Below are 57,671 nucleotides of genomic sequence, written 5' to 3' on the forward strand. Positions count from 1 at the left end.
ATGATCAGCGACGCCAGGCGTTCTGGGTGATGCTTGGCCACCCCCACCGCCATCCAGGCGCCCATCGAATAGCCGACCAGATGGGCCTTCTCCGCGCCCAGGGCGTCGAGCACCGCGATGATGTCGCCCGCTCGTTGTTCCTGGCCGTAGAGCGAGGGGTCCGACGGCTTGTCGCTGAGGCCATGGCCCAGGGAGTCGATGCAGGCCACCGTGAAGCGACCGGCCAGGGCGGCGACGAAGCCGTTGGCCCGCCAGCTGGCGGCGTCCATGAACAGGCCGTGCTGCAGCACCACGAGCGGCCCATGCCCCTCGACCGTGTAGTGGATCTTCTGGCCGCGATGGGTGGCGAAGGGCATGCACGACTCTCGGTGAAATGACGCGCCAGTCGAGCCGATCCACAAATTCGCGCAAGGCGAACGGGACGGGAACAGCGCGGCTTGGCTATCCTGCCGCCGATGCGCCCCGAGTCGCTCTTTCCGCTGTACGCCGCGATCTCGACCCTGAAGGGGGTGGGGCCTCGCGTTGCGCCCCTGGTCGAGAGGCTGGCCGGGTCGCTGGTGCGCGACGTGCTGTTCAGCCTGCCCCAGGCCCTGATCCGCCGCACGCCGACCACGGCCGCCCTGGCCCAGGACGGCCAGGTGGCGACCTTCGTCGTCACCATCGACGCCCACCTGCCGCCGCAGCGCGCGGGCCAGCCCTGGCGGATCCGGGGCTGGGACGACACCGGCTTCGTCACCCTGACCTGGTTCAAGGGTCACGGCCCGCACCTGGAGCGCCAGCATCCGGTCGGCGCGCGGCGGGCGGTCAGCGGCAAGGTCGAGCGCTACGGCTCGGAGATCCAGGTCGCCCATCCCGACTACATGCTCGAGGCCGAGCGGGTCGACGAGATCCCGCCGGTGGAGCCCGTCTATCCCGCTACGGCGGGCCTGCCCTCGCGCACCTTCCGCAAGTTCGCCCTGGAGGCACTGTCGCGGGCGCCGGCGCTGCCCGAGTGGCAGGACCCCGCCTGGCTGGAGCGCGAGGGCCTGCCGCCTTGGCGCGAGGCCTTCGAGCGGCTGCATGGCCCGGAAAGCGAAGCCGACCTCTCACCCCTGTCGCGCGCCCGCCGGCGCCTGGCCTATGACGAACTGCTGGCCCACCAGCTGGCCCTGGCCCAGCGCAAGGCCGGCAAACGCGCCCAGCCGGGGCCGCGCATCGTCTCCGGCGACCTGGCCGAGGCGGCCGAAAAGGCCCTGCCCTTCCGCCTGACCGGCGCCCAGGTGCGGGCGCTGTCCGAAGTGCGCGGCGACCTGGCCCATGGCGAGCGGATGAGCCGGCTGCTGCAGGGCGACGTCGGCTCGGGCAAGACGGTGGTGGCCATGCTGGCCATGGCCGACGCGGCCGGCGCCGGCTTCCAGTCGGCCCTGATGGCCCCGACCGAGATCCTGGCCCGCCAGCACTACGAAACCCTGGCCCCGCCGCTGGAGGCCCAAGGCCTGGCCGTGGTGCTGCTGACCGGACGCGACAAGGGCGCGGCCCGTGCCGCCAAGCTGCAAAAGCTGGCCGACGGCTCGGCCGCCGTGGCCGTGGGCACCCACGCCCTCTTCCAGGACGACGTGGCCTTCAAGTCGCTCGCCCTGACCATCATCGACGAGCAGCACCGCTTCGGCGTCAACGAGCGGCGGCGCTTGCAGGAAAAGGGCGACGGGGTCCATCTGCTGGCGATGTCGGCCACGCCGATCCCGCGCACGCTGGAGCTGACCGTCTTCGGCGACCTCGACGTCTCGCGCATCGACGAAAAGCCGCCGGGCCGCACGCCGGTCGCCACCCGCGCCGCGCCGACGCCGCGCGTGCCCGAGATCGTCGATCGCCTGCGGGTCGCCATCGAGGGCGGCGCCCAGGCCTTCTGGATCTGCCCGCTGGTCTCGGAATCCGAGAAGGTCGACCTGCGCGCGGCCGAGGATCGCGCGGCCGACCTCAAGAAGATCCTCGGCTCGCGCGTCGGCCTCGTGCACGGCCAGATGCCGGCGGCCGAGAAGGACGCGGTGATGCAGGCCTTCGTCGACGGCGAGGTCGGGGTGCTGGTCGCCACCACCGTGGTCGAGGTCGGGGTCAACGTGCCCAACGCCAGCATCATGGTCATCGAGCACGCCGACCGCTTCGGCCTGGCGCAGCTTCACCAGCTTCGCGGGCGGGTCGGCCGGGGCATGCGCGAAAGCTCCTGCGTGCTGCTCTACGACCCGCCGCTGTCGGAGGTGGCCCAGCAGCGGCTCGACATCCTGCGCCGCTCCGACGACGGCTTCGAGATCGCCGAAAAGGACCTGGAGCTGCGCGGCGGCGGCGACCCGCTGGGCCTCAAGCAGAGCGGCTTCCCCGCCTACCGCCTGGCCGACCCCGTCGCGCACCGCGACCTGATCGCCGTCGCCGCCGATGACGCCCGCCTGATCCTTGCCCGCGATCCCGGCCTCACCTCGCCACGCGGCGAGGCGGTGCGCACGCTGCAAGCGCTGTTCGACTGGAAGCCGGCGTCAGGCCTGAACGACGCGGGATAAGAGACCCTTCTCCCCTTGCGGGAGAAGGTGGCGGCCGAAGGCCGTCGGATGAGGGGTCTCTCAAACACAAGACCCATCGCCCAGCCTACCCGCGGTATGCGGTTTCGATTTCTGAGAGACCCCTCACCCGACCTGCTTCGCAGGCCACCCTCTCCCGCAAGGGGAGAGGGATCGGGCTCACCGCTTCCCCAGCGCCGCCACCCGCGCGGCCGCATCCGCCTCGATATCCGCCCAGAACAGGTTGTAGCCGTCCACCTTGCGGCGATCCGTCCACGAGCCGGTATCCCGCAGCGAAGGCGACTTGGGCCTCCCGGTGTGCAGCAGGCCGTTCTCGCACTGGGCCCAGACCTGGCGCTTGAGGAAGGCCGGGCGGGCGCCCCATTCCAGGCCCGTGGCGTTGACGGCGCCCAGGTTCAGACGGGCCGGCGCGCGCTCGTCGGTGCGCGCCCCGAACACCGGGTTGACGCACAGCGGCTGGCGGCCGTTGAGGTTCTCCAGCTGGTCGCCGCCGATCCAGGTCAGGGAGCGGGCGAGCAGCTCCTGGGCTTTCTGGAAATCGCCGTCGGTCAGCGAGGCCCAGGCCACCGCGCAGCCGGCCTCGTCGCGGCGCACGCAGGCCGGGACCGGCGAGGTCGAGACATACTCGTCGGCGGGCACGGCGGTCTCGATCAGATAGACGCCGGCCAGGCGGGCCTTCATCGCCGGGTCGGGCGCGATCTCGTCGGCGACCAGCCGGGCGGCCAGACTCCCGCCCTGCTCCACCCCGACGATCACCAGCGGCCGGCCCTTGTCGTAGCGGTCGCGCCAGGCGCGGAAGGCCTCGCGCACGTCGCCATAGGCGAAGCGGCGGGCCTCGCGGGCGTCGTCGCGCAGGGTCAGGAAGGTGTAGAGGCTGGCCTGCCGGTAGTGCGGCGCGAAGATCCGCCCCACCCGCGCGAACGGCGCGGCGTAGTTGGGCAGCACCACGCGGTTCAGATAGCGGCTGGCCTTGGGCTGGTCGTAGGGCGCGTTCCAGTCCCGTCCGCCGTCGAAGGTGGTCGGGTGCACGAAGAAGACGTCGGCGGCGCGGTCCATGCCGGTCGCCCCACGCGGCAGCAGCGCCCAGGCGGCCGGATCGGCGTAGTTGGGCGCCGGCGGCGGGTCGTAGGTCTGGAACGGCACCTTCGGATCGAGGGTGGTGCGCAGGATGTCGTAGCGCCAATAGAACGCCGCCGTCAGGACGGTCCCCAGGAAGAGGACGCATCCGACGAAGATCCAGCGCTTGAAACCCTTGAAGCGTCCCGCCATGCCCCTCGACTACACCAGAGCGCGGCGGCGCACTACGCCCCTTCCCGTCCGATGATGGCCACCGAGCAGACATTGCTGGCCGGCGCGCCGCCGAGGTTATGGGTCATGCCGATAAGGGGGTCACGCAGCTGGCGTTCTCCGGCCCGTCCCTGAAGCTGCAGGTACATCTCGTAGAGCATGCGCAGGCCCGAGGCGCCGATCGGATGGCCGAAGCACTTGAGGCCGCCGTCGATCTGGCACGGCACCCCGCCGTCGGCGTCGTAGAAGCCGTCGAGCACGTCGCGCCAGCCTCGCCCCTCGGCCGAGATGAAGAGGTCCTCCATGGTCACCAGTTCGGTCACCGAGAAGCAGTCGTGCACCTCCATCATCGAGATCTGCTCGCGCGGGCGCTCGATGCCGGCCTCTTTGTAGGCCTTGCCGGCGGCGATGCGGGCGGTGTGGAAGTGGCTGCCGTCCCAGCCGTTGTACTGGCTCTCGTAGCCGTTGGAGACGGACAGCTGCAGGGCCTTGACCGTGACCAGGTCATGCTTGCCCAGAGCGCGGGCGATCTCCGGCGTGGTGACGATGGCCGCCGCCGCGCCGTCCGAGACGCCGCAGCAGTCGAACAGGCCCAGGGGCTCGGCGATGATCGGCGCGTTCAGGGCCTGCTCGGCAGTGATGGCTTTGCGCAGGTGAGCCTTGGGGTTCTTGGCGCCATTGGCGTGACTCTTGACCGAGACGTGGGCGATGGCCCGCTTCAGATCCTCCTTCGAGACTCCGTGCTTGGCGCGGTAGGCGCTGGCCAACTGGGCGAAGTTGCCGGGGGCCGAGCCGTTGGGCATGACCTGCGGCGTCAGCGTGCCCGGCGCGCCGAACGGCAGGCCGCCATAGCCGGTGTCCTTCAGCTTCTCGACCCCGACGGCCAGGGCGATATCGGCCGCCCCGGCGGCGACCGCATAGACCGCCCCGCGGAAGGCCTCCGAACCCGAGGCGCAGAAGTTCTCCACCCGGGTGACGGCGATGTTGGGCAGGCGCAGAGCGATCGACAGCGGCGTGCCGCCCTTACCCGTACCGATCTCGTCGATGTGGGTCGAGAACCAGGCCGCGTCGAGCTGGCTGGCCTCGATGCCCGCATCGCTCATCGCCTCGACATAGGCCTCGACCATCAGGTCGTCCGGCCCGGCGTCCCAGCGCTCGCCGAACTTCGAACAGCCCATGCCGAGAATGGCGACCTTGTCGCGGATGCCGCTGGCCATCGTGGGTCTCCCTTAGCTCGCCTTCTCGGGCGTATTGATCGGGTGTATATACAAAACCATGAGCCTCTATATCCGCAACGCCGAGGCCGACCGACTGGCCCGAGAACTCATTGAACGGACAGGCGAAACCCTGACCGAGGCTGTCGTCGTCGCTCTGCGTGAACGACTGGATCGCACGCCCGATAAGGCCGACGACCTGGAGGCGCGACTGGCGCGCATCCGCGCGATCCAGGACCGCGTCGCCGCAGCGCCCGTGCTGCGCGAAGGCTCGGACGAGGAACTGCTGTACGACGCCGACGGCCTGCCGAAGTGATCGTCGTCGACACCTCGGCCTTGATCGCGATCTTCCAGCGGGAGCCCGAAGGCGAGGCCTTTCTCCAGACGATCGTCCGGACGGAAAAGCCGCTGGTCGCCGCCCCCACGAGGCTCGAGGGCTACATCGTCATCCATCGCCGCTTCGGCGCGGAGAAGGCGGCGGATTTCGAAGCCCTGGTCGCCGACCTGAACCTGACCGTCGTCGCCTTCGACGAGCCTATGCTCGTGCTGGCCCGCAACGCCTACCGCGACTATGGACGCGGCGCGCGCGGCCTGAACTTCGGCGACTGCTTCGCCTACGCCCTGGCCAAGGCGCGCGATCTGCCGCTGCTGTTCAAGGGCGAGGACTTCGCCGCCACCGACGTGAAGCGCGCGCTCTGACACCCTCCTACTCCGCCGCCTGGGCCGAGGTCGCCGCCACCGCCGCCCGGTCGGGCGCGGCCTTCCAGAAGTAGCGGACGAAACCGCGCTTCTCGTCGCGGTCCTTGATGCGGAAGACCATCTTCACCGGCAGGCCGGTCTCGACCTCGCCGGGGGCGACGTCGGTGATGTCGAGCATGATCCGCCCGCCGCCCTCGAAGACGATCATGCCGTAGTGGTTGGGCGGGCTCATCGAGAAGGTCAGGTAGTCGGCCGAATAGGTCAGCACCTGGGCCCGACGCTCGGCGAAGCGGTACGGCTCCTGGGTGTCGACGGCGGGATTGTTGGGGGCCACCGAGATGCGGGTGCGCGGGAACTGGACGACGCCTGTCTCGCGGCAGCGGCCGCCGACCAGGCCCAGGATCTGGTCGCGATTGCGATAGAGCGTGGTCAGGGCCGTCTTGTTGTCCTTCTCGGCCCGCATGCCCCGGTCCCATTCGACGAGGTCGTTGAAGACGAGGAACTTCAGGTAGTTGGTCTCTTCCTGGCGGTCGGCGAGCGCGCCGGTCACCCCGCGGGCCGGCGCACTGTTTCCAGGCCCGTCGCCAGAGCGGAACACCAGCGCCTCGGCGCCCTGGCCGAACTGGGCGACCAGGATGATCTCGCCCGGCTTGGCCTGCTCGAGCGCATGAGCCAGCAGCAGCGGGCCGTGGGCGGCCCCGGCCTCGCCGAGCTGGGCGGCCAGGGTGTCGCGGACAGCTTCGGGGCGAACGCCCAGCGTCTTGGCCAGGGTCGCGCCCATGCCGGGGAAGACCGAAGGGAAGCAGAAATGGTCCACCTCGCCGGCCGAGACGCCCGCCGCCTCCAGCGCGTCACGGATGGCGGGCGGGACCAACTTGACGATCCCCTCGTCGCGGATCCAGCGCTCTTCCCAGGCATAGTCGAACTCCGCGTCCGAGCCCCGGAAGTGATCGACGAAATCGTCGGTGACCGTGCCCCGGCCGAGGAACGTCGCGGCTGCGCCGTCGGGCGAAACGACGAAGGCGGCGGCGGCGTCGCCGAAGTCCAACTCCTGGGGCGAAGCCGCGCGGGCCCGGCGGTGCTCGCCGGCCGCGACCAGCACCCGCTTGCCGGCGGCGGCCGCATCCAGGGCCTGCCCCAGGGCGGTGAGGCCGCAGCGCTGCGAGCCGGTGACGTCGGCCGAGGCGATCGAGGGCTCCAGGATCAGGGCGGCGGCCAGGATCCCGGCGTTCTGGCGGTCGGCGAAGGGCGCGGTCGTCGAGGCGAAGATGGCCGCATCGATCGCGGCGCGGCCCTCGTCTTCAGGCCCCAAAGCGTCGCGGGCGGCCTCGACGGCCATGGTCAGGGCGTCCTCGTCCCAGTTGGCCATGGCGCGCTCGCCCTTGGCCTTGCCGGCCAGGCCCGGCGCGATCCAGGCGTTGGCGGCGACGACCGCCTTGCGGCTGAGGCGAAGGCGCGGCGCATAGGCGCCCCAGGCGGCGATGCCGACCATGTTCCACTCCCTGACGCACGCCTGTTCCGGCGACTTATCAGGGTTCAGGTTACGCGCGCGGCAAGGCTCCGCAAGCGTGCCCCTTGGTCAACCGGGAAAGGCGTTCTTCGACCTCACCCGCTCCAGGCGAAAGCCGAGACTGAGCACGCGGGCCGGGATCCGGCGCAGGCGCGGGAAGCGCTCGAAGAGCCGCATCACCGCCGGCGGCTTCAGGGGCCTGCCGCTGAGCGCGGCGCTGACCAGGCGGTTCTGGATCAGCAGCTGCAGCGACTGCATGGCCCGGGTCGGCGGCAGGCGGCGACGCTGGACGGCCTGGGCGCGCTCATCCAGCGCAGCGTCGTCGAGCGCGAAGGCGTCGTGCAGGAGGTTGGCGGCGGCGATCGCGTCCTGGACCGCCAGATTGATCCCCACCCCGCCGACCGGCGACATGGCGTGGGCGGCGTCGCCGATGCACAGCAAGCCAGGCTTGGACCACCGCGTCAGGCGATCGACGGTCACGGTGAGCAGGTGAACGTCGTCGAAGCTGGTCAGTTCGTCCACGCGATCGGCCAAGGCCGGCGCGGCCTGCGCCACCTGCCGACGGAAAGCCTCGATCCCGGCCGCCTTGATCGCGTCGAACCCGCCCTTCGCGGCGACGTAGCCGCACTGGTAGTAGCCCTCGCGCGGGATGGTGACGAACAGCCGGCCGGCGCTGGCGCGGCCCAGCGGCGCCTCCGGGTCGTCGGTCGGCTTGCGGGAAAGCCGCATCCACAGCACGTCCATCGGCGCGCCGAGGTCCTCGACCGGCAGGGCGGCGGCGTCGCGCAACAGCGAGCGGCGGCCGTCGGCGGCGATCACCAGCCGGGCGCGAACCTCCAGCGGCCCGTCGGGCGTGCGCGCCTGCACGCCGACTATGCGGCCGCCAAGCTCGATCGCCCCCAAGGCCTCGGCGTTCATGCGCAGGTCGAAGGTCGGATAGCGCCGCCCCTGGCCAGCCAGGAAGTCGAGGAAATCCCACTGCGGCATCAGGGCGACGAACGGCGCGGCGGTCTTCAAGCCGTGGAAGTCGGCCAGATGGATCGTCTCGTCGCCGATCTGCGCCGACAGGCTGCGAACCTCGGTGTGCGACAGCTTCAGAAAGTCGTCCAGCCAGCCCAGGTCGGCCACGGCCTGCAGGGTCGAGGGATGGACGGTGTCGCCCCGGAAATCGCGCAGGAAGTCGCCGTGCTTTTCGAGCACGGCGACGCTGACGCCAGCCCTGGCCAGCAGCAGCCCGACCATCATCCCCGCCGGACCGCCCCCGACCACGCAGCAATCGACTTCGAGAACGGCGGCATCGGCAGGCATGGCGGGCCTCTCGTCAGCGGTAGGGGTCGTCCGTGTTCAGGAAGCCGGCGACATAGTCGGCGACGCCGTCCTCCAGCGAGGTCATCGGCGCGTTGTAGCCGGCCGCGCGCAGGCGGCTCATGTCGGCCTGGGTGAAGTACTGGTACTTGCCGCGCAGCACCTCGGGCATGTCGAAATAGGTGATCTCGGGCTCGCGGGCGACGGCGCTGAAGGTGGCCTCGGCAAGGTCCTTGAACGAGCGGGCCTTGCCCGAGCCGAGATTGTAGACGCCGTTGACGTGCGGGCTCTTGGCCAGCCAGGCGATGACGTCGGCGACGTCGCGCACATAGACGAAGTCGCGCAGCTGGCCGCCGTCCTCGTAGTCGGGATGGTGCGACTTGAAGAGACGCACGCCCTCGCCCGCCCGGATCTTCGGCCAGATCTGGCAGACCACCGACTTCATGCCGCCCTTGTGGTCCTCGTTGGGGCCGTAGACGTTGAAGAACTTCAGGCCCACCCACTGCGGCGGGGCGTGACCGCGGGCGGCCTCGCGCACGGCGAAGACGTCGAACAGCGCCTTGGACCAGCCGTAGGCGTTCAGCGGGCGCAGAGCCATCAGGCTGTCGATATCGTCCTTGCCGTCGAAGCCCTGGTCGCCGTCGCCATAGGTGGCGGCCGAAGAGGCGTAGATCAGCCGCGTGCCGTTCCTGGCGCACCACCGCCACAGGTCGCGCGACAGCACGAAGTTGGACTGCACGATCAGGTCGGCGTCCGGCTCGGTGGTCGAGGAGACCGCGCCCATGTGGATCACCAGCTCGACCTCGTCGCCGCGCACGGCCAGCCAGTCGAACAGCTGCTCGGGCGCGACGAAGTCGGCGATCGGGTGCTTGGCGATGTTGCGCCACTTGCCTTCGGCGGCCTGGCCCAGCCAGTCGCAGACCACGACGTCGAGCGCCGGATCCTCGCAGAGCTTGGCGACGATGTTGGAGCCGATGAACCCGGCGCCGCCGGTGACGAGAACGATGCGTCTGGACATGGGCGGGTTATGGCACAGGGGGATGGAGGGGCAATAGCGAGCCCTTCTCCCCTTGCGGGAGAAGGTGGCCTCCGAAGGAGGTCGGATGAGGGGTCGCGCCGCCTCATCCGCTGCTTCTCGTCGCCACGCGGCCGATGTCTATCGACCCCTCATCCGTCGGCTTTCGCCGACACCTTCTCCCGCAAGGGGAGAAGGGAAACGGCTATGCCGCCAGCTTGCGCTTGGCCAGGGCGTCAAACTCCAGCAGTTCGGCCACCAGGCCTTCGAACTGGCTCAACGGCACCATGTTGGGGCCGTCCGATGGGGCGTGGTCGGGGTCGGGGTGGGTTTCCATGAACACCATGGCCACGCCGATCGAGACGGCGGCGCGGGCCAGCACCGGCACGAACTCGCGCTGGCCGCCCGACGAGGTGCCCTGCCCCCCCGGCTGCTGCACGCTGTGGGTGGCGTCGAACACCACCGGGCAGCCGATCTCCTTCATGATCGGCAGAGACCGCATGTCGGAGACCAGGGTGTTGTAGCCGAACGAGGCGCCGCGCTCGCAGGCCAGGACGTTGGGATTGCCCGCGCCGGTGACCTTGGCGATGACGTTCTTCATGTCCCAGGGGGCCAGGAACTGGCCCTTCTTGATGTTGATCGCCCGGCCGGTCGCGGCGGCGGCCAGCAGCAGGTCGGTCTGGCGGCACAGGAAGGCCGGAATCTGGATGACGTCGACGGCCTCGGCCACCGGGGCGCAGTGGCTGATCTCATGCACGTCGGTCAGGGTCGGCAGGCCGGTGACCTCGCGGATCTCCTGGAAGATCGGCAGGCTGTCATAGAGGCCGATGCCGCGGGCGGCCGTCGCCGAGGTGCGGTTGGCCTTGTCGTAGCTGGTCTTGTAGATCAGGCCGACGCCCAGGCGCTCGCCGATCTCCTTGAGGGCGTGGGCCGTTTCCAGCGCGTGCTGGCGGCTTTCCATCTGGCACGGACCGGCGATGAAGGTCAGGCGCTCGGCGTTGCCGATGCGGACGGCCTTGCCGGTCTCGGTCTTCACTTCCACAACGGCGTTGGGGGCGACGGGCTGACTCAAGGCGGGACTTCCGAATAAAGGTTAGGCCGACAGACGTAGGCGCTGAATTTGGCCCACAGGTGGCCTCAACGGCGGAAAGGTGCAAGTGCGGATCGATCCAGGCGTCCCCGGACCCGTCATCGTGTGGCTGCGCAACGACCTGCGCCTGGCCGACAATCCGGCCCTGAAGGCCGCCGCCGACACGGGCCGGCCGGTGATCCCGCTCTACATACTCGACGAGACGCCTGGCGTGCGGCCGATGGGCGCGGCTTCGCTGTGGTGGCTCGACAAGTCGCTACGGGCGCTCTCCGAAAGCTTCAAGGCGATCGGCTCCAAGCTGATCCTGCGGCGCGGCCCGGCGCAGCAGGTGCTGAAGGACGTGATCGTCCACGCCCAAGCCGCTGGCGTGGTCTGGAATCGCCTTTACGAACCGGCCGCCATCGCCCGCGACGCCGAGATCAAGACCGCGCTCAAGGCCGACGGCGTCGTGGTGGAAAGCTGCATCGCCGGCCTGCTCAACGAGCCCTGGACCGTGCAGAACGGCTCCAAGCAGCCCTACAAGGTCTTCACCCCCTATTGGCGCGCCGCCCGGGCGCACCTGACCCATGTCGAGGTCGAGCGCGCGCCCAAGCGTCTGGAAGCGCCCGAGCACTGGCCCCATAGCGACGCCCTCGACGGCTGGGGCCTGCATCCACGCAAGCCCGACTGGTCGAAGGGCTTTTCGATCTGGACGCCCGGCGAGGCCGGCGCCCTGCAACGGCTGGACGACTTCCTGTCGGGCGCCGTCGACGGCTATGGCGAGGGCCGCGATGTCCCTGGCCTGGAGGCCACCTCGCGCCTGTCGCCGCACCTGCACTTTGGCGAGATCGGTCCGCGCCAGGTCTGGGCCGCCGCCCGCACCGCCGCCGAGGCCGGCGACGCGCCCCACGGCGAGATCGAGAAGTTCCTGTCCGAGGTGGGCTGGCGCGAGTTCAACCACTCCATCCTCTTCAACTGGCCCCAGCTGCCGGAGCGCAATTTCCGGCCCGAGTTCGACGCCTTTCCGTGGACGGAGAACCCCAAGGGCCTGGAGGCCTGGATCGAAGGCCGGACCGGCTATCCGCTGGTCGATGCGGGCATGCGCGAGCTGTGGGCCACCGGCTTCATGCACAACCGGGTGCGGATGATCACCGCCTCGTTCCTGATCAAGCACCTGCTGGTCGACTGGCGCGACGGCGAGTCCTGGTTCTGGGACACCCTGGTCGACGCCGATCTCGCCAACAATGTCGGCAACTGGCAGTGGGTGGCCGGCAGCGGCGCCGACGCCTCGCCCTACTTCCGGATCTTCAACCCGATCGGTCAGGGCGAGAAGTTCGATCCCAAGGGCGCCTATGTCCGCAAGTGGGTTCCCGAGCTGGCCAACCTGCCCGACAGCGTCATCCATCAACCTTGGACAGCGCCCGCGCATCTTTCGGTCGAGGCCAAGCGTAGCTATGCCCGACCCATCGTCGATCACGGACAGGCGCGGGCGCGGGCTCTCGAGGCCTATCGCCAATTGCGCGGTGACGCTTCCGGGGAATGATCCCCTGGCGGACAGCCGCGCACGTTCCCATCTGAAGATTCGGTTTTTTGGGGGTCTGATTTTGTCCCAGGTACGGGACGGGAGCGCCGATGACCGACACCCTGCACGCCCGCTGGCGTAACGACCACCTCCGCGCCGCCCCGGCGGCTTTCCGCGCGGCCATCCGGGTCGCCTGCGAGAACTGGGCGATCGGGTCCCTGACCTTCGTCCTGCCCACGGGCCAGCCCATCCGCATCGACGGCCGCACGCCCGGTCCCGAGGCCGTGGTGCGGGTGCGCGACTACCGCTTCATCCGGCGGGCTTTCGCCTCGGGCGACATCGGCTTCGCCGAGGGCTACATGGCCGGCGAGTGGGACACGCCCGACCTTCCGGCCGTGCTGACCGCCTTCGCCCTGAACTTCGACAAGCTGGCCGCCCTGGTGCAGGGCAATCCGCTGACGCGGCTGATGAACCTGCTGTTCCACCGCTCGCGGCGCAACGACCGCGAAGGCTCCAAGCGCAACATCCACGCCCACTACGACCTGGGCAACGCCTTCTATGCCCAGTGGCTTGACCCGACGATGACCTATTCGTCGGCCCTCTGGGACCAGGACCGCCATGCCTCGCTGGAGGCCGCCCAGACCCGCAAGTACGAGGCCCTGGCCCAGTCGATCGCCCTGACGCCCGACAAGCACGTGCTGGAAATCGGCTGCGGCTGGGGCGGCTTCGCCGAGTACGCGGCCAGGGAGGTCGGCGCCAAGGTGACGGCGATAACCATCTCGCCGGCCCAGCACGAGTTCGCCCGCAAGCGCCTCTTCGCCCAGGGCCTGGCCGACAAGGTCGACATCCAGCTGGTCGACTATCGCGACGTCCAGGGCCGCTTCGACGGCGTGGTCTCGGTCGAGATGTTCGAGGCCGTCGGCGAGGAATACTGGCCGACCTATTTCGGCAGAATCCACGACCTGCTCGCGCCCGGCGGCCTGGCCGGCCTGCAGATCATCACCATCCGCGACGAGCTCTTCGCCCACTACCGGCGGCAGACCGACTTCATCCAGCGCTACGTCTTTCCAGGCGGCATGCTGCCCAGCGAACAGCGCCTGAAGCAGGAGACCGACAGGGCCGGCCTTGCCTGGGAAAACGTCCGGCGCTTTGGCCAGGACTACGCCGACACCCTGTCGCAATGGAGCAAGCGGTTCGAGGCGGCCTGGGACGACATCCGCCCGCTGGGCTTCGACGAGCGCTTCCGCCGGCTCTGGAAGTTCTACCTGGCCTATTGCGAAGCGGGCTTCCGCACGGAGCGGACCAATGTCATTCAATTGGGCCTAAGTCGCAGCTAGGAGACGTGCAGTGTCGCTCTTCACCCTGGTCCTGGACTATCACGGCGGCACCTACCTCTCGCAGTTCGACGCCGACACGCCGACCGAGGCGGTCGGCGCCTGGTGCCGCGAGCTGCACGACAACCAGCTGCTGGGCGAGCCCTCGTCCGTGGTGGCCGAGGGCATCATGGCCGACGCGGTCGAGAACAGCCTCGTGGGCATAGAGGGGCTGTGCGGGGCCTGGTGCGCGGCCACGGCCACAGCCGGGGGCCTCGCCCTGCTCAACGTCATCCAGACCCAGCCGACGACGCACTGATGCTGTGCGCCAAACCGGCGCTTTCAGGAAATCTGGATTGATCCGGGCGGCCGCATCGCGATCTACCCTGGCCCTAACGGCGCTTTCCCGCGCGAAGACGTAAGATTTCGACCATGCCCGTCACGCCCAACGTTCTCGAAGCCATCGGCAACACGCCGCTGATCCGCCTGAACCGCGCCAGCGAGGCCACCGGCTGCGAGATCCTGGGCAAGGCCGAGTTCATGAACCCCGGCCAGTCGGTGAAGGACCGCGCCGCGCTCAGCATCATCCGCGACGCCGAGGCGCGAGGATTGCTGCGTCCGGGCGGCCGGGTGGTCGAGGGCACGGCCGGCAACACCGGCATCGGCCTGGCCATGGTCGCCTCGGCCCTGGGCTATAAGACGACGATCGTCATCCCGCGCACCCAGAGCCAGGAGAAGAAGGACGCCATCCGCCTGCTCGGCGCCGAGCTGGTCGAGGTGGACGCCGTCCCCTACTCCAACCCCGACAACTACGTCCGCTATTCCGGCCGCCTGGCCGAGGAACTGGCCAAGACCGAGCCCAACGGCGCGATCTGGGCCAACCAGTTCGACAACGTCGCCAACCGGCAGGCCCACTACCAGACGACCGGCCCGGAGATCTGGGAACAGACCGACGGCAAGGTCGACGGCTTCATCTGCGCCGTCGGCTCGGGCGGCACCCTGGCCGGCGTGGCCCAGGCCCTGCGCGAGCGCAAGCAGGACGTGAAGATCGGCCTGGCCGACCCGGGCGGCGCCTCGCTCTACAGCTGGTACGCCGAGGGCGAACTGAAGGCCGAGGGCAACTCGATCAGCGAGGGTATCGGCCAGGGTCGCATCACCGCCAACCTCGAAGGCCTGGCCATCGACCATCCCTACCGCGTCTCCGACGAGGAGATGATGGAGCAGATCTTCGACCTGGTGCAGCACGAGGGCCTGTGCCTGGGCGGCTCCACGGGGATCAACGTCGCCGGCGCCGTGCGCCTGGCCAAGGACCTGGGGCCCGGCCACACCATCGTGACCATCCTCTGCGACCACGGCTCGCGCTACCAGAGCAAGCTCTTCAACCCCGCCTTCCTGGCCGAAAAGGGCCTGCCGACGCCGCCCTGGCTGTAAGGGCGCGCTTGCGCGGGCGAGCGACGCACGTGAAGTTGCCGCCCTCGCGTTCCCAAGCCCGCCCGGAGGCCCGTCATGTCCGCCACGCCCACCGATCCGCTCGTCACGACCGCCTGGCTGGCCGACCACCTCGACGCCCCGGACGTGCGCATCGTCGACGCCTCGTGGTTCATGCCCGGCACGCCGCGCGATCCGAAACAGGAGTTCGAGGCCGGCCACATCCCCGGCGCGGTGTTCTTCGACATCGACGAGATCGCCGACGAGACCTCGCCCCTGCCGCACATGCTGGCCAGCGGCGTGAAGTTCGCTTCTCGGGTGCGCAAGCTGGGCCTCGGCGACGGCGCGCGCATCGTCGTCTACGACAGCACCGGCATCCTGCCGGCCGCCCGCGTGTGGTGGAACTTCCGCGTCATGGGCCACGAGGACGTCGTGGTGCTGGACGGCGGCCTGCCCAAGTGGGTCGCCGAGGGCCGTCCGCTGGAGGACGGTCCCGCCGCGCCGCAGGAACGTCACTTCACCCCGCGCCTGCAGGCAGACCTCATCCGTAGCTTCGACCAGATCAAGCGCAACCTGGAAACCGGCCGCGAACAGGTGATCGACGCCCGCGCCGCGCCGCGCTTCAACGGCGAGGTTCCCGAGCCCCGCGCCGGCCTCAAGAGCGGTCACATTCCCGGCTCGCGCAACATCCCGCTGGCGGCGATCCTGGCGGCCGACGCGACCATGCTGCCCGCCGAGCAGCTGAAGGCCGTCTTCGCCGACGCCGGCGTCGACATCGAAAAGCCGATCGCCACCACCTGCGGCTCGGGCATCACCGCCTCGGTGGTGTCGCTGGCCCTGCACCGCCTCGGCAAGCCGCGCGCGGCGGTCTACGACGGCTCGTGGACCGAATGGGGCGGCCGCGACGACGCGCCGGTGGAAACCGGCCCGGCTGTGTAAAAACACTCAAGATTACACATTTCATATATACAATCTTAAATTGACATTCCGTAGCGGCTGGCTGACCCTCGAAGCGTTGGGGGTCGGCCTTGCGCCACGTCGGACCGCGGCCAAGTCGCGTGCCGCTCCCCACAAGTGCCCGTCAGCTTAAGGACCATCGGCGCGTCAATCGCGCCGAGCACGCAACCGCGCGACCGGCGGACCGACCGGCGCGCCCGTGGGGAGAAAACGTCATGTCGTCCTTCCGACCGCTCTATGGCGGCGCCATCACCGACGCCGTCGCCTCCGGCGACCTCGACACGCTGAAGAAGCTGGCCGCCGAGGCCGAGGCTCACGTCCTGCAGTACGGCGACGTGCCGACCCTGCTGGCCGCCCTGAAACTCGAAATCGCCAAGCTCGAGGCCTGACGCACCATGAGCATCAAACCCTACGGCGTCGCCGTGACCGACGCCATCGCCTCGGGCGAGCTGTCCCGCCTGAAGGAAGCCGAGACCGCGGCCCAGGCCCACCTCGACGAATACGGCGACATCCCCACCCTGCTGGCGCTGCTCAAGCTCGAGATCGCCAAGCTGGAAGGCAAGAAGAGCAACTGACGGGGCGGCGCTTCCGCCGCTCTTCGATGGGCCGGCGGAAGCGCCCGCATCCCCGCGTCTCAGGGCGTTTCGGGGAAGGAACGCGCATGACCGACACTCTTCCATCCTTGCACGGGGCGTCCGTACAAGAGGCCTCCGTAGAAGGAGCATCCGCGCATGGAGCGCTCCTGCGGGATCCCTACGCGCCGCCGGAAGGCAAGTCGGTGCGCTACCGGACGGATCGCGACCATGTCGATCTGGTGCCGGTGCACGTGGTCTGGGAAGTCACCCTGGCCTGCAATCTCAAGTGCCAGCACTGCGGCTCGCGGGCCGGGCGGCCCCGGCCGGACGAGCTGAATACCGAGGAAGCCCTCGACCTGATCGATCACCTGGCGGCCCTGGGCACGCGCGAGATCACCCTGATCGGCGGCGAGGCCTATCTGCGACGCGACTGGATCGAGCTGATCCGCCGGAGCCGCCAGAACGGCATCCGCACCGCCATCCAGACCGGCGCCCGCAATCTCACCGACAAGCGGCTGGACGAGGCGGCGGACGCTGGCCTGCAAGGCGTCGGCGTCTCGATCGACGGCCTGCCCGAGCTGCACGACCGGGTGCGCGGCGTGCCCGGCTCCTACGACCAGGCGATCAGCGCCCTGCATCGGGCCAAGGCCCGGGGTCTGGCCGTCTCGGTCAACACCCAGATCGGCGCCGAGACCGCCCAGCACCTGCCCGAACTGATGGAGCGGATCATCGCGGCCGGCGCCACCCACTGGCAGATCCAGCTGACCGTCGCCATGGGCAACGCCGTCGACAATCCCGGCCTGCTGCTCCAGCCCTACCAGCTGCTCGACGTCATGCCCCTGCTGGCCCGTCTCTATCGCGAGGGGCTGGAGCGCGGCCTGCTGATGGTGGTCGGCAACAATGTCGGCTATTTCGGCCCCTACGAGCGGGTCTGGCGCGGCCTGGGCGACGACACCGACCACTGGACCGGCTGCGCCGCAGGCCAGGGCGGCATCGGCATCGAGGCCGACGGCACGATCAAGGGCTGCCCGTCCCTGGCCACCACGCTCTACGCCGCCGGCAACGTGCGCGAGATGAGCATCGAGGACATCTGGCGCTACAGCGAGAAGATGGCCTTCGGCCGCGTGCGCGACGTCGAGGAGCTCTATGGCTACTGCCGCACCTGCTACTACGCCGACGTCTGCCGGGCAGGCTGCACCTGGACCTCGGAGTCGCTGCTGGGCAAGCGCGGCGACAATCCCTACTGCCATCACCGGGTGCTCGACCTGGCCAAGCATGGCTGGCGCGAGCGGGTGACCAAGATCAAGGACGCCCCGCCCGACAGCTTCGCCGTCGGCGAGTTCGCCCTGGTGCGCGAACCGATCCCCGGCGCCCAGACCGTCCCCCTGCCCGTTCGCGACCCGGCCGCCGTGCACGTGCATCATCGCGAGCGCTCGGAAGCCGGCGGCGCCCTGCCGCCCAGGCTGACGGTCTGCCGTTCCTGCGACCAGTACGTCTGGCCCCACGAAACCGACTGCCCCCACTGCGCCGCCGACATCGCACTGGTCGAACGCCAGCACGCCGAAGCGGCCGAACGCCGCCGCTCCCTGATCGAGCAGGCCCAGCGGCTGTTGTCGGGGATCCGGGAAGGCGCCTGATCCCTCTCCCCTTGCGGGAGAGGTGCGCTGAACGCCCCTCCTCCCGTAAAATCCCCGCGAAAGCGGGGACCCAGGCTTTTTCTGAAACGCGCAGCCTGTTCCCTCTCCCCTTGCGGGAGAGGGTGGCCTCCCAAAGGGAGGTCGGGTGAGGGGTCTCTCAAAACTGAAAGCTGCGTGCAGCGGTCAGGCTGGGTGATGCGTCTCAAGTTTGAGAGACCCCTCATCCGACGGCCTTCAGCCGCCACCTTCTCCCGCAAGGGGAGAAGGATCGCGGACGGGGATAGACGAAACTCAATCCCCGGCGACTGCCCCAAAGACCTTAACCAAACCAACCCCTTACAACTTTCTCACCGCTCTGGATCAGACGCGCTCAAACCACCCGCATAATAACCCCGTCTCGCCGCACCGAAGGGGCGCGCGGCCAGCGACCATGCGGCGGCGGGATGCGATCGAGCGGGACTGGGGCGGATTGGGAAGATCCGTCGCGTCCGGGGACCTGGCGCTGGCCAGACCCGCCCGCCGTCGGCTTGGGCGAGGATTACAGAGCACCCCTCTCCTCGTCGCCGTCCAAACGGGAAACCCGGCGGATGGTCCTGGTAAGGCGTTAAGAGCGCCGCCGCCCGGGAAGCCGGCAGTCCAACGACCGCGCGGAGCGCCTAGGCTTCGTCGAAACGGTATCTGTCTACACACCTCCGGGCGTCGCCCGGGCGCTCCGCTCCCCTTCATCAGCTCAGCGCAATCGCGCGTGAGATCGCCCACCCGTTCCCTCTCCCCTTGCGGGAGAGGGTGGCCTCCCGAAGGGAGGTCGGGTGAGGGGTCTCTCAAACCTCAACACTGCAAGCGGCGGTCAGGCCGGGCGAGGCGTCTCATGTCTGAGAAACCCCTCATCCGACGCCTGTCGGCGCCACCTTCTCCCGCAAGGGGAGAAGGACGAGCTAAATCACCGCCCCTTGGCGCACGCCGTCCTGGCCAGGTCATAGGCCGCGAAACCCTGCTCCTTGCCGGCGGCGTCGCGCATGACGATGCTCCAGGACAGCTTGTCGGCCTTGTGGCTCCAGCGATTGACGAAGCTGGAGCGGCCGTAGGGATAGGCCATCTCGAAGCCGTCGGCGGCGACCGCGCCCGTCCCCAGCGAAGCCCCGTCGCCGCCGAAGCTGTCGGCCCACAGGCCGACGATCGCGGCCGGCTCGCCCGCCTTGGTCGTGCGGCCGCCGAACAGCAGGTGGGCGGCGTAGGCGTCGGCCGGGTCGGCCTTGGCGTGGCTGTCGGCCTCGACCAGCATCATCGCGTCGCCGGCCACGGGCTTGACGGCCAGGGCGATGGTCACCGGCTTGCCCATCACCGCCCCCTCGCCGCTCCAGCAACCCGCCAGGGCCTTCACCTCGGCCGGCGGGCCGACCGGCGGCTCTTCAGCCATGGCGACGCCGCTCGAAAGCGCCGAACACAGCGCCCAAGACAGCGCCAAGACCGGAACCGAAACTCTCATGCTGCTACCCCTCATGCGCCGGCCCCCGCCGGCGCGCTCGCGCCTGGATGGCAGATTCTCGCGCCCTGTCGCCACGGCGACGATCAAATCCTTGAACCGCAACCGCCGGCGCTCTTAAACGAGGCGTTCCTTCCCGTGCTCACGAGTCCCGCCGCCATGGACGAAAAGACCCGCCTGATCCGTTCGGGCCTGCAGGCCCAGTCGCTGGCGCGGACCGTCAACCCGCCGATCCAGCGCGGCTCCACCGTGCTGCTGCCCAACGCCGCATCGCTGTACGACGACAGCCAGCTGACCTACGGCATCACCGGCCTGTCCTCTCCCGCCGCCCTGCAGGCGGCCCTGGCCGAGCTGGAAGGCTCGCCGGACGTGACGCTGTACCCCTCGGGCCTGGCGGCGATCACCGGGGCGATGATGGCCGTGCTGAAGGCCGGCGACGACGTGCTGGTGGTCGACAGCGCCTACAAGCCCACGCGCCGGTTCTGCGACCGCTTCCTCACCCGCTTCGGCGTCACCACCCGCTATTACGACCCCGCCCTGGACGCCGACGCCCTGATCGCCCTGGCCGGCCCGAAGACCCGGCTGATCCTGCTGGAGGCCCCGGGCTCCCTGACCTTCGAGATGCAGGACGTGCCGGCCATCGCCGCGGCCGCCAACGCGCGCGGGATCCTCACCTTGATCGACAACACCTGGGGCGCGGGCCTGCTCTTCAAGCCGCTGGCCCACGGGGTGACGATCAGCGTCCAGGCCCTGACCAAATATGTCGGCGGCCACTCCGACTGCTTCATGGGCAGCGCCACGACCATGGACCCGGTGATCGGCGACGAACTGGGCAACGCCATGTGGGACGTCGGCTGGTCGGTGTCGCCCGACGACGCCTACGCCATGCTGCGCGGCCTGCGCACCCTGGCCACGCGGATGCCGCGCCACGAGCAGAACGGCCTGGCCGTGGCCCGCTGGCTGCAACAGCGCCCCGAAGTCGCCCGCGTGCTGCACCCGGCCCTGCCCGAGGATCCCGGCCACGCGATCTGGAAGCGCGACTTCGGCGGCGCCTGCGGCCTGTTCGGCGTGGTGCTGAAGCCGGCCTCGCAGAAGTCGGTGCACGCCTTCCTCGACGCCCTGACCCTGTTCGGCCTCGGCTTCTCCTGGGGCGGCTTCGAGAGCCTGGCGATCCACTGCGACCCGCAACTGAAGAGCCGCTCGACGCCGCTGAACCTGGAAGGACCGCTGCTGCGTCTGCACATCGGGCTGGAGGATCCGTCCGACCTGATCATCGACCTGGAACGCGGCTTCGCGGCCCTGAAGGCGGCCTGACAGGGCGCGGATCCGTCCGCGCACCGCTTGTTTTCCGCGCCGCAACAATTGCCGCAGCTTCGCCGCAAACAAGGCGCGACTGCGGCCAAATCGCTGAAACTGCTGCTCGTTTCAGCAGATCTACAGCTTGGCCACGGTTCGCGAAACGTGACCGTGGTTATATTTCCTTCGCATCGCAACCCATTGCCTGGGTGAGGGTTCTTCGCGCGAAAGGACCCTCGATGGACATACGCCTCGCCGACCGGCTTCCGCCTTGCAACATTCCCCACGAGGCGACGCCGGACGCCTGGCTGCCGCAGGAATCCGAACTCGACATGCCCGTGCGGCCGCTGTCGGCGCCGGCCTCCAGGCGACGGCTGGCGCGCTCTCGCCAGCGGCGGCGGCTGGCTCTGGGCGCCTTCACCCTGCTCTCGTTCGGCTTTGGCCTGACGACCATGCTGGACGCCTTCGTGGGCGGCGGCGTCACCCCGCTGGAATGGATCGACGCGCTGCTGGTGGCCGCGCTGCTGGCCTGGACCGGCTTTTCCTGCGCCGCGGCCCTGGGCGGCTTCCAACTGGCGCTGAACCCCGACAGCTGGGAGCGGCGGCTGGACGATCCGCCGCCGCACCTGCGCAAGCGGGTCGCCCTGCTGGCGCCGATCTACAACGAGGACGTGGCCGCCGTGTTCGCCCGCATCGAGGCCATGCGCGCCGATCTCGACCGCGAGCGACTGTCCTCGACCTTCGACGTCTTCGTGCTGAGCGACACCCGCGACCCGGACATCGCCGAGGCCGAGCGTCGCGCGGTGCTCGCCGCCCGCGCCGGCCCCTCGCCCACCCGCCTCTATTACCGGCGCCGCGAGGCCAACATCGACCGCAAGACCGGCAACCTCGCCGACTGGGTCCGCCGGTTCGGCGGGGCCTACGAATGCATGGCGGTGCTCGACGCCGACAGCCTGATGAGCGCCCGCTCGCTGCGCCGCATGGCCGGGGCCATGGAAACCGACCCGACGCTGGGCGTCCTTCAAGCCGGCTCGACCATCGTCGGTCGCAACACCCTGTTTGGCCGGGCCGAGCAGTTCGCCGCCTGGGCCTACGGACCGCTGGCGACCTGGGCGCTGGCCTGGTGGAGCGGGGCCGAGGCCAACTATTTCGGCCACAACGCCATGATCCGCACTCGGGCCTTCGCCGAGTGCTGCGGCCTGCCGCACCTGCCGGGCAAGGCGCCGTTCGGCGGCGCGATCCTCAGCCACGACTTCGTCGAGGCGGCCCTGCTGCGCCGGGGCGGCTGGGCCGTGCGCATGGCCCCGACGCTGGAGGACGTGCACGAGGAGGCGCCGCCCACCCTGTCCGACATGCTGGTACGCGACCGCCGCTGGAGCCAGGGCAACCTGCAGCACCTCGGCATCCTCGGCGTGAAGGGCCTGCATCCGGTCAGCCGCCTGCACCTGCTGCGTGGCGCCCTGGCCTATGCGTTGGCCCCCGTCTGGCTGCTGCTGGTGGTGCTGAGCGCCCTGCTGGCCGCTTTCCCCTTTCTGGGCGGCGCGCGGGAGGAACTCTTTCTCGAAGAAGGCGCCGGCGCGGCCTTCGCCGTGTCGCTGGGCTTCCTGGCCGTCCCCAAGCTGCTAGCCGTCGTTCTCGCCTGCATGGAGGGCCGCGCCGACGGCTTCGGCGGCGCCCGCCGCCTGTGGGCCTCGGTGGCCCTGGAGACCGTGCACTCGACGCTGACGGCGCCGACGGTGCTGTTCGGCCACGCCCGCTGCCTGCTCGACATCCTGGCCGGCCGCGACTCCGGCTGGGCCGCCCAGCGTCGTGACGTCGACAAGATGTCCTGGCGCGAGGCCTTGAAGAGGCATGCGCCGGAGATGGTCGCGGGCCTCGCGCTGCTGGTCTGCGCGGCGATCGCCGGCCCGTCGCTGGGGATCTGGATCCTGCCGGCCGCCGTGGGTCTGCTGATCGCGCCGGCCGCGTCGGTGCTGACCGGCAGCGCGCGCTGGGGCCTGGCCCTGCGCAAGCGTGGCCTGCTGGTCGCGCCGTGCGAGCAGTCGCCCTCGCGCCTGCTGCGGGAGGCCTACGGCCGCGCGGCCGGCCCGCAGCCGCGTCGCCGCGAGGAAGAGGAAGAGGCCGCGGCCGCGATGGCGGCGGCCTGACACTTCAGGCCCGGATCGCCTCAGCTTCGATCTGGGCCAGCTCGGGCGTCCAGCGCAGGTCCTGCGCCCGGCGGGCCACCGCGCCGATGACGATCAGGACCGGGCCGCCGGTCCCGCCAGCCAGAAGCTGGGGCAGCGTGTCGAGGCGGCCAGTGCGCAGCGCGGCGGCCGGATCGCCGGCCCGCTCGACGACCAGGGCCGGGGTGCTGGGCGAACGACCGGCCGCGATCAGGCGGCGGCCAAGTTCGGCGGCGGCTTCCCCGCCCATATAAACCGCGACCGTGGCCTCGGAATCCGAAGCGGCGGCCCAGTCTTCGATGACGTCGCCGCTGCCGACCCGGGCCGTCGTGAAGATCACCCGCCGAGCCTCGCCGCGATGGGTGAGCGGGAAGTTGAACTGGGCGGCGGCGGCGCTGGCGGCGGTGACGCCGGGCACCACCTCGACGCACACGCCATGCGCACGAAGAAACTCGGCCTCCTCGCCCACCCGGCCGAACACCGACGGATCCCCGCCCTTCAGCCGCACCACGCGCAGACCGCGACGGGCCAGGCGCAGCATCAGGCGGTTGATCGCCTCCTGCTTCATGCTGGGCCGGCCCGAGCGCTTGCCGGTCAGAATCCGCACGCAGCCGGCCGGGGCCAGGGCGATCGCCTCGTCCGAGACCAGCGCGTCATAGAGCAGCGCCTGGGCGCCCTCGACCGCGCGGGCGGCGCGCAGGGTCATCAGGTCAGCCGGACCCGGACCAGCGCCGACGAGCAGAACGTCTCCCAGCGACACGTCACGCATCGGCGGTCTCCTTGGCCTTGAGGGAAGCGGCGGCGGCGATCATCCGGGCGATCTCCGGACGGCACGAGCCGCAATTGGTGCCAGCGCCCGTCGCCGCGCCAACAGCATCGGCGGTGGCGGCTCCGGCCGCGATGGCGGCGTCCACGGCCTTGGCGCCGACCTTCAGGCAGGCGCAGACCATCGGGCCTCTGTCGACCGGCGCGCCGGGCGGACGGCCGATCAGAAGCGACGAGCGATCCTGCGCGGACAGCTGGTCCAGCGCGAACAGGTCGGCCAGCCAATCGCGCGGCGGCAAGCGGCCGGCAGCGGTCTGGAACAGCACGGCGACCAGCCTGCCGTCCTCGATCCAGGCCTCGCGACGCGAGCCGGCGCCGGCGTCCTCGAACACCGTGGTCTCGCCCGTCAGGCCCTTGGTCAAGCGCTTGCGCAGGGCCTCGCGCTCGGAGGCGTCGCCCCGACCGGCGAACTCGTGCAGCTGGGCGGCGTCCTGCGGGATTCGCCGCCAGACGAGGTCGAGATTGGCCGGCGCGGCGACGACCTCGCGGGTCAGGAAGAAGCCCTTCCAGGTCTCGCGATAGGGCCGCGCCCGGGCCGGCGTGTGCTTGAACTCCGGCTGGCCGGAGGTCGGGTCGAGGTTCGGCGCGATCAGGTGGTTGGACTTGCCCGACGGCGCGAAGGCGTCGGTCCAGTGCATCGGCATGAACAGGCCGCCGGGCCGCTGGCGGTCGGTGACCTTGGCCAGGGCGACGGCCTCGCCGCGCACGGTGGAGACGCGGGTCAGGGCGCCATCCTTGATCCCGGCGGCCTCGGCGTCGCGCGGGTGGATCTCGACGAAGGGCTCGGGGGCGTGGCGGCAGAGGTCGGGGGCCAGGCCCGTGCGGGTCATGGTGTGCCACTGGTCGCGGATGCGACCGGTGTTGAGCGACATCGGATAGGCGTCGCTGACAGCATCGGCCGGCCCCTTGGGACGGACCGGAACCATCCGGCCGCGAGCGTCGGGCGTCTGGAAGCGGCCGTCGACGAACAGGCGCGGCGTCCCCTGCCCGGTCACACGGACCGGCCACTGGATCGGCGTCATGGCGGCGTAGTCGTCGGGGGTCATGGCGGCCATACCCGTCAGGTCGAGCAGGCGCGAGCCCTTGTTCTCGTAGGCCGTCAGGCGCGCCCACTCGCGGAAGATCGAGGCCTGGGACGGCCACCCGAAACCGTCGAAGCCCATGCCCTGGGCGACGTCGGCCATGATCCGCCAGTCGGCGCGGGCCTGGCCGGGCACGGGGAACAGGGCCCGCTGGCGCGAGATGCGGCGCTCGGAATTGGTGACCGTGCCGTCCTTCTCGGCCCAGGCCAGGGCCGGCAGCTTCACATGGGCGTAGGCCGTGGTGTCGGTCTCGACGCAGTCGGAGACGACCACGAACGGGCACGCCTCCAGCGCCTCGCGCACCGCGCCGGCGTCCGGCAGGCTGACGGCGGGGTTGGTCGCCATCACCCAGATCGCCTTGATCTTGCCCGACCGCACGGCCTCGAACATCTCGACGGCCTTGAGGCCCGGCGCACGGGCGGTGTTGGGCGCGCCCCAGAACCGGGCGACGCGGTCGCGGTCCTCGGCTGCGAAGTCCATGTGGCCGGCCAGGGTGTTGGCCATGCCGCCGGTCTCGCGGCCACCCATGGCGTTGGGCTGGCCGGTGATCGAGAACGGGCAGGCGCCCGGCTTGCCGATCCGGCCTGTGGCCAGATGGGTGTTGATGATCGCCAGACCCTTGGCGACGCCCTGAGCCGACTGGTTGGAGCCCATCGAGAACAGGCTGACCGTCTTCGGATGAGCGGCGAACAGGTCGTAGAAGGCCAGCAGGTCCTCGATCGCCAGGCCGCAGTCGGCGGCGACGGCGGCGGGCGACTGGTCGTCCTGCGCCAGAGCTTCGCGGACGGCGTCGAAGCCGTTCACGTGCTCGCGGATGTAGTCGAGGTCGAGCTGGCCGCGACGGTCGAGCTCGGCCAACAGGCCGTTCCACAGCCGCACGTCGCTCTGCGGCGCCAGGGCCAGGTGAAGGTCGGCGCCCTCGGCGGTGTCGGTGCGGCGCGGGTCGATGACCACGTGCTTCTGGCCGCGGGCCTTGGCGGCCTCCAGGCGGCGGAACAGGATCGGATGGGTCCAGGCGGCGTTGTGGCCGGCGAAGACCACCAGGTCGGCCTCGTCGAGATCCTCGTAGCAGCCGGGCACCAGGTCGGCGCCGAAGGCCTGCTTGTGGGCGGCCACGGCCGAGGCCATGCAGAGACGGCTGTTGGTGTCGATGTTGCCCGAGCCGATGAAGCCCTTCATCAGCTTGTTGGCGACGTAGTAGTCCTCGGTCAGCAGCTGGCCGGAGACGTAGAAGGCGACGCTGTCGCGGCCGTGGCGGGCGATGGTGTCGCGGAAGCGCTTGGCGATCAGCGCCGTGGCCTCGCCCCAGCTGGCGACGCGGCCGTTGATCGAGGGCTCGAGCAGACGGCCCTGCAGGCCGACCGTGGCGCCGAGGGCCGAGCCCTTGGAGCACAGCCGTCCCTTGTTGGCCGGGTGGGCGGTGTCGCCGGACACCGCCAGCGTCCTGCCGCCGCCCGCCGCTCCCGCAACGCCGCAACCGACGCCGCAATAGGGGCAGGTGGTCCTGACCGTCGCGATGACGCCGGAGCCGTCGGCCATGGCGTCAGTCCGCCATCACCGGCTGGGCCAGCAGGACGCGGCCGTCCTGCACCCGCACCGGCACCACCGGCGTGCAGCCCTTGCCGGCGTCGGCGCCGGTGGGGTGGCCGGTCTTCAGGTCGATGACCCAGCTGTGCAGCGGGCAGGTCACGCCGTGGCCGTGGACGATGCCCTGGCTCAGCGGTCCGTGCTTGTGCGGGCAGCGGTCGACCAGGGCGAAGACCTGGCCGTCGCTGGTGCGGAACACCGCCACGTCGCCCTGCGCCGTCGCCACCCGACGCGAACCGCGCTCCGGAATGTCGGTGACGGCGCCGACGTCATGCCAGGCCGGATCGATGTCGAAAGTCTGGATCGTCATTCCGCAGCCATCCCCATCGGAAGCGTCGCCATCGGCTTGAATTCACCGGCCTCGACGCCCTTGCTGGCGCGTTCGGCCCACGGGTCGACCTGGGCGGTCTCCTGCGAGATCACGAAGCGGGCGAAGAGCGCGGCGCGGTTGTCGAGGTCCTCGACCGTGGCGGCATGGATGGTCTCCAGGCCGATGCGGGCCATCCACTTGTAGATCCGCTCCAGGTACCAGCCGCCCTCGCGGTACATCTGCATGACCGCCGAGATCAGCTGGATCGCCTCTTCCTCGGTGGCGACCTTGGTCAGCAGCTGCGTGCCCTGGATGTGCAGACCGGCGGCGCCGCCGACATGGATCTCGTAGCCGCTGTCGACGCAGATCACGCCGATGTCCTTGCAGGTCGATTCCGCGCAGTTACGAGGACAGCCCGACACGGCCAGCTTGACCTTGGCCGGCGCCCACGAGCCCCACATGAACTTCTCGAGCTTGATGCCGAGGCCCGTGGAGTCCTGGGTGCCGAACCGGCACCAGTCGCTGCCGACGCAGGTCTTCACCGTGCGCAGGCCCTTGGCGTAGGCGTGGCCGCTGACCATGCCCGCGGCGTTGAGGTCGGCCCACACCGCCGGCAGGTCGTCCTTCTTGACGCCCAGCAGATCGATGCGCTGGCCGCCGGTCACCTTCACCGATGGAATGGCGTACTTGTCGGCGACGTCGGCGATGGCGCGCAGCTCGTCGGGCGTCGTCATGCCGCCCCACATGCGCGGGACGACCGAATAGGTGCCGTCCTTCTGGATGTTGGCGTGGACGCGCTCATTGATGAAGCGCGACTGGCTGTCGTCCTTGTATTCGCCGGGCCAGGCGCACAGCAGGTAGTAGTTCAGGGCCGGACGGCACGAGGCGCAGCCGTCGGGGGTGGTCCATTCCATGGCCTGCATGACCGCGGGCATGGACTTCAGGTCCTGGGCCAGGATCGCCTCGCGCACCACGCCATGCGGGTGATGCGTACACTTGCACATCGGCTTGGGGCCGGTCTGGGCCTTGAAGCCGTCGCCGAGGGTGGCGCGGATGACCTGCTCGACCAGCGGCGTGCACGAGCCGCACGAGGCCGAGGCCTTGGTGACGGCGCGCACGTCGTCCAGGCTGGTCAGGCCCTGGGTGGTGATGGCGGAAGTGATCGCCCCCTTGCAGACGCCGTTGCAGCCGCAGATTTCCTGCGTATCGGGCATGGCCGCAACGGCCGCACTAGGGTCCAGGCCGGACAGACCTTCCGTGATCGCCTGACCGAAGATGATCGTGTCGCGTATGTCGGCGACATCGGTCCCGGCCCGCATCAGGTCGAAGTACCAGCCTCCGTCGGCGGCGTCGCCGAACAGGACCGCGCCGGCGACCTTGCCGTCCTCGATCACCACGCGCTTGTAGACGCCGCGGCCGGCGTCGCGGAACACGATGTCTTCGCAGCCCTCGCCGCCGGCGAACTTGCCGGCCGAGAACACATCGACGCCCGAGACCTTCAGGCGGGTCGACAGCACCGAGCCGGCATAGGCGCCGGCCCCGTCGGTCAGTTCCTCGGCCAGGGCGCGGCACATGTCCCAGATGGGGGCCACGAGGCCGTAGCAGTTGCCGCGGTGCTCGACGCATTCGCCGACCGAGAACACCGCCGGATCGGAGGTGCGCATGGCGTCGTCGACGATGACGCCCCGATTGACCTGCAGACCAGCGGCTTTGGCCAATGCAGCATTGGGACGGATGCCGACGGCCATCACCAGGATGTCGCAAGGCAGGGTCCGGCCGTCCTTCAGCTTCAGGCCGGTGACCTTGCCGTCCTCGCCGACGATGGCTTCGGAGTGGGCGCCGAGCACGGTCTCGACGCCGCGCTCCAGCAGGGCCTCGCGCAGCAGGTAGCCGGCGCTCTCGTCGAGCTGGCGCTCCATCAGCACGTCCATCAGGTGGACGACGGTGGCGCCCATGCCGCGACGGGCCAGGCCATAGGCGGCTTCCAGGCCCAGCAGGCCGCCGCCGATGACCACGGCGCGGGCGCCGGGCTTGGCCGAGGCGGCGATCATGGCGTCGACATCGTCGAGGTCGCGGAAGGTCACCACGCCCGACAGGTCGGCGCCTGGCAGCGGCAGGCGGAACGGATCCGAGCCGGTGGCCAGGATCAGCTTGTCGTAGGCGACCTCGAGGCCGCCCTCGGCGATCACCTTGCGGTCTTCCAGATCGACCCCGGTGACCCAGCGGCCGGCATGCAGGGTGATGCCGTTGTCGCGGTACCAGGCCTCGTCGTTGATGACGATGTCGTCGAAGGTCTTCTCGCCCGCCAGCACCGGCGACAGCATGATGCGGTTGTAGTTGACCCGCGGCTCGGCGCCGAAGATCGAGATCTCGTAGCGCGAGGGATCGCGCTTGAGGATCTCTTCGACCGCCCGGCACCCGGCCATGCCGTTGCCGATGACGACCAGCTTTTCCTTGGTCATGACTTTGCTCACTTGGAAAAGAGGATCAGACGCGAACCGGAGCGGCTTCGGCGCCGTGCAGGGTCGGCCAGACGGCGCGCCAGCGGGCCTTGAGGCCGTGCAGGGCGAAGAGCGCGAACAGCGCCAGGAGCGCGAAGCCGAGGAAGCCGATCTGGTAGTCGCCGGTCAGCTTCTTGGCGAGGCCGAGGGTCGAGGCCAGGTAGAAGCCGCCGATGCCGCCGGTCATGCCGATCAGGCCGGTCATGACGCCGATCTCCTTGCGGAAGCGCTGCGGGGCCAGCTGGAACACCGCGCCGTTGCCGGCGCCCAGGGCCAGCATCGAGAACATCAGCACCGCCAGGGCCAGCCAGTGCGAGGGCAGCTTGAAGCTGGCCACCGCCAGGCCGAAGGCGGCCAGGGCGTAGACGACGGTCAGGGTGCGCACCCCGCCGAAGCGGTCGGCCAGGCCGCCGCCGACCGGGCGGATGAACGAGCCGGCGAAGACGCAGGCGGCGGTGAAGAAGCCGGCGATCACCGGATCCAGGCCGTATTCGGCGTTGAAGTAGATGGTCAGCGACGAGGCCAGGCCGACGAAGCCGCCGAAGGTGACGCCGTAGAGCAACATCAGCCACCAGGCGTCCGGAACCTTCAGGACGTCGAGGTACTCGGCCAGCTTCTTGGGCGCGGGCTGCTCGGGAGCGTCCTTGGCCAGCAGCATGTAGACGACGAAAGCCACGGCGAGAGGGATGGCGGCCAGGCCGATGACGTTCTGCCAGCCGAAGGTCTTGGCCAGCATCGGCGCGAACAGGGCGGCCAGGGCGGTGCCCGAGTTGCCGGCGCCGGCGATGCCCAGGGCCAGGCCCTGGTGCTCCTGCGGATACCAGCGCGACGCCAGCGGCAGGGCGACGGCGAAGGAGGCGCCGGCCACGCCCAGGATCACGCCCAGGGCCAGGACCTGATTGTAGTTGTGCACGCCCAGCAGCCAGGCCGTGACCAGGCCGCCCAGCACGATCAGCTGACCGAACATGCCGGTCTTCTTGGGACCGATGCGGTCGACCAGGATGCCGTTGACGAGGCGCAGCAGAGCGCCGGCCAGCACGGGTATGGCGACCATCAGACCCTTCTGGGCCGGGTCGAGCCCGAAATCCTTGGCGATGGCCACGCCCAGCGGGCCCAGGATCACCCAGACCATGAACGACAGGTCGAAATAGAGGAACGCGGCGAACAGGGTCGGCGTATGGCCGGCCTTGAGGAAGTCACGAGAGATCATGATGCGCCTCGGAGTGTTGCGTGTCTGCAAGAGCGAGGCGTCGTCGCCTCGTCGGGTGACCGCATCCGAGCGGTCGTCTCTGGCAGCCACGGACGCCGTTGTCCGAAGGCTTGAGCTAACAGAACAACGGTCCGGGGACGGATGTCACCAACCGAAGAGGCGCCGCCCTGCACAACGTCGCCACAGCATGATTGCTCAGCAAAAGGGCGCCGATGGCGCCCAGGCATTGTGCAGATGCGAGAGACGAAAGCGCCTCAGGCGCGAGCGCGGCCGATCGAAAACCCAGCGGCGTAACGGCCGGCGAGCGTGGAATCGAAGGCCGGTCCCTCGAACAGCGGCGCCAGCTCCGGCGGGCCGTCGTCGAACACCTGAGCGGGATCAACGACAGGACCCGCGGTCAGGGCGGCGGCGCGGAACATGTCCGGGCGATAGACCGCGTCGGCCGCCGCCTCGAGATCGATGTCGGCCGCGACCTGCCCCCAGCGCACCATCTGCGACAGGAACCACAGGGCGTGCTCACGGCGCGGCAGGCCCGCGCCGTCTCGATGGAAGACGATCTCGTCGTTCAGCGCGCGGGCCAGGGCTTCGGGCGCGACGCCGACGTGGTCCGGGCGGGCCAGCAGGTCGATCAGGTCCTGCCGGTTGGCGGGATCGTCCGCCCAGGCCGAGGCGCGGATCATCGCCCGCAGGGCGGCGCGCAGTTCGTCGGGATAGTGGTGAGCCCAGGCCTCGGTGACGCCGAACACCTTGTCGGGACCACCCGGCCAGAAGGCCGAGGCCGTGATCAGCACCTCGCCCAGGCCTTCGAGCACGGCCACGGCGTTCCAAGGCGCGCCCACGCAGAAGCCGTCGATGTCGCCGGCCCGCATCTGCTCGACCATGCGCGGCGGCGGGGTGACAACCAGGCGCACGTCACGGTCCGGGTCGATCCCGGCCTGCGCCAGCCAGTAGCGCAGCTCGTAATTGTGCATCGAATAGGGGAACACGACCGCGAAGGTCAGGGGCGACAGCCCCTGCCCCGCCCGTTCGGCGATCACCCGGGCCAGGGCCCGGGCCGAGATCGGCTGCTCGGCCATGGCCTCTGGATCAGCCGCGCGCATGGCGTCCGCCAGGGCGGTCGAGACGGTGATGGCGCTGCCGTTGCGGTTCAGGGCCATGGGGGCGATCAGCGACGGGCCGACGTCGAGCGTCAGACCGCCGGTCGCGCCGGCCGCCGCGGCCAGGGCCATGGGCGCCAGCATGTGGGCGCCGTCCAGCGCGCCGACGGCGACCTTGTCGCGGATCGTCGCCCACGAGGCCTCGCGACTCAGAGAAACGTCGAGACCTTCCTCGGTGAAGAAGCCGAGGGACTTGGCCACCACCAGCGGCGCGCAGTCGGTCAGAGGAATGAAGCCCAGCTTCAGATCGGCGAGCCCGCTCAAGAGGCGTCCCCCTTCAACACTCCCGCGAAAGCCAGCAGGTCGGCCGCGATCGCGCCGATGGGCTTGCCGCGGTCCATGGCCAGCTTGCGCAGCAGGCGATAGGCGCCGTCCTCGTCCAGCCCACGCTCCTTCATCAGCAGGCCCTTGGCCCGCTCGACCGTCTTGCGGGCCTCCAGGTCAGCCTTCACCTTGGCGAGGTCCCCGCGCAGTTGCTGGGTCAAGGCGAAGCGGCTCATGGCCACGTCGAGAATCGGCCGGACGCGCGCCGGCGCCAGGCCGTCGACGACATAGGCCGCCACGCCGGCCCGCACAGCCTGTTCGGCCAGGCCCGGCTCGGAGCGGTCGACGAACATCACCACGGGACGCGGATTGGCCTGGCTGGCCTCACGCAGGCTTTCCAGCGTGTCGCGATCGGGACTTTCGGCGGCGATCACCACCACGTCGGGCGCGAACTCGATCGCTTCGCGCTCGTCGAAGCGCGCCGAACGACGGACCTCCAGCGGGTGCACGCCCTCCAGCCCTTCGGCCACCAAGGCGGCGCGGGCCGGATCCGGATCGATGACGAGAACGCGCATGGCTATCGCCCTAAGGACCGCGACGGCGCGGGGGGAGCGTTTTGCGCCCATGGCCATGCTTGTACATAGTTCCGCTCAAGCATGAGGCGCCGTTGCATAGTGCTAGTGCAGATCAGGCCCGCCGCCTCTGCGACCAAGGGTGGCGCCGGCCTAGTCGACAGCCAGGATCACGTCCGACGGCGCGATCAACGCGTGGACGCCGGCGCCGAATTCGAAAGCTCCGGCGAGGTCCCGCGCGACCGTGGCGACCAGTGTCTTGCCCTCAGACAGGGCGACGACGATCTCGCTGGCCGCCTCGCCGTCCTCGCGGTCGAGAACGACGCCCGACAGCCGGTTGTCGCCGGACGCGGCGGGCGGCTCGGCGGCCAGGCGCACGAAGCTCGACTTGATCAGGGCTACGGCGGGCCGCCCCACGGCCAGGCCCAGCTCCTCGGCGCTGCGGCGGGTGATCACCGAGGCGATCTCCAGGCCGCCGCCCAGGGCCAGGCGAACCTCGACCGTGACGCCGGCCGGGGCCAGAGCCACGACGGTTCCGCGCAGCGCGTTGCGGGCGCTGGTGCGCAGACCCAGGCTCCAGAAGAGGTCGGCGCCGTCTTCCGACGCCAGACCCGCCTCTAGCCGCGAAAGAGCCGCCCCGACCTCGCGCTCCATATCTCGGAAGGCCTTGATGACCGCATGGCCCCGCGCGGTGACCTGGGCCGCGCCGCCGGACTTGCCGCCGGCGCTGGCGGCGATCAGGGGGGCGTCGAACAGGTTGTTGAGCGCCTGTACGGCGTCCCAGGCGCCCTTGTAGCTGAGGCCCAGGCGCTTGGCGGCGGCGCTGATCGAGCCAAGCTCGGCCACGGCCTCGACCAGGGCGATGCGCTCCAGGCCGACACGGGCTAGAGCCCCGCGCCTCAGGATCAGGCTGGCGCTGAGATCGCCCGCTTCGCTCATCGAGACGCCTTTCGACTCCGTTCGCCCGCTTGTCGCCCGGCTGGCCTCGAAAAAACAGCCTGACAGTCGGCGAAAGCTCGTTATGTACTCGCGATGCATAACCGCCGAACCGAGCCGCCGATGCCCTTCGCCCGCCGCCCCCTGCTCGCCGCCATCGTGGCCGGAGCGTTGTCGCTGGTCGCCGGCGCGGCCTTCGCGGGCGAGACCAAGGTGGCGGTGGCCGCCAACTTCACCGAGCCGGCCAAGGCCATCGCCGAGAAGTTCGAGAAGGCCACGGGCCACAAGGCGACGCTGAGCTTCGGCTCGTCTGGCCAGTTCTACGCCCAGATCGCCAACGGCGCGCCCTACGAGGTCTTCCTGTCGGCCGACGTCGAGCGGCCGCAGAAGGCCGAGGCAGAAGGCCTGGCCGTTCCCGGTTCGCGCTTCACCTACGCCACTGGCCGTCTCGTCCTGTGGAGCAAGATCCCAGGCCTGGTCGACGGCAAGGGCGCGGTGCTGACCAAGGGCAATTTCCAGAAGCTGTCGATCGCCGACCCGAAGGCCGCGCCCTACGGCCTGGCGGCGGTCGAGACGCTGACCAAGCTCAAGCTGCAAGACACTTTGAAGCCGAAGATCGTCACCGGGTCATCGATCACCCAGGCCTACCAGTACGTCCAGACCGGCGCGGCGGAGCTGGGCTTCGTGGCCCTGTCGCAGGTGATCGACGACAAGGGCGGCTCGCGCTGGGTGGTGCCCAAGGCCGACCACACCCCGATCGACCAGCAGGCGGTGCTGCTGAAGACCGGTGCGGACAGCGAGGCGGCCAAGGCGTTCCTGGCCTTCCTGAAGGGCCGCGAGGCCAAGGCGATCATTCGCCGTTACGGTTACGAGGTGCGCTGACGGCCATGGCCGAGGTCGTCTGGCTGACCCTGAAGCTGGCCACGGTCGTCACCGTGCTGCTGCTGGCGTTGTCGACGCCGCTGGCGTGGTGGCTGGCGCGGGGCCGGTCGGTGCTGAAGCCGGTGGTCGGGGCGCTGGTCGCCCTGCCGATCGTACTGCCGCCGACGGTGCTGGGCTTCTATCTGCTGATCGCCCTGGGGCCAAAGAGCCCGCTGATGCTCCTGCTGGCGCCGTTCGGGGTGCGGACCCTGGCCTTCACCTTCGAGGGCTTGGTGATCGGCTCGCTGGTCTATTCCCTGCCCTTCGCCGTGCAGCCGCTGCGCAACGCCTTCCTGGCGATCGGCGACGAGCCGCTGGAGGCCGCCGCGACCCTGGGCGCGGGCAAGGCGGCGACCTTCTGGCGCGTGGCCCTGCCGCTGGCCCTGCCCGGCTACGCCGTCGCGGCCTTGCTGGCCTTCGCCCATACGATCGGCGAGTTCGGGGTGGTGATGATGCTGGGTGGCGGCATTCCAGGCGAGACGCAGGTGCTGTCGATCGAGATCTACCGGCTGGTCGAGAGCCTGGAATGGGACAAGGCCCACCAGTTGTCGGCCCTGCTGCTGGCCTTCGGCTTCCTGGCGGCGCTGACCTTGCTGCTGCTCGAGCGGCGGCGGAGCGCTCCGGCCTGAACGGGCGTTTCCCTATTTGGCACGCGGACGCTGGGCGGCCGCCCTGCCTGTGCTATTGACGCGCCTTCGCCCCCTCTCGGCCCGCCTTCGAGTTCCATCGCGCATGTCCGACCCCGCCGCTCCGAACACCGGTTCCGACGACGACGCCCCCAAGGTCGAGGAGACCGTGGAAGCGGTCGCTCTTGAAACGGAAGAGGCCGAGGCGCCGCCCGCGAGGGAAGCGCCTGCCCCGGCCCCGCGCGTTCCGATCTGGAAGCAGCGGCCGTGGCAGATCGGCGCCGGCGTCTTCGTGCTGGCCATCGTCGCGGTCGTGACCTGGCTGTTGTGGTCGCTGCCGCTGGGCCGGGCCCTGGAGCCGGCCAGCAACCCGACCATGGTGCTGATGGCCTCGGACGGCACGCCGATCGCCCGGCGCGGCTCGTACAAGGAGGCCCCGATCGAGGCCTCGAAGCTGCCGGCCTATGTGCCAGGCGCCTTCATCGCCATCGAGGACCGGCGGTTCTACAAGCACATGGGCATCGACCCGAAAGCGATCGCCCGCGCCGTCGGCGCCAACGCCAAGGCCGGCGGGGTGTCCGAAGGCGGTTCGACGATCACCCAGCAGCTGGCCAAGAACGCCTTCCTCAGCAACGACCGCAATCTTCGCCGAAAGGCGCAGGAAGCCCTGATCGCCCTGTGGCTGGAGGCGCGGCTCTCGAAGGAAGAGATCCTGTCGCGCTACCTGTCGGCGGTCTATTTCGGTGAAGGCGCGTTCGGGCTGCGGGCCGCGGCCCGGCACTATTTCGACACCACGCCCGAGAAGCTCAGCGTCGGCCAGGCCGCCATGCTGGCCGGCATGGTCAAGGCCCCCTCGCGCCTGGCCCCCACCGAGAACTTCGAAGGCGCCCGCGAGCGGATGGACGTGGTGCTGGGCGCCATGGTCGAGACCGAGGTGATCACGCAAGGCCAGGCCGACAAGGCCAAGCGCGACATGCATCCGATCCCGCCGCGCGACAAGCTGCCGACCGGCTCCTACTTCGCCGACTGGGTGTTCCCGCAGGCCCGCGCCGCCTATGACGCCCGCTACGGCGAGACCATCGTCAAGACGACCCTGGACGCCAAGCTGCAGGCCAAGGCCGAGAAGATCCTCAACGACGCTATCGCCCGCGACGGCAAGGTGCTGAACGTCACCCAGGGCGCGATCGTGGCCATGCGCACCGACGGCCGCGTCGTGGCCATGGTCGGCGGCCGCGACTACAAGGCCAGCCAGTTCAACCGCGCCGACGCCGGCCGCCAGCCGGGCAGCGCCTTCAAGCTGTTCGTCTACCTGGCCGCCATCCGCCAGGGCATGACCCCGACCTCGCCGATCCTCGACGCGCCGGTCGACGTGCGCGGCTGGAGCCCGAAGAACCACGAGGGCAAGTACGCCGGCCGCGAAGTGCCGCTGATCACCGCCTTCGCCGGCTCGTCCAACGTAGCGGCCGTGCGCCTGGCCCAGCAGGTCGGCCGCAAGGCGATCGTGGCCACGGCCCGCGACCTCGGCGTCACCGAGCCGATCCCCGACGACCTGACCCTGGCGCTGGGCACCGGGCCGATGAGCCTGGTGCAACTGACCAGCGCCTATGCCGCCATCGCCGCCGGCGAGACCCCGGTCGTCGCCCACGGCCTGGCCGACTGGAAGCCGTCGAAGAAGCCCCGCGCCCTGTCCAAGGCCGAACTGGCCGGCATGCGCGACCTGCTGCGCTCGGCCGTGCACCGCGGCACCGGCGTGGAGGCCGCCATCCCCGGCGCCTTCGGCAAGACCGGCACCACGCAGGGTTATCGCGACGCGATCTTCGTCGGCTATGTCGGCGACCTGGTGATCGGCGTCTGGGTCGGCAACGACGACAACAGCGCCATGAACGGCGTGGTCGGCGGCGGCCTGCCGGCCAAGATCTGGAAGGCCTTCGCGCTGTCGGCCACCGGCGGCGCGCCCAAGCCGGCGCAGGACGACGCCACCACGGCCGCCGAGGACCCGAGCCTGGCCGAACCGCTGCTCGGTCCCGACGGCCTGCCGCTGCCGCCGGAAGCCGCGCCGGTCGAGGGCCAGGCGCCGGTGGATCCGACGGCTCCGGCGCCGCCGGCTCCCGTGCCGGTTCCGGCTCCGGCGGCTCCTGCCCCGGCGGCCGAGCCGCGCCCCGGAAACCCTCTCCCATAGGGAGACCCGCGCCGCAGGCGTGGGAGGATGAGGGGTTACGCCGTCGGCGGTCCCATCACCCGACCTCAAAAGAAGAAGGGGCTAGAAACGGCGATCGTTCCTAACCCCTCACCCTCCCAGGCTATCGCCTGGGCCCCTCCCTCTCCCTATGGGAGAGGGTAGGAACTCGTTCCTCAGTTCAGGTCCAGCACCACCACCGACTTGGCCGGCAGGGTGGCGGTCAGGACGTCGCCCTTGATGGTCGCGCCCTTGAACTCGACCGGCTTGACGGCGTCGGGCTTGTCGAAGGTGTTGCGCGAGGACATTTCCGGGCCGGTCAGGACGCGGCCCTTGGCGGTCTTGGCGGACAAGCCCGTCAGCTTCACCGAGATGGTCGCGGTCTTGTTCGGGTCGACATTGGTCAGGGCTAGGTGGACGAGGCCGTCCGTTCCCTTGCCGGCGGTGGCCGTCACGGCCGGGACCGACGACTTGCCGATGGTGTACTGCGGCGCGTCGATCTCGATCGGCAGATAGGTCGCGCCCTGGAAGGGCTTATAGAGCTCGAACACCCAGTAGGTGGGCGTCAGGACCATCTTTTCCTTGTCGGTCAGGATCATCGCCTGCAGCACGTTGACCATCTGGGCGATGGCGGCCAGGCGCACCCGGTCGGCGTGCTTGTGGAAGATGTTCAGGGTCGTGGCGGCCACCATGGCGTCGCGCATGGTGTTCTGCTGGTAGAGGAAGCCCGGCTCGGTGCCCGGCTCGACGTCGTACCAGACGCCCCATTCGTCGACATAGAGGCCGACCTTCTTCTCGGGGTCGTACTTGTCCATGATGGCGCTGTGCTTGGAGACCAGCTCTTCCATCTTCTCGGCCTGGACCAGGGTGTCGCCCCAGGCCTGCTCGTCGAACACGGTGGCCGAGCCCTTCTTGCCCCAGTCGCCCGTCGGGATGACGTAATAGTGCAGGCTGAGCGCGCCCATGTTCTTGGCCGCGCCCTTCATCAGGACCTCGGTCCAGTTGTAGTCCTGGGCGTTGGGGCCCGAGGCCACCTTGACCGGACGGTTGCCGCGCGGCGCGCGCACGAACTCGGCGAAGTTGCGGTAGAGGTTGGTGTAGTGCTCGGGCGTCATCTGCCCGCCGCAGCCCCAGTTCTCGTTGCCGACGCCGAAATAGTCGACCTTCCAGGGCTTGTCTCGGCCGTTGGCGCGGCGCTCGTTGGCGATGGTCGATTGAGTGGGCGAGGTCAGGTACTCGAGCCACTGGCCCATTTCCTGAGGCGTGCCGGCGCCGACATTGCCGGCGACATAGGTCTTGGTGCCGATCAGCTCGGCGAAGTCCATGAACTCGTGGGTGCCGAAGCTGTTGGGCTCCTCGACGCCGCCCCACAGGACGTTGACGCGGACGGGGCGCTTGTCGCGCGGGCCGATGCCGTCGCGCCAGTGGTAGTCGTCGGCGAAGCAGCCGCCCGGCCAGCGCACGACCGGCACCTTCAGGGCCTTCAGGGCGTCGACCACGTCCTTGCGGTAGCCCTTGATGTTGGGGATCTTGCTGTCCTCGCCGACCCAGACGCCTTCGTAGATGCCGCGACCCAGGTGCTCGGCGAACTGGCCGTAGACCTCGGGCTGGATGACCGCGCCGGGCTGGTCGGCGCGCAGGGTCCCGCCGACCTTGGTCTGGGCGCCAGCCGCGCCGGCCGCCAGCAGCACCGCGGCGACGCCGCCCATCAGGGCGTGCTTCAGCATCTTCGAGTTCACTTGATTTCTCCCTCTCGTCGCCACGTGGCTCGGTCGCACGGATGTCGACACGGCACGTTGTTATTTGTCTGAGTATACTCGGGCGTACGGAGCGTCAATCGAGGCGGGGCGCCGTGTGGGGGCCAGCAATACAACGACATAGTCAGGCGGCGGAGGTTCGGGGCTTGTCGGATGATTGGGAGCGCCCTTCTCCCCTTGCGGGAGAAGGTGGCGGCCGAAGGCCGTCGGATGAGGGGTCTCTCAGACTTGAGACGCCTCCGCCCGGCCTGTCCGCCGCTCGCTGTGTTGAGTTCTGAGAGACCCCTCACCCGACCTGCTTCGCAGGCCACCCTCTCCCGCAAGGGGAGAGGGAACGGGTTGGCGATCTCTCGCGCGATTGCGCAGAGCTTGTGGAGAGGGCGCGGGGCGTCCGGGCCTCGCCCGGAGCTGTGAGTTTGAATACCGTTTCGACGAAGCTGGACGCCCCGCGCGATCGTTGTGCCTCAGGCCGGGGCGCGCGGGCCTCTTCCGCCCTTCACCCCTTCCCCACGCAAGGCTCCCCCGTTCATGCGGCCAGAAGTGCGTCAGGGCGCGAACCCTTGGACGGGCGGGAGCCTATTGGGCAGACCCCCGATGGATGGGTTTACGTCCCCCATCCTCCTTTAAGCCTTCAGGCCCGGCTCTCGCCGCTCCTTCAGCCCCGCTCGATCGCATCACCGCCGCACGCTTCGGGCCGGATCCTTGCGCCCTCTCCCTGCGACGGGACGGGTCCATTATGCAGCGGGTTTCAGCGCGTCTGATCCAGAGCGGTGAGAAAGTTGTAAGCGGCTGGATTGGTTGGGGTCTTTGGCGAGATCGCCGGGGATAGACGGCGCTCTATCCCCGTCAGCGTTCCTTCTCCCCTTGCGGGAGAAGGTGGCGGCCGAAGGCCGTCGGATGAGGGGTCTCTCAGATGGGAGACGCTTCGCCCGGCCTAACCACTGTACGCGGCTTTGAGGTCTGAGAGACCCCTCACCCGACCTCGCTCCGCGAGGCCACCCTCTCCCGCAAGGGGAGAGGGATCAGGTTGCCGGCGCGCGTCTGGAAATCGCAGCGCGGGTGTCGTCCTGGGCCAGGCCAACGAGGCGTTCCATGGCCTGTCGGGCCTGGTCGGCGCGGCCGGCGGCGATGGCGTCGAAGACCTTCCAGTGGTCGGGAATCGGGTCGCGGGCCAGTTCGCGGTCGCGCTGCTTGAAGATGGTGGTCCAGCGCACGGCCGCGCCGATGCTGCTGGACAGGGTGCGCAGCGGTTCGTTGCTGGTGGCCTCGAGCACGGTGTCGTGGAAGTCGCGGTCGGCGGCCCGGCCCGCTTCGGTGGCCAGGGTGTGCTGCTGCATCTGGATCAGCGCCGTGCGCATGCGCTCCAGCTGGTCCTCGTCGCGGCGCTCGGCGGCCAGGGCGGCGGCGGCCGGCTCGACGATCATCCGCAGCTCATGCAGGCCGGTGAGGAACTCCTCGCTGGGCTCGGCCTCGAAGAACCAGGCCAGGACCTCGGGATCCAGCAGGCTCCAGCGCGAACGCGGGCTGACCCGGGTGCCGGCCTTGGGGCGGCTCTCGACCAGGCCCTTGGCGGCCAGGATGCGGATGGCCTCGCGATAGGCGCTGCGCGAGACGTGTAGCTGGACGCTGGCGTCGATCTCGTTGTTGAGCACGTCGCCCGGCTGGTACTGGCCCGAGACGATGGCGATTCCCAGGGTGCGCGCGATCGACCCGTGGATCCGGCCGGAGAACCCCTCCTCGCGCTCGAACTCGCCGTCCGCGCCCGAACCCTTCGCCTTGCCCACGCCGCCTCCGCTGTCGCCAAACGGCGTCGCCGCCGGTGATGCGGACGACTCTAGCGAGACTAATTGTCTGACGACAAGGAAATTCACCTCAAGGCGAACATTCAGGCGCCGGGACCCCGCCTGGTAAAAGTATGATAAATCAGGTGATAGAACGGTTGGCGACCGATCCGAAGCCCCCTCGCCGGCCGCTCGGCGGACGGTTCGAAGCCCATATATCCGGGTTTGACTTGCCCGCCGCGATCGCTATTTGTCTGACTAATTACAAACGAGAGGATCGACCATGCCCTTGCGGTTCGTGCAGCTGAAGACGCCCGACGGCGCCCGCGCCCTCGCGGCGATCGACGACACGGGCGCGGCCCGCAAGGTCGGTGCCGCCGACACGCTCTACGCCCTGGCCCAGCTGGCCGTCGACAAGGGCGTCAGCCTGGCCGACGCGGCCGCGCCGCTGGGCGAGGCGGTCGACGTCGCCGCCGCCCTGGCCGAGGGCCGGGTCCTGGCCCCGATCGATCACGCCGACCCCGCCCACCTGGTGATGACCGGCACCGGCCTGACCCACCTGGGTTCGGCCGAGGGTCGCGACAAGATGCACAAGGCCGCCCAGTCGGGCGAACAGCTGACCGACTCGATGCGGATGTTCCTGATGGGCGTCGAGGGCGGCAAGCCCGCCGACGGCCAGGAAGGCGTGCAGCCGGAATGGTTCTACAAGGGCGACGGCACGCAGCTGGTCGGCCCCGGCCAGGCCCTGACCTCGCCCTCGTTCGCCAAGGACGGCGGCGAGGAGCCCGAGATCGCCGGCGTCTACCTGATCGGTCCCGACGGCACGCCGCACCGCCTGGGCTTCTGCCTGGCCAACGAGTTCTCCGACCACGTGATCGAGCGCGGCAACTATCTGTGGCTGGCCCACTCGAAGCTGCGCCAGGCGGCGCTCGGCCCCGAACTGCTGAGCGGCGAGCTGCCGGCCGACGTGCGCGGCGCGAGCCGGATCGTGCGCGGCGGCGAGACCGTGTGGGAGAAGCCCTTCCTGTCGGGCGAGGCGAACATGTCCCACACCATCGCCAACCTGGAGCACCACCACTTCAAGTACGCGCTGTTCCGCCGCCCGGGCGACGTGCACGTGCACTTCTTCGGCACGGCCACCCTGTCGTTCTCGGAAGGCTTCCAGACGCAACTGGGCGACGTGTTCGAGATCGAGGCCGCGCCGTTCACCCTGCCGGTGCGCAACCCGCTGGCCCAGGACGCGGCGCCGGCCGAAGTCACCGTGACGGTGAAGGCGCTCTAAGCGTCTTCCCTACCAGCCGAAAGCAAGAAGGCCTCGCCCCCTGCGGTGCGAGGCCTTTTCGTTTGGCGCGAAAGGAGGGAGCGGCGAACCGCTCCCCTCCCCGACCTTACTCAGCAGCCGTCGCCGGCTCGCCTTCGAGGGCCACAGGCGCCTCCTCGGCGGTGACCCGGCTGCCCCACAGGGCGTAGAACAGCACGTAGAGCTCGCAGATGGCGGTGACCAGGAACGAGATCTGCAGGCCGTAGGTGTCGGCGATCTTGCCCTGGACGATGACCAGGGCGCCGCCGGCGATGGCCATGACCAGCAGGCCCGAGCCTTCCTCGGTCAGCGCGCCCAGGCCCTTGATGCCGAGGGTGAAGATGGTCGGGAACATGATCGAGTGGAACAGGCCCACGGCGATCAGGCTCCACATGGCGGTCGGGCCGCTGGAGAAGGTGGTGATGATCATCACCACGAAGGCCAGGCTCGAGAAGATCGCCAGCACCTTGGCCGGATCGACCTTGCGCATCCAGACGCTGCCGATAAAGCGGCCGACCATCATCCCGCCCCAGAGCAGGAAGAGGTAGCGCGAGGCCTCGGTGTGGGTCAGGCCGCCGATCTTCGGATCGGAGACGAAGTTGATGAAGAGGTTCGACACGCCGATCTCGGCGATCAGGTAGATGAAGATGGCCGGGATGCCGAGCACCAGGTTGCGGTGTTTCCACAGCGAGTGGCTCTTGCGCTCGCTGACGGCGGCGCGGCGGGTGGCGCCGCCCAGGTCCGGCAGCTTGTAGCGGGCGATGACCACGGCCAGGGCGACCAGCACGACGGCGACGATGAAGTAGGGCAGCTGCACCGACTGGGCGTCGGCCAGGCGCTCGGCCTGGGTCAGCACCTTGCCGGCCTCGGCGTTGCCCGAGGCGCTGCGGCTGAGGATCAGGTAGCCGCCGAACAGCGGGGCGAGCGTGGTGCCCAGCGAGTTGAAGGCCTGCACCAGGTTGAGGCGCGAGGAGGCCGTCTCCGGCGGGCCGACCACGGCCACATAGGGGTTGGCGGCGACCTGCAGCAGGGTGATGCCCGAAGCGACGATGAACAGAGCGGTCAGCACCACGCCGTAGGACGGGATGCGGGCGGCCGGGATCATCAGCAGGGCCCCGAAGGCCATGATCAGCAGGCCGGTGACCATCGACTTCTTGTAGCCGATCTTCTCGATCAGCTTGGCCGAGGGGATGGAGGCGAAGAAGTAGGCGATGAACCACACCGACTCGATCAGGGTCGTCTGGGTGTAGTTGAGGTCGAACACCGAGCGCAGGTGCGGCAGCAGGGTGTTGTTGATGACCGTGATGAAGCCCCACATGAAGAAGAGGCTGGCCAGCAGGGTCAGCGCGGAGCGCTGAGCGCGGGGGTCGCCCACGCTAGCCGCGCCGGCTCCTGCAGACGTGGTGATCGGTGCGGGCATTCCCGGGTCTCCCGTTGGCGAAGGGCGACGTCTTGACGTTGCGCCCTAGTTTTTTGTCTGAGTATATGGCGGCCTAATGGCCGTCAACGCCGACAGAGCGCGGCGGGCCCGATCCGGAGAGGAAACTGATGAAGACCTGGCACCACGTCCTGCCGAGCCTTGCCGTACTCGCCGCCGCCGCGGGTGCGTCGGTAGCTCTCCCCCAGGCTTCCTGGGCGGCCGAGATCAGCCGCAAGTCCTTCGGCCAAACCCCTGACGGCCAGGCCGTCGAGGCGATTACCCTGACCAACGCCAAGGGCGTGTCGGCGACCGTCATCACCTATGGCGCGACCCTGCAGTCGCTGGTCGCCCCCGACCGCGCCGGCAAGAAGGCCGACATCGTGCTCGGCTACAAGGACGCGGCCGAATATGTGAAGACGGCCAACTACTTCGGCGGTTCGGTCGGGCGCTTCGCCAACCGCATCGGCAAGGGCAAGTTCACCCTCGACGGCAAGACCTACCAACTGGCGCTGAACAACAACGGCGTGGCGGCGCTGCACGGCGGCGTGAAGGGCTTCGACAAGGTGGTCTGGACGGTGCGCGACGCCAAGGCCGGCCCGACCGCCTCGGTGACCTTCGAGCATGTCAGCCCGGACGGCGAGGAAGGCTATCCCGGCACGCTGACCGCCACGGCGACCTATGCGCTGGACGAGAACAACCAGCTGACGATCACCTACGGCGCCACGACCGACAAGCCGACCATCGTCAACATCACCAACCACGCCCTGTTCAACGTCGCCGGCGAAGGCGCGTCGGAAGGCGCGATGGGCAACGTGCTGACCATCGCCGCAGACGGCTATTCGCCGGTGGACGGCGAGCTGATCCCGACGGGCGTGACCACGCCGGTGGCCGGCACGGTGTTCGACTTCCGCAAGCCGACGGCGGTGGGCGATCGCATTCGTGACGCCAGCGACGCCCAGATCGTCGCCGGCCGCGGCTACGACCACAACTACGTGCTGACCGGCAAGGCGGGCGGGGCTCTGCGCCTGGGCGCGCGGCTGGCCGACCCGAAGAGCGGCCGCGTGCTGGAGATCCTGACCGACCAGCCGGGCATCCAGTTCTACGCCGGCAACTTCATCGACGGCACGACCGTGGGCAAGAGCGGCAAGATCTATCGCCAGGGCGACGGCATCGCGCTGGAGCCGCAGCACTTCCCCGACGCGCCCAACAAGCCGCAGTTCGCGCCGGTGCGGCTGGATCCGGGCCAAACCTACAAGAACGTGATGGTCTTCCGCCTGACGACGCAGAAGTAGGCCGGCGGAAAACGAGCAAAAAAAAGCCCGGCGGGTAACCGCCGGGCTTAGTTCATTAGGGAGGAAACGCCCAGGAAGGGCAGAGGCGCTCGCGCCTCACAAGGTTGTAGTTAGCGCTACCAACGGCGAATTCAAGCCTCTTCCCGCAAAAAGTGACGCTTTGTCGCGGAACATGTTCAACGAACGGTATCGGGAACCGTTTTCAGGACGACCTTGCCGGGCGTCAGCCCCGGGGCCGTCGCCGTAACGTTGAGCAAGCCGCCCTGCCCCGCTCCGCGCACCAGGGCCGTGGCTCGTCCCTGCCAGGCCTGGCGAGTCGGCGAGGCGAACGAGGCGTGGTCGATCGGCGCGCCGTTGTCGGCGGCCACGAAGGCCCCGCCGCCCGCGACCTGGAAGGTGATGGCGTCCTGCGCCGAGGGCACGGTCACGCCCTTGGCGTCGACCACCCGGGCGCGGACGATGGCCAGGTCGTCGAAGCCGGTCCCGACCGTGTCGCCCTCCACCGACAGCTCGACGCGGGCCGGCTTGCCGGCGGTGCGCAGCACGTCCTCCAGCTTGACGCCCGGATCGCGGCAGGCCGCCCTCACCTCGCCCGGCGCGAAGGTCACGCTCCACTGGCGCGGCGAGGCGTCGGCGGGCAGCGGCTTGGCGCCCAGCCAGCGGCCGTTGAGCGCGACGTCGACGCTGGCGCAATTGGAATAGACCTCGATGGTCTCGTCGTGCGGCGTGAGATCGGCCGGGGTCCAGTCGTCATAGACCGCGACCTTGGGCTGGGGCGTGGCCACGGCGATCATGGTCGGCAGGGCCGGCGCGGGACCGGCGCCGTCGGATGACGGCGGCGGGGCTGCCGGCATTGCATTGCGCACCACGTGCAGCACGGGCTTTTCGGCCCACCAGGAGGCGCGCTGCAGGCCGATCGGCTTGGCCAGACCCGTGCGGTCGATCAGGCCGGCGGGGTTGTCGATATTGGGCCAGCCGCTGCGGTCGGCCTCGCCCAGATAGTCGATGCCGGTCCAAAGGAACATGCCGGCATAGGCCGGGTAGTCGCGCACGGCGACCCAGGAGGTGCGGGTCTTGCTGTTCTCGGTCCCGACGATGATCCGCGAGGGCTTTTCCTTGTGAGCGGCGATCAGCTCGTTCTCGCGATAGTTCTGGCCGACCACGTCGAGCATGTCGGCGAAGCCGTTCTGGTAGTCGCCGGTCACGTTTGGCCGGAACAGGCCCATGGTCACCGGTCGGGTAGGATCGGTGGCGTGCATGACCGCCAGCAGGCTCTTCAGCGCCGCCTTGGCCTGGACCGGATAGGCGGTGTCGTGGATCTCGTTGCCGGCGCTCCACAGGACGATGCTGGCGTGGTTGCGGTCGCGGCGGACCATGTCGCGGGCGTCGCGCTTGTGCCAGTCGCTGAAGAACAGGTGGTAGTCGCCGGGCGTCTTGGAGACGTTCCACTGGTCGAACAGCTCGTCCATCACCACGAAGCCCATCTCGTCGGTCAGGTCGAGGAAGTCGGGCGACGGCGGGTTGTGGGCGGTGCGGATGGCGTTGACGCCCAGGGCCTTCAGTGCGGTCAGCCGCTGGCGCCAGACGGCCATGGGCACGGCGGCCCCGACCGCCCCGCCGTCCATGTGCACGGCCACGCCCTTGAGCTTGACGTTCCGGCCGTTGAGCCAGAAGCCGCTATCGGCCTTGAAGGCGGCGTCGCGGACGCCGAAGCGCACGGTCTCGGCGTCCAGCCCCTGCCCGCTCTCGCCGATCACGCGGATCTCGGCGCGATAGAGGTTGGGCGTCTCCAGGTCCCAGCGCTTGGGCGCGGCGATGTCGAGCGAGAGCTTGAGGGTCTCGGTGCGGGCCGGATCGATGGCCACGGGCGCGACCTTGCCACGGGCGACCTCGGCGCCGGACGGATCGCGCAGCACGACCTCCAGCCCGGCCTTGGCGGCGTCATGGGCGTCGTTGATCACGTCGACGGCGATGTCGGCGGTGGCGCGGTCGGCGCTGATCTTCGTGACGCTGACGAAGGCCCCGCCCTGCTCGACATGCTGGCCGGCGGTCTCGATCAGCCGCACCTTGCCGTAGACGCCCGAGCCCGCGTACCAGCGCGAGGACGGGGCGTGGTCGGTGTCGGCGCGCACGGCCAGAACGTTCCTCCCATCGGCGCGGATGAAGTCGGTGATGTCGTAGCGCAGGCCGACATAGCCGCTGGGGCGATGGCCCAGGTGGTGGCCGTTGATCCAGACGCCGCTGCGCTCCATGACGCCGTCCAGCTCGACGAAGACGCGGCGGCCGGGCGCCGGCGGCTTGATGTCGAGGGTCTTGCGGTACCAGCCGATCCCGGTGGGCAGGAAGCCGCCCGCCCCGCCGGCGCGGGCCTTGATGTCGAACGGGCCGGTGATGGCCCAGTCGTGCGGCACCGAGACCTTGGCCCAGGCGCCGTCGTCGAAGGCGGCCGTCTCGGCGCCCTCGGGGTCGCCTTGGAAGAAGGTCCAGCCGTCGGCCAGCGGCGTCGTCACCCGGTCTGCGGCCTGGGCGGAGGCTAAGGCCGGCAGCGCCGCGAGGCCGAGCGCGGCGGCCAGGACAAGGCGCGAGACGCCGCGCAGCGAAGGGTGAGCCATCGTTTTCTCCCTGGGGCCGCGCATCAAGGCGTGTCCCATATTTTGATATTTTATGTCATTTTATGAACTTTCCGCGCGAGCGCCAGCCCTCGTCACACTTCGTCGCAAAACGGTGTCGCGACGCCCTCGAACCTTTCGGCTAGGGCGGCGTTTGGCCGGGCGAGTTCGCGTACGGAGGGGGCGACATGTCTGGATTGGTCGATGTCGTGCCGTGCGAAGACGGCTGGTGCGTGCGGGTTCACGACACCGGCGAGGTGCTTCGCTTCACCGGCGGCGGCGAGGCCGAACGCCGCGCGCGACGGCTGGCGGCGGAGTCCGAGCGGCCGGTCGAGGTGCGGATCCACGATCGCGGCGGACGGCTGGTCGGGCGGTGGATGACGGACGGGGCGGCGGCTTAAGGCCAAAACCCTCTCTCTTTGAGAGAGGGAGGGGCCCGCCGCGCAGCGGTGGGAGGGTGAGAGGTAACAAACTCTCCGAAAAAGGCGCCGTGACGCCCCTATCGGTCGTAACGCCGAGGTTTGGCGCGAACCCGCAACATCGGCTCGAGCATCGAACTCAGAAAACCAAGCAGTTGAAAGCAAGGGTTTTACCGGTGGACGGTGAAACCTCTCACCCTCCCACGCCTTCGGCGCGGGCCCCTCCCTCTCTCTATGAGAGAGGGGTCGTTCCTAGGCTTCAGAGCGCGCCACCACGACGGCCTGGGCAACGCGGCGCGAGGCGGTCAGGCGCCAGGCGACGACGACACCGACCACGGTCAGGGCGACGCCGGCGGCGATGGCCAGGCCCAATTCAAGGCTGACGCCCGACAGGCTGCGGGCGGCCAGATAGCCCGGGGCCAGCAGGCTGGCGATCCAGACCACGGCCGACAGCAGGTTGGCGGTCTGGAAGGTCCAGGACTTCATCTGCAGGATGCCGGCCATGATCGGCACGAAGGCGCGCAGCGGGCCGAAGAAGCGGCCGATGAAGATCGAGGCCACGCCGTAGCGGCGGGCGAACAGGCGCGTTCGGGCGATGGTGCGGCGGTTGGCGCGGAAGACCGGGGCGCGCAGGGCGCGCGGACCCAGGCGCCGGCCCAGGCCGTAGGACACCGCGTCGCCCAGCACCGCGCCGAGCGTGCACCAGGCCAGGACTTCGAACGGATCGAGCACGCCGCCGCCGATCAGGGTGCCGGCCAGCAGCATGAGGGCCGTGGCGGGCACGAAGGCGCCGATCAGGACGAGGGATTCGGCGAAGGTCAGGGCGCCAAGGATCACGCCGGCCCAGGCTTGATGCTCAGTGACAAAAGCAGCGACGGTCTTGAGCAGAGTGTCCATGGGGATCCTTCGAGGCCCCCACATGGCGATCAACGCGCTGCGCCGCCAGTGCGCCGCACGCCGCAGCGTCAATTAAACGCGACTGTGCCCCCGGCGCCTCACCAAGGTTGGGTAGCGACTACCCGATATTGGGTAGGGGGAGGCGTTCGAGCGCTACAGCTTGACCATTTCGGCGAACGGCGTCGCCCATGAAGGAGGCTGCTGAAGGCCGTCGGATGAGGGGCCTCTTAGATCGGAGACGCGCCACCCGGCCTGACCGCCGCACGCGGCTTTCAGGTCTGAGAGACCCCTCACCCGACCTGCTTCGCAGGCCACCCTCTCCCGCAAGGGGAGAGGGGTCAGGGGCGGCGACGGAAAATGGAAGGGGTCGCCCCCTTCCCCTAGAACCGCACCCGCACGTTCAGGCCGGCGGCCTGGTTGCTGGTGCGATCGCCGAACTCGGTGGTGTAGTTGAACTTCACCGACACGCGGTCGTCGCCGATCACGTGCAGGTCGACGCCCGCGCGCCAGCCCGACTTGTCGAGCGCGGTGCGGATGTCGGCCGGGTCCGACGACGGGTTGGACCCGATCAGCTGGAACGGCATCTCGATCCGGTCGGTCGAGTTGAAGAGGCCGCCGACGGTGAACGACACCGCCGCCTGGCTCCTGGCCGTCTCCTTCATCACGAAGCCCAGGGTGAGCTCGGGATTGGCCGTGCCGATGACCTGGGTGTGCGAGAGGCCCCGCGCGCCCATGCCGTCGAGCCCGCGCTCCTCAAAGCGCTGCTGGTGCAGGCCGGTGGCCCACACGTTCAGCGCCGGGCGCACGAACAGGCGACCGTTCTCCATGACGTAGGCGAAGCGGGCGTCGGCGCGGACATAGCCGCTTTCCGGGTCGGACTCCGCACGGCCGATGGTGAAGAGCTCGACCAGGCGGGCCGTCTCCATCCATTGCCAGCCGCCCGACAGCGAGAAGGCCATCTCGGCCCCGCCGCTGCGGCGCTTGAAGCCGGCCCCGGCGCTGAGGCCCTGGCCCTGCGACCACGACCGCACGCCGTCGACCTTGACGCGGTCCAGGCGCTCCAGGCCCGCGGCCGCGGCGAACGACCAACCGCCGTCCAGAGACTGCTCGAAGCCGCCGCGCAGGCGCCCGCCCTCGGCCTTGACGCCCAGGGTGTCGAAGTCGCTCTCGCCGTCGGCCGTGGCGCGCTCGATGGTCGCCCAGGAGCACTTGCCGTCGACCTGCAGGGTCGGGTTGGCGCAGCCGAACAGCTGGGCCGAGAAGGCGTTGGACGAGGCCAGCTGGCTGCGCAGCGGGGCCAGGTGCGGCTCGGGGTTCAGGTTCTGGAAGATCTTCGTGTAGGCAGCTTCCTGGCCGGCCTGAAGGTTGCCGATCAGGGCCATCAGGCGGCCGATGCCGCCAGAGTCGCCGACGCTGATCGCCGAGTTCATGTGCCGGCCCAGGGCGCGGCCGTTCACATTGAGGAAGCCCTGGTCGAAGTGGGTGTCGAAGGCCAGCTGCACCGCGCCCGAGGTCGTCTGGATGCGGTAGTCCATCGCCAGGGTGTCGGCGATCTTCAGCCCGTTGTCGGTGACCGAGCCGCCGGCCGCGAACAGGGTGACGGGCTTGGAGTCCTGCAGCCAGGTGAGGATCACGTCGCCCGTGCCGGCCACCACCACGTCGCCGGTGGCGTTGACGCGGTCCGAAGCGTAGGGGCCGAAGGCGACGTCGAAGGCCAGGTGGCCGGTCGAGGTCTGCACATAGTGGCCGTCCAGCGCCACGGTGTTGATCACCCGCGCCCCGTAGAAGGGGTTGGTCGCGGGCGTGCCGATGGCGTCGAGATTGGCGAAGGTCGCCCCGGCCGCCAGGTCGATCGGCGTGCGCGTGGCCGACAGCCCCATCAGGAACTCGCCGGCGTTGGTGAAGGTGGCCGCGCCGCCGGGGACGGCCTGGGCCGAGATCCCCTGCGTCGACAGGCCCGAGGTCGAGACCGCCGACACCGCTAGCGGCCCGGTTCCGGCCGGATCGCGCAGGTCGATGGTCTTGAAGGCCATGAAGGTCGCGGCGGCCTTGTTGTCGAAGGCGTTGGAGCCCTCGCCCAGGTCGATGTCGCCGATGACCACGCCGCGGTTGTCGATGCGCTCGTCGCCGACGCCGCCGACGATGGCCTTGCCCGACACGGCCGAGACCAGACCGGTGTTGGCCAGGGTGTTGGCCGCGCCGCCGCTGAACTGCACGCCGGCGCCGGTTCCCGAGCCGCCGCGCACGAAGTTGTTGGTCGAGACGGCGATGTCGCCCGCCCCGTCCTCGCCCAGGCTCTGGGCGAAGACGGCGGTGGAGCCGGCGCCGGTCGCCAGCACCTGGCCGGCCAGGACGAGGTCGATCGCCCCGCCCTCGCCCGCGCCGCCGGCCGAGCCGGCGAACTTGCCGTCCACCCAACCGCCGCCGCCGCCCAGGCTCTGGGCCACGACGCCGTAGGAGCCCGCGCCCTCGGCGACGATGTCGCCGGTCTGGCGGAAGTCGATATCGCCGCCGTCGCCGACGCCGCCGTCGTTGAGGGTCACGGTCGCGCTCGAAGGCCCGCCGAACACCGCGCCGCCGCCGCCGCCGACCGATTGCAGGAAGACGCCGTGCGAGCCGGCGCCGGCCGTATAGACGGTTCCGGTGTTGACCAGGGCCACGTCGCCGCCGTCGCCGGCCGCGCCGCTGGTTCCGCCCAGGGTGACGCCCAGGCTGGAGACGCCCGAGAGGTGGACCTCGCCGCCGCCCGCGCCGATCGACTGGACCAGCAGGCCGGTGGCGTGGTCGCCCATGGTGGCGACGCCGCCGGTGAAGGCCGCTTCGACGGAGCCGCCGCCCAGGCCCGAGCCGCCGGTCGCGCCGAGGCTGGCCGTGGCCGAGGCGCCCGCGCCCTGGACGGTGAAGCCGGTCGAACCGCCGCCGCCGCCCACGCTCTGCAGGATGGCGCCGAAGGCGTTGTTCGCCGTGGTGACGACCGCCCCGCCCTGGGTGCGGCTGACGTCGCCGCCGGCCGCGTTGGTCTGGTTCTCGCCGCCAAGCGCCAGGGTCACCGCGCCCAGCAGGGCGCCGGCAGGAACCGTGACGTCGCCCGTGGCGCGACCGCCGCCGCCGCCGATCGACTGGACCAGCACGGCCGGCGTGTTGGCGCCGGTGGTGAGGATCTGGCCGGTGTGGGTGCTGTCGATCGCACCGCCGCCGACGTTCGATCCGCCCGAGCCGCCGAGGCCGAGCTCGACCTTCGTGCCGACCGGGGCGTCGACGTTCACTTCGTCGAGCTGCGCCGCCAGCAGCAGGTTCAGGTCGATCGTGCCGCCGCCGCCGCCGATCGACTGGGCGAAGGAGCCGACGCCGTTGTCGCCGGCCGCGCCGAACGTGCCGGTCGAGTTGACGGTGACCTTGCCGCCGGCCGCGCCGGAGGTGTTCTCGGCCCCGGCCTTGGCGACGACCATCGGGTCGACGCGGCCGGTGGAGCCGTCAGGCTTGAGGTAGGGCTGGCCCGGCAGGCCGACGATCCCCGAGAAGTCGAGGGTCAGGGTCCCGCCGCCGCCGTTGATGCTCTCGGCCTTGATGGCCATGGCGCCGTCGCCGAGCACGGTGATGTCGCCCGAGTGGTTGACGGTGACGTCGCCGCCCTGCCCGCCCGAGCCGCCGCCGACCGCGCCGACGACAGCCGCAAGGGCGTTGGAGATGATCAGGCTCTTGGCCTCGCCGGTCAGGCTGAAGGCCATCTGGGCGTCGCCGCCGCCGCCGCCGATGCTCTGGGCGACGATGCCGTGGGCGCGCGCGCCGGTGGTCAGGATCCGGCCGCTGTTGTCGACGGTCACCGAACCGCCGTCGCCGCCGTCGCCGCCGAGACCGCCCAGCGAGACGAGCGGCGAATTGGCCGTGGCCCCGATCAGCAGGTTGGCCGCGATGACGAGGCCGCCGTTGCCGCCGCCGCCGCCGATCGACTGGGCCAGCACGCCGTAGGCGTCGGCGCCCGTGGTCTGGATCAGGCCGGCGTTGTCGACCTTGACCGTCCCGGCCGAATTGCCCGTGCCGCCGATGCCGCCGATGTTGAGGCCGACCGAGGCGCTGTTCTCGGCGCTCTTCAGGGCCGTCAGCGACAGGATGGTCGAGCCATTGCCGCCGCCGCCGCCCAGGCTCTGGGCGAAGACGCCGTAGGCGCGGTCGCCCGAGGTGGCGATCGTGCCGGAATCCTCGATTCCGGCCACGGCGCGGTTGGTCACCGTGACGTCGCCGCCCGTGCCGCCGTCGCCGCCCGAACCGCCGATGTTGAGCACGTAGCGGTGGCTCTGCTTGTCGGCGCCGGTGTAGCCGCCGACCACGTCGATCACGAGGCCGCCGTCGCCGCCGCCTCCGCCGATGCTGTTGGCGCTGACGCCCGCCGCGCCGCGGCCCTCGGTGACGATCAGGCCCTCGTTGAGCACCTGAACCACGCCGCCGGCCCCGCCGGTTCCGCCCGAGCCGCCGATGTTAAGGTCGAAGGAGTCGTTGCTGTTGGTGCCTTGCGCCCGGACCTGGAGGACAGCGCCGCCGATGCCGCCGCCGCCGCCGATCGACTGGGCGCGGACGCCGAAGGAGGCCTCGCCCTGTGTGTAGATCACCCCGGTGTTGGTGACGTCGACCAGGCCGCCGACCGCGCCGTCGCCGCCGGTCCCGCCGACGCTGACCGTGGCGGTGCGGGTGGTCGTGCCCGAGGGCGCGCCGCCGACCTGGAAGGCGATGGTGCGGGCCATGCCGCCCAGGCCGCCGCCGCCGCCGATCGCCTGGGCCAGGATCCCGTCGGAACGTGCGCCCTCGGTGACGATGGTCGCGGCGTTGTCGACTTCGACAGATCCCGAGATCGCGCCGACGCCGCCGGCCCCGCCGACCGCGACCGCTGCGGCCGCCGAGGCGCGGACGATGGTGTTGGACGCGCCGCCGCCGACGCCGCCGCCGCCGCCCAGGCTCTGGGCGAAGATGCCGCGGGAGTCGTCGCCGCGGGTGGTCAGATCACCCTCGGCCGTGACCGAGACGTCGCCGCCCTCCGCGCCGAGGCCGCCGTCGAGGCCGACGCTGAGCGAGCCGCCGAAGGACTCGGCGTTGTCGCCCTGGCCGCGGGTGCCGGTGACGCTGACCGTGGTGGCGCTGGAGGCGCCGCCGCCGCCGCCCACCGACTGGGCGAAGATCGCCGAGGACTCGTTCCCGGTCGTGTCGATCGTCCCCTTCGAGGCCACGTCGACCTTGCCGCCGACGCCGCCCGAGCCGCCCAGGCGGCCGATGGTGATGTTGATCTCGTTGCGGTTCAGCGGGCCCATGGCCATGTCGAGGCCGGTGTTGCCGCCACCGCCGCCGATCGACTGGGCGCGCAGGCCCACCGAGTCGTCGCCCAGGGTGACGATGGTCCCGACATGGTCGACCGTGACGTCGCCGCCGTCGCCGGCCGCGCCGGTGGCGCCGCCGATGGCCATGTTCAGGGCGTTGGCGTCCTTGAGCACGCCCGCGCCGATGTTGAAATTGCCCGAACCGCCGCCGCCGCCGACCGACTGGGCCATCAGGCCGTCGCTGTGGGCGCCGTCGGTGACGATATTGCCGTTGTGGGTGACGTCGACCGTGTCGCCCGAACCCGCGCCGGCTCCGTCGCCGCCGATGGTGATGATCGCCGCGATCGGGTTCTCGGCCTTGTTGGCCACGGTGGCGGCGATGGTGAAGTTCATCCCCGCCGTGCCGCCGCCGCCGCCGATGCTCTGGGCGATCAGGCCGTCGGAATCGTCGCCGAAGGTGCGGATCAGGTGCGGATCGGCCGAGCCGTCGTCGGCATAGCCGCGCACGACCGTGACCGCCCCGGCGTTCCCGCCCGAACCGCCCGAACCGCCGACCCCGACCGCGATCGGGTTGCCGAACGGGGCGATCGCGCCGGTGGCGCTGATGCCGCCCACGCCGCCGCCGCCGCCGATCGACTGCACCAGCACGCCCTTGGCGCCGCCGGTGAAGGTCACGGCTTCCAGGCGATCCTCGCCGGCCGCCGGATTGGCCTTCAGCTGGGCGTTGACGATGACGTCGCCGACGCTGGTCAGCGAGACGTCGCCCGCGTCGGCGCCCGTCCCGCCCTGGCCGCCGATGCCGACCGCGACCGAATAGCCGTTCGACGACGAGGTCGATTTGCCGAGATTGACGTCGGCCGCGACGTTGAGGCCGCCCGAACCGCCGCCGCCGGCGACGCTCTGGACCAGGATGCCGATGGCGTCGACGCCCTCTACCCAGACCTGGCCGTCCTGGGCGACGGTGACGTCGCCGCTGGCGTTGCCGGCGCCGCCCGAACCGCCCAGGCCGAACACCACCGAGGGCTCCGAGCCCGAGGTGTTCGCGCTGATCCCGCCGGAGATGTTGATGCCGCCCGCGCCGCCGCCGCCGCCGATCGACTGGACCATCAGGCCGCGCGAGCGATCGCCGGCCGCGAACAGGTTGGCGGTGACGTCGGCCGTGACGTCCTTGCCCAGGCCGCCGTCGCCGCCGAAGCCGCCGATCCCGACGGTCAGCTGGCCGTCGAGCGCGACGCCGCCGGAGACGTTGATCGCGCCTGCGCCGCCGCCGCCGCCGATCGATTGCGCGACCGCGGCGTAGCGGTCGTCGCCCACGGCCGTGACCTGCACGTAGTCGGCGCTCGGGCCGGCGATGGTCAGGTCGACCTTGCCGGCGTCGCCGCCCGCGCCGCCGAAGCCGCCGACGCCCAGCGAGATCGCCCGGCTGGCCGAAGACCCGCCCGGCGTGGTCAGGGACAGCTGGCCGGTGACGTTGAGGCCGCCGGAACCCCCGCCGCCGCCCACGCTCTGGGCCACGACGCCGTTGGAGCCGTTGAGGCGCGTACGGTCGGCGGGAATGGTGAATTCCAGCCCGAACAGCGGGATTTCGATCGTCAGCTCGGGCGTGGTGATGTCGGATTCCAGGCCCTGCGCCCAGACATTGCCCGTGACGCTGGCGGTCACGTCTCCGGCGTCGCCGCCGTCGCCGCCGAAGCCGCCCAGGCCAAAGCCGAAGCTGCCGGCCGTGCCCTTGGTGGTGGCCGACAGGCCGCCGGAGACGTTGATCCCGCCCTGGCCGCCGCCGCCGGCGATGCTCTGGGCGATAACGCCGTCGGAATTGGCGCCGTCGGTGATGGTGTCGCCAACGCGGGTCAGGGTCACCGCGCCGGAATCGCCGCCCGAACCGCCGAAGCCGCCGATGCCGACCGAACCCGTGCCGGCCGTGCCGGCGCTGACCGCGACCGAGGCCGAGACGTTGAGCCCGCCCGAGCCGCCGCCGCCTCCGATCGACTGGGCCACGACGCCGTCGGCCTCGTCGCCCGAGGTCTGGTAGCGGCCGGTGACCGCACCAGTGACCGCCTTGGCGTCGCCGCCGCCGCCGCCGAAGCCGCCGACGCCCAGACCGATGGAGACCGCCGCGTTGCTGCTGGCCGACAGAGCGACCGAACCGGTGACGTTCATGCCGCCGTTGCCGCCGCCGCCGCCCAGGCTCTGCAGCATGGCGCCGAACGAGTTGTCACCGACCGTGGTGACGTCGCCGGTCAGCACCCCGTCGACCGTGCTGGCGTTGCCGCCGCCGCCGCCAAAGCCGCCGAGGCCAAAGCCGATCGCGCCGTTGGTCCCGGCCGAGGCGCTGACCGTTCCGGTGATGTTGAAGCCGCCCGAGCCGCCCGAGCCGCCCACGCTTTGCAGCAGCGCGCCGTGGGCGTCGGCACCCTTGGTGCTGATGTCTCCGGTCAAGGTGGCGTTCACGAGACCCGCGTCGCCGCCGTCGCCGCCGAAGCCGCCGACCCCGACGCCCAGGGTGCCCGTGCCGCCGCCGCTGGCGGCCAGGCTGATCCCGCCGGTGATGTTGAAGCCGCCCGAGCCGCCGCCGCCGCCCAGGCTCTGATAGCTGGCCCCGAAGGCGCGGTCGCCCTCGGTCACGATGTCGCCCGTGACGCCGCCGGTGACGTCGCCGGCGTTGCCGCCCGCGCCGCCGTAGCCGCCCACGCCGACCAGGATGTTGCCGGCAACGCTCTTGGAGGCCGAGATGCCGCCGGTGACGTTGAAACCGCCCGAGCCGCCGCCGCCGCCCACGCTCTGGACCAGCACGGCCGAGGCGTCGGCGCCCTTGGTGCCGACGTCGCCGGTGACCTTGCCCAGCACCGACGAGGCGTTCCCGCCGTCGCCGCCGCCGCCGCCGATGCCGACGCCGATATTGCCCGCGCCGCTCTTGGCGGCCGACAGCCCGCCGGCGATCGAGAAGCCGCCGCTGCCGCCGCCGCCGCCCACGCTCTGGGCGACGATGGCGCGGGCGCCCTCGCCTTCCGTCACCGCCGCGATCAGGTCGCCCAGCGGATCGGCCACGCCTTCGTTGACGCGCAGTTCGACCACGCCGGCGTCGCCGCCGCCGCCGCCCGCGCCGCCCACGGCCACGCTGATCGTGCCGGCGCCGTTGCCCGACAGCGCGATGCCCGCGCCGATCGACAGGCCGCCCGAACCGCCGCCGCCGCCCACGCTCTGGGCGATGATCGCATCGCTGCGCGCGCCCTTCGTGCCGGTCGCACCGGTGACGTCGAGGGTCACCTTTCCCGCATCGCCGCCGTCGCCGCCGGCCCCGCCGATGCCGACGCTGACCGCCCCGGCCACCGAGCCGGCGCCGCCGATCGAGCCGGAGACGTTGAAGCCGCCACTGCCGCCGCCGCCGCCGATGCTCTGGGCCACGACGCCGTCGGAATCCGCTTTCTCGGTCAGGACGTCGCCGGTCATGGTCGCCACGACCACGCCGCCGGCGCCGCCGCCGCCGCCCGCGCCGCCGACGCCCACCGAGACGCCCGCGCCCACGGTCTGGGCCACGCCCACCGAGCCGGAGACGTTGAAGCCGCCAGAACCGCCGCCGCCGCCGACGCTCTGTACCAAGAGGCCGCCGGACTGCTCGCCCTTGGTCCAGATGTCGCCGACCACCGTGCCGGTCGCCGCGCCGGCGTTCCCGCCGCCGCCGCCCGAGCCGCCGACGCC

The 57,671-nt window shown here is 70.3% G+C and carries 41 protein-coding genes (2 of these 41 running past the window's edge); 19 read left to right on the forward strand and 22 right to left on the reverse strand.

Translation table 11 applies throughout. The features are described from left to right. Positions 1 to 356, reverse strand: the beginning of a protein-coding gene (locus tag AC1RRS_RS17385) for an alpha/beta fold hydrolase (protein ID WP_492856205.1). 379 nt of this gene lie to the left of the window's left edge; only the first 356 of its 735 coding nucleotides appear in the window; its start codon is at positions 354 to 356; the stop codon falls past the left edge of the window. 99 nt (positions 357 to 455) lie between these two features. Between AC1RRS_RS17385 and recG the strand changes: the two genes are divergently transcribed. After that, a complete protein-coding gene (recG, locus tag AC1RRS_RS17390; RefSeq protein WP_492856241.1) occupies positions 456 to 2,531 on the forward strand; it encodes an ATP-dependent DNA helicase RecG in 2,076 nt (691 codons plus the stop codon). Positions 2,532 to 2,708: 177 nt separating this feature from the next. Here the strand turns inward: recG and AC1RRS_RS17395 are convergent, their stop codons facing one another. Then, entirely contained in the window at positions 2,709 to 3,818 is a 1,110-nt protein-coding gene (locus tag AC1RRS_RS17395; protein WP_492856206.1) for a DUF3089 domain-containing protein, read from the reverse strand. A gap of 32 nt (positions 3,819 to 3,850) precedes the next feature. Next, on the reverse strand, positions 3,851 to 5,053 hold the full coding sequence (locus AC1RRS_RS17400) for an acetyl-CoA acetyltransferase (protein ID WP_492856207.1): 1,203 nt from the start codon (positions 5,051 to 5,053) through the stop codon (positions 3,851 to 3,853). Positions 5,054 to 5,111: 58 nt separating this feature from the next. On the opposite strand from AC1RRS_RS17400, the gene AC1RRS_RS17405 reads away from it, so the two are divergent. Next, the gene (locus AC1RRS_RS17405; RefSeq protein ID WP_492856208.1) at positions 5,112 to 5,366 is read left to right on the forward strand and encodes a type II toxin-antitoxin system VapB family antitoxin; all 255 of its coding nucleotides are present in this window, start codon (positions 5,112 to 5,114) and stop codon (positions 5,364 to 5,366) included. Beyond that, complete coding sequence (locus AC1RRS_RS17410) at positions 5,363 to 5,749, forward strand: type II toxin-antitoxin system VapC family toxin (RefSeq protein ID WP_492856209.1); 387 nt, start codon at positions 5,363 to 5,365, stop codon at positions 5,747 to 5,749. Before AC1RRS_RS17405 ends, AC1RRS_RS17410 begins: the two co-directional genes overlap by 4 nt. A gap of 7 nt (positions 5,750 to 5,756) precedes the next feature. Here AC1RRS_RS17410 and AC1RRS_RS17415 read toward each other — a convergent pair whose 3' ends face one another. From AC1RRS_RS17415 to kdsA, 4 genes are all read right to left on the reverse strand, one after another. Beyond that, positions 5,757 to 7,241 (reverse strand): hydroxymethylglutaryl-CoA synthase family protein, encoded by a 1,485-nt coding sequence (locus AC1RRS_RS17415; protein ID WP_492856210.1) that lies wholly within the window; start codon positions 7,239 to 7,241, stop codon positions 5,757 to 5,759. An 87-nt stretch (positions 7,242 to 7,328) separates the two neighbouring features. Beyond that, positions 7,329 to 8,567, reverse strand: a complete 1,239-nt coding sequence (locus AC1RRS_RS17420; protein WP_492856211.1) for an FAD-dependent oxidoreductase — start codon at positions 8,565 to 8,567, stop codon at positions 7,329 to 7,331. 13 nt (positions 8,568 to 8,580) lie between these two features. Beyond that, positions 8,581 to 9,582, reverse strand: a complete 1,002-nt coding sequence (rfaD, locus tag AC1RRS_RS17425) for an ADP-glyceromanno-heptose 6-epimerase (protein WP_492856212.1) — start codon at positions 9,580 to 9,582, stop codon at positions 8,581 to 8,583. Positions 9,583 to 9,784: 202 nt separating this feature from the next. Then, entirely contained in the window at positions 9,785 to 10,651 is an 867-nt protein-coding gene (gene kdsA, locus AC1RRS_RS17430; protein WP_492856213.1) for a 3-deoxy-8-phosphooctulonate synthase, read from the reverse strand. Between the two features lie 79 nt (positions 10,652 to 10,730). Between kdsA and AC1RRS_RS17435 the strand changes: the two genes are divergently transcribed. The 8 genes from AC1RRS_RS17435 (at position 10,731) to AC1RRS_RS17470 (ending at position 18,080) form a co-directional block, all read left to right on the forward strand. Beyond that, positions 10,731 to 12,191 (forward strand): cryptochrome/photolyase family protein, encoded by a 1,461-nt coding sequence (locus AC1RRS_RS17435; protein WP_492856214.1) that lies wholly within the window; start codon positions 10,731 to 10,733, stop codon positions 12,189 to 12,191. 89 nt (positions 12,192 to 12,280) lie between these two features. Continuing rightward, the gene (locus AC1RRS_RS17440; protein ID WP_492856215.1) at positions 12,281 to 13,507 is read left to right on the forward strand and encodes a class I SAM-dependent methyltransferase; all 1,227 of its coding nucleotides are present in this window, start codon (positions 12,281 to 12,283) and stop codon (positions 13,505 to 13,507) included. Between the two features lie 10 nt (positions 13,508 to 13,517). Continuing rightward, positions 13,518 to 13,802 carry a hypothetical protein gene (locus tag AC1RRS_RS17445; RefSeq protein ID WP_492856216.1) on the forward strand — a complete coding sequence of 95 codons (285 nt, stop codon included), beginning with the start codon at positions 13,518 to 13,520 and terminating at the stop codon, positions 13,800 to 13,802. A gap of 113 nt (positions 13,803 to 13,915) precedes the next feature. After that, positions 13,916 to 14,914 carry a cysteine synthase A gene (locus AC1RRS_RS17450; RefSeq protein ID WP_492856217.1) on the forward strand — a complete coding sequence of 333 codons (999 nt, stop codon included), beginning with the start codon at positions 13,916 to 13,918 and terminating at the stop codon, positions 14,912 to 14,914. A 75-nt stretch (positions 14,915 to 14,989) separates the two neighbouring features. Further along, on the forward strand, positions 14,990 to 15,850 hold the full coding sequence (gene sseA, locus AC1RRS_RS17455) for a 3-mercaptopyruvate sulfurtransferase (RefSeq protein ID WP_492856218.1): 861 nt from the start codon (positions 14,990 to 14,992) through the stop codon (positions 15,848 to 15,850). 233 nt (positions 15,851 to 16,083) lie between these two features. Continuing rightward, positions 16,084 to 16,257, forward strand: a complete 174-nt coding sequence (locus tag AC1RRS_RS17460; RefSeq protein WP_487289591.1) for a DUF1843 domain-containing protein — start codon at positions 16,084 to 16,086, stop codon at positions 16,255 to 16,257. Positions 16,258 to 16,263: 6 nt separating this feature from the next. After that, a complete protein-coding gene (locus AC1RRS_RS17465) occupies positions 16,264 to 16,443 on the forward strand; it encodes a DUF1843 domain-containing protein (protein ID WP_492856219.1) in 180 nt (59 codons plus the stop codon). A gap of 203 nt (positions 16,444 to 16,646) precedes the next feature. Continuing rightward, the gene (locus AC1RRS_RS17470) at positions 16,647 to 18,080 is read left to right on the forward strand and encodes a GDL motif peptide-associated radical SAM/SPASM maturase (protein WP_492856220.1); all 1,434 of its coding nucleotides are present in this window, start codon (positions 16,647 to 16,649) and stop codon (positions 18,078 to 18,080) included. Between the two features lie 940 nt (positions 18,081 to 19,020). On the opposite strand, the gene AC1RRS_RS17475 is transcribed toward AC1RRS_RS17470, so the two are convergent. Beyond that, complete coding sequence (locus AC1RRS_RS17475; RefSeq protein ID WP_492856221.1) at positions 19,021 to 19,566, reverse strand: hypothetical protein; 546 nt, start codon at positions 19,564 to 19,566, stop codon at positions 19,021 to 19,023. Between the two features lie 156 nt (positions 19,567 to 19,722). Between AC1RRS_RS17475 and metC the strand changes: the two genes are divergently transcribed. Both metC and mdoH read left to right on the forward strand, forming a co-directional pair. Beyond that, positions 19,723 to 20,877, forward strand: a complete 1,155-nt coding sequence (gene metC / locus AC1RRS_RS17480; RefSeq protein ID WP_492856242.1) for a cystathionine beta-lyase — start codon at positions 19,723 to 19,725, stop codon at positions 20,875 to 20,877. 221 nt (positions 20,878 to 21,098) lie between these two features. Continuing rightward, positions 21,099 to 23,006: a glucans biosynthesis glucosyltransferase MdoH gene (mdoH, locus tag AC1RRS_RS17485; protein WP_492856222.1), complete on the forward strand. Its 1,908-nt coding sequence runs from the start codon at positions 21,099 to 21,101 to the stop codon at positions 23,004 to 23,006. Positions 23,007 to 23,010: 4 nt separating this feature from the next. Here mdoH and cobA read toward each other — a convergent pair whose 3' ends face one another. From cobA to AC1RRS_RS17525, 8 genes are all read right to left on the reverse strand, one after another. Beyond that, a complete protein-coding gene (cobA, locus tag AC1RRS_RS17490; protein ID WP_492856223.1) occupies positions 23,011 to 23,793 on the reverse strand; it encodes a uroporphyrinogen-III C-methyltransferase in 783 nt (260 codons plus the stop codon). Continuing rightward, positions 23,786 to 26,470, reverse strand: a complete 2,685-nt coding sequence (locus tag AC1RRS_RS17495) for a molybdopterin-dependent oxidoreductase (protein WP_492856224.1) — start codon at positions 26,468 to 26,470, stop codon at positions 23,786 to 23,788. The genes cobA and AC1RRS_RS17495 overlap by 8 nt, the downstream gene beginning before the upstream one ends. Positions 26,471 to 26,474: 4 nt before the next feature. Beyond that, positions 26,475 to 26,828 carry a nitrite reductase small subunit NirD gene (gene nirD / locus AC1RRS_RS17500; protein WP_110121841.1) on the reverse strand — a complete coding sequence of 118 codons (354 nt, stop codon included), beginning with the start codon at positions 26,826 to 26,828 and terminating at the stop codon, positions 26,475 to 26,477. After that, on the reverse strand, positions 26,825 to 29,290 hold the full coding sequence (nirB, locus tag AC1RRS_RS17505; RefSeq protein WP_492856225.1) for a nitrite reductase large subunit NirB: 2,466 nt from the start codon (positions 29,288 to 29,290) through the stop codon (positions 26,825 to 26,827). The genes nirD and nirB overlap by 4 nt, the downstream gene beginning before the upstream one ends. 25 nt (positions 29,291 to 29,315) lie before the next feature. Then, positions 29,316 to 30,539 carry a nitrate/nitrite transporter gene (locus tag AC1RRS_RS17510; protein ID WP_110121843.1) on the reverse strand — a complete coding sequence of 408 codons (1,224 nt, stop codon included), beginning with the start codon at positions 30,537 to 30,539 and terminating at the stop codon, positions 29,316 to 29,318. A gap of 254 nt (positions 30,540 to 30,793) precedes the next feature. Beyond that, the gene (locus AC1RRS_RS17515) at positions 30,794 to 31,960 is read right to left on the reverse strand and encodes a CmpA/NrtA family ABC transporter substrate-binding protein (RefSeq protein WP_492856226.1); all 1,167 of its coding nucleotides are present in this window, start codon (positions 31,958 to 31,960) and stop codon (positions 30,794 to 30,796) included. Further along, positions 31,957 to 32,535, reverse strand: a complete 579-nt coding sequence (locus tag AC1RRS_RS17520) for an ANTAR domain-containing response regulator (protein WP_110121845.1) — start codon at positions 32,533 to 32,535, stop codon at positions 31,957 to 31,959. The genes AC1RRS_RS17515 and AC1RRS_RS17520 overlap by 4 nt, the downstream gene beginning before the upstream one ends. 150 nt (positions 32,536 to 32,685) lie before the next feature. Next, a complete protein-coding gene (locus AC1RRS_RS17525) occupies positions 32,686 to 33,471 on the reverse strand; it encodes a TOBE domain-containing protein (protein ID WP_492856227.1) in 786 nt (261 codons plus the stop codon). Positions 33,472 to 33,591: 120 nt separating this feature from the next. Between AC1RRS_RS17525 and modA the strand changes: the two genes are divergently transcribed. The 3 genes from modA to AC1RRS_RS17540 all read left to right on the forward strand — a co-directional run bounded on the left by modA (position 33,592) and on the right by AC1RRS_RS17540 (position 37,194). After that, positions 33,592 to 34,350: a molybdate ABC transporter substrate-binding protein gene (gene modA, locus AC1RRS_RS17530; RefSeq protein WP_492856228.1), complete on the forward strand. Its 759-nt coding sequence runs from the start codon at positions 33,592 to 33,594 to the stop codon at positions 34,348 to 34,350. 5 nt (positions 34,351 to 34,355) lie between these two features. Then, the gene (gene modB / locus AC1RRS_RS17535; protein WP_492856229.1) at positions 34,356 to 35,018 is read left to right on the forward strand and encodes a molybdate ABC transporter permease subunit; all 663 of its coding nucleotides are present in this window, start codon (positions 34,356 to 34,358) and stop codon (positions 35,016 to 35,018) included. A 103-nt stretch (positions 35,019 to 35,121) separates the two neighbouring features. Then, positions 35,122 to 37,194 carry a transglycosylase domain-containing protein gene (locus AC1RRS_RS17540; protein ID WP_492856230.1) on the forward strand — a complete coding sequence of 691 codons (2,073 nt, stop codon included), beginning with the start codon at positions 35,122 to 35,124 and terminating at the stop codon, positions 37,192 to 37,194. Positions 37,195 to 37,367: 173 nt separating this feature from the next. On the opposite strand, the gene AC1RRS_RS17545 is transcribed toward AC1RRS_RS17540, so the two are convergent. Both AC1RRS_RS17545 and AC1RRS_RS17550 read right to left on the reverse strand, forming a co-directional pair. Further along, positions 37,368 to 38,930, reverse strand: coding sequence for an alpha-N-arabinofuranosidase (locus tag AC1RRS_RS17545; protein ID WP_492856231.1), 1,563 nt, complete (start codon positions 38,928 to 38,930; stop codon positions 37,368 to 37,370). Positions 38,931 to 39,970: 1,040 nt separating this feature from the next. Beyond that, positions 39,971 to 40,732 carry a FadR/GntR family transcriptional regulator gene (locus AC1RRS_RS17550; protein WP_492856232.1) on the reverse strand — a complete coding sequence of 254 codons (762 nt, stop codon included), beginning with the start codon at positions 40,730 to 40,732 and terminating at the stop codon, positions 39,971 to 39,973. Positions 40,733 to 41,012: 280 nt separating this feature from the next. Here AC1RRS_RS17550 and araD1 point away from each other — a divergent pair, with 280 nt between their 5' ends. After that, positions 41,013 to 42,011: an AraD1 family protein gene (gene araD1, locus AC1RRS_RS17555; RefSeq protein WP_492856233.1), complete on the forward strand. Its 999-nt coding sequence runs from the start codon at positions 41,013 to 41,015 to the stop codon at positions 42,009 to 42,011. A gap of 106 nt (positions 42,012 to 42,117) precedes the next feature. Here araD1 and AC1RRS_RS17560 read toward each other — a convergent pair whose 3' ends face one another. Further along, positions 42,118 to 43,449 (reverse strand): sugar MFS transporter, encoded by a 1,332-nt coding sequence (locus AC1RRS_RS17560; protein ID WP_487292401.1) that lies wholly within the window; start codon positions 43,447 to 43,449, stop codon positions 42,118 to 42,120. 128 nt (positions 43,450 to 43,577) lie between these two features. On the opposite strand from AC1RRS_RS17560, the gene AC1RRS_RS17565 reads away from it, so the two are divergent. Then, positions 43,578 to 44,741, forward strand: a complete 1,164-nt coding sequence (locus tag AC1RRS_RS17565; protein WP_492856234.1) for an aldose epimerase family protein — start codon at positions 43,578 to 43,580, stop codon at positions 44,739 to 44,741. A 176-nt stretch (positions 44,742 to 44,917) separates the two neighbouring features. Here the strand turns inward: AC1RRS_RS17565 and AC1RRS_RS17570 are convergent, their stop codons facing one another. Beyond that, positions 44,918 to 47,353 carry a glycoside hydrolase family 2 TIM barrel-domain containing protein gene (locus AC1RRS_RS17570; RefSeq protein WP_492856235.1) on the reverse strand — a complete coding sequence of 812 codons (2,436 nt, stop codon included), beginning with the start codon at positions 47,351 to 47,353 and terminating at the stop codon, positions 44,918 to 44,920. Between the two features lie 185 nt (positions 47,354 to 47,538). On the opposite strand from AC1RRS_RS17570, the gene AC1RRS_RS17575 reads away from it, so the two are divergent. After that, complete coding sequence (locus tag AC1RRS_RS17575) at positions 47,539 to 47,751, forward strand: DUF2188 domain-containing protein (RefSeq protein WP_492856236.1); 213 nt, start codon at positions 47,539 to 47,541, stop codon at positions 47,749 to 47,751. Positions 47,752 to 48,021: 270 nt separating this feature from the next. Here the strand turns inward: AC1RRS_RS17575 and AC1RRS_RS17580 are convergent, their stop codons facing one another. Together AC1RRS_RS17580 and AC1RRS_RS17585 are read right to left on the reverse strand one after the other, a co-directional pair. Further along, positions 48,022 to 48,666 (reverse strand): DedA family protein, encoded by a 645-nt coding sequence (locus AC1RRS_RS17580; RefSeq protein WP_492856237.1) that lies wholly within the window; start codon positions 48,664 to 48,666, stop codon positions 48,022 to 48,024. A 380-nt stretch (positions 48,667 to 49,046) separates the two neighbouring features. Continuing rightward, positions 49,047 to 57,671 carry the 3' portion of a hypothetical protein gene (locus tag AC1RRS_RS17585; protein WP_492856238.1) on the reverse strand. Its footprint extends 3,654 nt past the window's final position, so the window shows 8,625 of its 12,279 coding nt (coding positions 3,655-12,279); its start codon lies beyond the right edge, outside the window; its stop codon occupies positions 49,047 to 49,049.

This window comes from Caulobacter sp. GW821-FHT12A07 (assembly GCF_058807655.1).

What these genes read in the sequence shown, in the direction of transcription:
- AC1RRS_RS17580 (WP_492856237.1), bottom strand. Translation starts at nt 48,666, where the DNA reads ATGGACACTCTGCTCAAGACCGTCGCTGCTTTTGTCACTGAGCATCAA.
- AC1RRS_RS17495 (WP_492856224.1), bottom strand. Translation starts at nt 26,470, where the DNA reads ATGGCCGACGGCTCCGGCGTCATCGCGACGGTCAGGACCACCTGCCCC.
- AC1RRS_RS17400 (WP_492856207.1), bottom strand. Translation starts at nt 5,053, where the DNA reads ATGGCCAGCGGCATCCGCGACAAGGTCGCCATTCTCGGCATGGGCTGT.
- AC1RRS_RS17395 (WP_492856206.1), bottom strand. Translation starts at nt 3,818, where the DNA reads ATGGCGGGACGCTTCAAGGGTTTCAAGCGCTGGATCTTCGTCGGATGC.
- recG (WP_492856241.1), top strand. Translation starts at nt 456, where the DNA reads ATGCGCCCCGAGTCGCTCTTTCCGCTGTACGCCGCGATCTCGACCCTG.
- AC1RRS_RS17560 (WP_487292401.1), bottom strand. Translation starts at nt 43,449, where the DNA reads ATGCCCGCACCGATCACCACGTCTGCAGGAGCCGGCGCGGCTAGCGTG.
- cobA (WP_492856223.1), bottom strand. Translation starts at nt 23,793, where the DNA reads ATGCGTGACGTGTCGCTGGGAGACGTTCTGCTCGTCGGCGCTGGTCCG.
- AC1RRS_RS17450 (WP_492856217.1), top strand. Translation starts at nt 13,916, where the DNA reads ATGCCCGTCACGCCCAACGTTCTCGAAGCCATCGGCAACACGCCGCTG.
- nirB (WP_492856225.1), bottom strand. Translation starts at nt 29,290, where the DNA reads ATGACCAAGGAAAAGCTGGTCGTCATCGGCAACGGCATGGCCGGGTGC.
- AC1RRS_RS17570 (WP_492856235.1), bottom strand. Translation starts at nt 47,353, where the DNA reads ATGGCTCACCCTTCGCTGCGCGGCGTCTCGCGCCTTGTCCTGGCCGCC.
- AC1RRS_RS17415 (WP_492856210.1), bottom strand. Translation starts at nt 7,241, where the DNA reads ATGGTCGGCATCGCCGCCTGGGGCGCCTATGCGCCGCGCCTTCGCCTC.
- AC1RRS_RS17510 (WP_110121843.1), bottom strand. Translation starts at nt 30,539, where the DNA reads ATGATCTCTCGTGACTTCCTCAAGGCCGGCCATACGCCGACCCTGTTC.
- AC1RRS_RS17525 (WP_492856227.1), bottom strand. Translation starts at nt 33,471, where the DNA reads ATGAGCGAAGCGGGCGATCTCAGCGCCAGCCTGATCCTGAGGCGCGGG.
- AC1RRS_RS17465 (WP_492856219.1), top strand. Translation starts at nt 16,264, where the DNA reads ATGAGCATCAAACCCTACGGCGTCGCCGTGACCGACGCCATCGCCTCG.
- modB (WP_492856229.1), top strand. Translation starts at nt 34,356, where the DNA reads ATGGCCGAGGTCGTCTGGCTGACCCTGAAGCTGGCCACGGTCGTCACC.
- AC1RRS_RS17565 (WP_492856234.1), top strand. Translation starts at nt 43,578, where the DNA reads ATGAAGACCTGGCACCACGTCCTGCCGAGCCTTGCCGTACTCGCCGCC.
- AC1RRS_RS17520 (WP_110121845.1), bottom strand. Translation starts at nt 32,535, where the DNA reads ATGCGCGTTCTCGTCATCGATCCGGATCCGGCCCGCGCCGCCTTGGTG.
- AC1RRS_RS17460 (WP_487289591.1), top strand. Translation starts at nt 16,084, where the DNA reads ATGTCGTCCTTCCGACCGCTCTATGGCGGCGCCATCACCGACGCCGTC.
- araD1 (WP_492856233.1), top strand. Translation starts at nt 41,013, where the DNA reads ATGCCCTTGCGGTTCGTGCAGCTGAAGACGCCCGACGGCGCCCGCGCC.
- rfaD (WP_492856212.1), bottom strand. Translation starts at nt 9,582, where the DNA reads ATGTCCAGACGCATCGTTCTCGTCACCGGCGGCGCCGGGTTCATCGGC.
- AC1RRS_RS17420 (WP_492856211.1), bottom strand. Translation starts at nt 8,567, where the DNA reads ATGCCTGCCGATGCCGCCGTTCTCGAAGTCGATTGCTGCGTGGTCGGG.
- mdoH (WP_492856222.1), top strand. Translation starts at nt 21,099, where the DNA reads ATGGACATACGCCTCGCCGACCGGCTTCCGCCTTGCAACATTCCCCAC.
- metC (WP_492856242.1), top strand. Translation starts at nt 19,723, where the DNA reads ATGGACGAAAAGACCCGCCTGATCCGTTCGGGCCTGCAGGCCCAGTCG.
- AC1RRS_RS17405 (WP_492856208.1), top strand. Translation starts at nt 5,112, where the DNA reads ATGAGCCTCTATATCCGCAACGCCGAGGCCGACCGACTGGCCCGAGAA.
- sseA (WP_492856218.1), top strand. Translation starts at nt 14,990, where the DNA reads ATGTCCGCCACGCCCACCGATCCGCTCGTCACGACCGCCTGGCTGGCC.
- AC1RRS_RS17440 (WP_492856215.1), top strand. Translation starts at nt 12,281, where the DNA reads ATGACCGACACCCTGCACGCCCGCTGGCGTAACGACCACCTCCGCGCC.
- AC1RRS_RS17540 (WP_492856230.1), top strand. Translation starts at nt 35,122, where the DNA reads ATGTCCGACCCCGCCGCTCCGAACACCGGTTCCGACGACGACGCCCCC.
- AC1RRS_RS17575 (WP_492856236.1), top strand. Translation starts at nt 47,539, where the DNA reads ATGTCTGGATTGGTCGATGTCGTGCCGTGCGAAGACGGCTGGTGCGTG.
- AC1RRS_RS17475 (WP_492856221.1), bottom strand. Translation starts at nt 19,566, where the DNA reads ATGAGAGTTTCGGTTCCGGTCTTGGCGCTGTCTTGGGCGCTGTGTTCG.
- nirD (WP_110121841.1), bottom strand. Translation starts at nt 26,828, where the DNA reads ATGACGATCCAGACTTTCGACATCGATCCGGCCTGGCATGACGTCGGC.
- modA (WP_492856228.1), top strand. Translation starts at nt 33,592, where the DNA reads ATGCCCTTCGCCCGCCGCCCCCTGCTCGCCGCCATCGTGGCCGGAGCG.